The organism is Pseudomonas sp. Mn2068 (assembly GCF_049319725.1).
Classification (GTDB): domain Bacteria; phylum Pseudomonadota; class Gammaproteobacteria; order Pseudomonadales; family Pseudomonadaceae; genus Aquipseudomonas; species Aquipseudomonas gingeri.
Window position 1 is genome coordinate 228,646 of the sequence record NZ_JBMOUG010000009.1, and the last position, 50,404, is coordinate 279,049.

Here is a 50,404-nt window from a genome sequence, read left to right on the forward strand (position 1 = left end):
TCATCGTGATAGATTGATCCTATTCGTCGTCACATCCGAATGGCTGTGGCCAACCCCACCAAGAGCGATATACATGCAAGCAGCGGCCCGTGAAGTTGATGTACCCCCGGTTCTGCGAGACCTGCGATCCGGCACGGCTGAGCGGCACGTCGCACTGGAAAAACGTCTTCCCTTTTTCTCCGATACCCTCGACTCGAAAGCCTTTCAACGGCTGATGCAGGCTTACTACGGCTTCTACCTGCCGCTGGAGCAGGCCTTGCTCGACTGTCGTCTGCTTCCCGCCGATTTTGATCTGGCGCCGCGCCTCAAGGCGGCAACCCTGCGCACGGACCTGCATACCCTGGGGCTGCCGCTCGAAGCCATCGACCGCTTGCCGACCTGTGCGTCATTGCCGGCCATCGACTCCGGCGCCGCATGCCTGGGCGTGTTGTATGTGCTGGAGGGGGCGACGCTCGGCGGGCAGATCCTGCGCCGCGAGGTCTCCAGGCGCCTGGGCCTTGATGCCGACACGGGCGCGGCGTTTCTGCAGGTTTACGGCTCCGCCACCGGACGGCGCTGGCTCGATTTCATTGAATACCTGGGCAGCCGCCCGATGGAGGCGGGCGAGCGCGAGGCTGTCGTCACGGCGGCACAATCGACATTCGGCTGTTTCGAAAATTGGCTCGAAAGCCGGGAGGTACTGGCATGACCCCTCAGGACAAGGAAGCGTTTGAAGAGTTTCTGGCCAACTGTGCCGACGAACCGATCCGTTTTCCCGGCGCCATCCAGCCCCACGGCCTGTTGTTGACCCTGAGCGAGCCGGCGCTGGAAATCGTGCAGATCAGCGCCAACGTTGAAACCCTGCTCGCTCGTGCGCCGCAGACGTTGATTGGCCAGCCATTGCAAAGCCTGATCGGCGCCGCGTATACCGAGGCCGTGCGCGAGGCGTTACGGCAACCGGCGTTTTTCGATGCGCCACCATTGCATTTCCACCTCAACGACACCGCGTTCGAAGGCTTGCTGCATCGGCACGCAGGCGTGCTGATTCTGGAGCTGGAGATCCACGTCGAGCACTTCCAGCCGCTGAACGTGGCCGGCCACCAGACCCATCTGGGGCGCCTGCTGCAGCGTCTGCAAGCGGCCACGTCGTTGCAGGCGCTGTACGACATCAGTGTCAGGGAACTGCAGGCCATGACCGGTTACGACCGGGTGTTGATCTATCGTTTCGAGGAGGAGGGGCACGGCCAGGTCATCGCCGAGGCGTCCGCGCCATCGATGGAGCTGTTCAACGGGTTGTTCTTCCCTGCCTCGGACATTCCCGAGCAGGCCCGCGAGCTGTATCGCACCAATTGGCTGCGGATCATTCCCAATGCCGATTACCAGCCAGTGCCTTTGGTGCCGAAACTGCGCCCCGACACGCAAACGCCATTGGACTTGAGCTTCGCGACCCTGCGCAGCGTTTCGCCGATCCACTGCCAGTACATGAAGAACATGGGCGTGCTGTCATCGATGAGCATTTCCCTGCTCAAGGGCGACAAGCTGTGGGGCCTGATCAGTTGCGGCAACCGTCAGCCGCTGCACGTGCCACATGAGCTGCGCATCGCCTGCCAGACCATAGGCCAGGTGCTTTCACTGCAGATCAGTGCGCTGGAGGCGCTGGAGGTCAGTCGCCAGCGCGAGGAAAAGGTCGAAGCCCTGGCCGTGCTCAACCAGGCGATGATCGATTCGCCGCAAAATGTCTTCGACGGTTTGGCCCATCAGCCAGAAGTACTTATGGCGCTGGTCAATGCCGGTGGCATCGCGATCATTGAAGACCAGCAGTTGCACCGACACGGCAACTGCCCGGAGCCGGAAGAGATCCGCGCGTTGCACAAATGGTTGCAGGCGTCGGGGGAACCGGTGTTCGCCAGTCATCATCTGGCCAGCGTTTACCCGCCGGCCGCGCATTATCAGCAGGTGGCCAGCGGCGTGCTCGCCATGAGCCTGCCCAAGCCGGTGGAGAACGGCGTGCTGTGGTTCCGGCCGGAGGTCAAGGAGAGCATCAACTGGAGCGGTGATCCGCGCAAACCGCTGGATCTGGAAAACTCTGACGCCGGCCTGCGCCTGCGCCCGCGCACCTCATTCGAGATCTGGAAAGTCGAGATGGCCGGGATTTCCATCAAGTGGAACCATGGCGACCTGTTCGCGGCGAACGACCTGCGCCGCTCGGCGCTGGAAAACGACCTGGCCCGCCAGGTGCGCCGGGAGCAGGAAGCGGTGCGCGCCCGCGATGACCTGGTGGCCGTGGTCTCGCACGACCTGCGTAATCCCATGACCGTGATCTCCATGCTCTGCGGCATGATGCAGAAGACGTTCAGCTCGGACGGCCCGCACACCTCGCGGCGCATCACCACGGCCATCGACACCATGCAACAGGCGGCCGCGCGTATGAACACGCTGCTGGAAGACTTGCTCGATACCTCGAAAATCGACGCCGGACGCTACCTCATCAAGCCACAGCAACTCGATGTCGGACAGATGTTCCAGGAAGCGCAATCGCTGCTGGCACCGTTGGCGCTGGACAAGGACATCAGCATTTCCTTCGAGGCCGACCCCGACCTGCGCATCCACGCCGATCCCGAGCGGCTGTTCCAGGTGTTGTCGAACCTGGTCGGCAATGCCATCAAGTTCACCCCGCGCATGGGGTCGGTCGGGGTGCGGGCGCAGTCGTCCGGTGATGAAATCGTCTTCACCGTGCGCGATAGCGGCGAAGGCATTCCCCAGGAGCACCTGCCGCATGTGTTCAGCCGCTACTGGACGTTGAAAGAGGGCAATCCGACCGGTACCGGCCTTGGCCTGTACATCACTCAGGGGATCGTCAACGCCCATGGCGGACAGATCGTGGCCAACAGCGAGCCTGGAAAAGGCGCTGAATTCCGCTTCACCCTGCCGGTGTTCGAGGCGTGTGCCTGATGGTGGAGTAGCTATCGATGTCCTTCATCATGGCACCGGCCCATCTGGTTGAAGTTGTTGTCATCAGGCGCTCTCATGGGCGTGCCGATGGTCGGGCGGCGACCCGCCGTCGTGGTTTCGCGGAATGAATTGCAGCTATTAATAGGAAGCATTACTATTCACGCCCCACCTTCATAGCCCGTCGCCATGAATCTCCAGCCACCCCGCAGACCCGGTTTTTTCGAGCATTACGAAGAGTTGATCGGCACCTGGACCCGCCGGCTGAGAAACCGTCAGCAAGCCGAGGACCTGGCCCACGATACCTTTGTGCGGGTGCTGGAAAGCCGTGCTGGCAGCGTCGAGCAGCCACGGGCCTATCTGCACCAGACCGCGCGCAATATCGCGGTGGATGCCTATCGTCGCGAAGACCGACGCGGTGCCCTGGAACTGGAAGCGATTCATCACAGCGCGCCGCCCACCGGCGACCCGGAGCATTTCATGCACGCCATCCAGCTTGCCGACTCCATCGAGCGGGCCCTGGGCGAGTTGCCCGTCAACTGTCGCAAGGCTTTTGTCTGGCAGAAGATCGAGGGTTTGACCCAGGCGGAGATCGCCGAACGCCTCGGGTTGTCCAAGAACATGGTGGAGAAGTATATGATCCGCACCCTGCGGCATCTGCGCGATCGCCTGGATGGACCGGATCAATGAAGGACAAGGCGATGCACATTCCACCCGGACAGGACTTTCCATGATGGATACCCGCGATTGCACACGCGATCCAGCCACGGTTCGCGATGAGGCCGCCACCTGGTTCGTGCGGGTGCGGGAGGCGCCGTTGAGCGCCGCGCAACAGGCCGAGTTCGACGCCTGGCGCCAGGAGCATCCGCTGCACCAGGACGAGTTCGACGTGCTCCAGGGGCTCTGGAGCGCCACCGACCTGGTGCCCCAGGCGCGCCTGCAGGCGCTCTGCGAGGTGCCGCCGGCGCGGGTCGGGCGCCGGCCGTTGCTGCGCTATGCGATCGCGGCCGGGGTGATCGCGGTTGCCCTGGGACTGGGTCTGTTCAGCGGCCTGAACCATCCCGCGCCCTACAGCGCGACATTCGCCACGGTGCTCGGTGAGCGCCGCCATGTGGCCTTGCCCGATGGTTCGGTCATCGACCTCAACAGCCGCAGCCGGGTGCGCGTGAGTTACCAGCAGGACCGGCGCAATGTCGAGCTGGAGGAGGGCGAGGCGATGTTCAGCGTCGAGCACGACACCAGCCGGCCGTTCGTGGTGCAGGCCGGGGTCGGCAAGGTGACGGTCACCGGGACACGCTTCGACGTGCGCCGCGATCCGACGCAAACCCGCGTGGTGGTGGAAGCGGGAACGGTGAAGGTCCAGGGCCGCGATGCCCGCGACGATGAGTTCGTCGCCCTGACGGCCGGCCTCGGTACGCGGGTCGATGCCCAGGGCCGGGTCGCGGCGGCGCAGGCGGTCAACCCCGAGGAGCTGACGGCCTGGCGCAGCGGCAAGCTGATCTTCAACAACGCCAGCCTGGCCGATGTGGTGGCGGAAGTCTCGCGCTACCGGGACAAGCCGTTGAGCGTCGCCACCCCGGCCGTCGGCAACCTGCGCCTGACCAGCGTGTTCAAGGTCAACGATACCGACGCCCTGCTCAAGGCCCTGCCGAGCATCCTGCCGGTGGCGGTCAGGAGCCGCGCCGACGGTGCCCAGGAAATAATTGCAAAATAGATTCAGGTTTTTTTCGAGTTCTTCGTCTTCTTGTCCAACTGCAACTGGTTTGCATTAACAGCCGCATACATTTGCGAACAACAGGACAAGGTCAGACGTGAACAACAACAAACCCAACGCGCTTTACCAGGCGATCCGCAACGCGCTGCCCAGCTCCCAGGCCTTTGCCCTGGCGCTGGCGGTCAGTGCCGTTGTCCCCCTGAGCCAGGCGGCCCAGGCCGATTCGGCCATTCATATCCAGGCCCAGCCCCTGGCATCGGCCTTGAGCCAGTTGGGTCAACAGACCTCCCTGCAAGTGTTCTTCAGCCCGCAACTGGTGGCCGGCAAGCAGGCCCCCGCGGTGGATGGCAACCTGTCGCCGGAAGAAGCCCTGAACGTGCTGTTGCGTGGCAGCGGCCTGGACTATGACCTCCAGGACGGCTCGGTGACCCTGCGCGAAGCCGCCCCGGCCGCCGCCGGTTCGCTGGAACTGGCACCGCTGGACGTCAAGGTGGTGGGCGACTGGCTCGGCGACGCCGACCAGGCGATCGTGCAGAACCACCCGGGCGCGCGGACCGTGGTTCGTCGTGAAGCGATGGTCGAGCAGGGTGCGATGAACGTGAAAGACGCGCTGCGTACCGTTCCCGGCGTGCAGGTGCAGGAAAACAACGGCACCGGCGGCAGCGATATTTCCCTCAACGTCGGTGTGCGCGGCCTGACGTCCCGTCTGTCGCCACGCTCCACTGTGCTGATCGACGGCGTGCCGGCGGCATTCGCTCCTTATGGCCAGCCACAGTTGTCGATGGCTCCGGTGTCGGTGGGTAACCTGGACAGCATCGACGTGGTACGCGGTGCCGGTTCGGTACGTTATGGACCACAGAACGTCGGTGGCGTGATCAACTTCGTGACCCGGGCGATCCCGCAGAAGTTTTCCGGTGAGATCGGCAGCACCGTGGAAACCTCGCGTTATGGCGGGGTGAAGCATCTCGATACGGCGTTCCTCGGCGGCACCGCCGACAACGGTTTCGGCGCTGCGCTGCTGTACTCCGGCGTCAAGGGCGAGGGCTACCGCAAAAGCAACAACGACAACGACATCAACGATGTCCTGCTCAAGACCCACTGGGCGCCGACCGACCAGGACGACTTCTCCCTCAACCTGCATTACTACGATGCCAATGCGGACATGCCGGGCGGCCTGACCCAGCAGCAGTACAAGGACAACCCGTATCAGTCGGTGCGCGACTACGACAACTTCACCGGTCGCCGCAAGGACATTTCCTTCAAGTACAAGCGGCAGGTGGATGACCAGACCCAGGTCGAAGTGCTGACCTACTACACCGACAGCTTCCGTGGCAGCAACATCGCCGCCCGCGACCAGAAGACCCTCAGCTCCTTCCCGCGCAGCTACTACACCCTGGGTGTCGAGCCGCGTGCATCGCGGGTATTCGAACTGGGCGACACCAGCCAGGAAGTCAGCGTCGGTTATCGCTACCTGCGTGAGGCGATGCACGAGTCGTCCAGCCGGGTGGCCCTGGTCAACAATATCCCGACCATTACCCCGACTTCCGACGGCCATATCTTCCAGGACCGTACCGGTGGCACCGAGGCCAACGCCTTCTACATCGACGACAAGATCGATGTGGGCAAGTGGACGATCACCCCGGGCATCCGCTTCGAGCGCATCAACACCGACTGGCATGAGCGGCCGGTGCTGGGCACCAATGGCGTGCCGGTCCAGGAGAAGAACCGCAGCGTCAACAGCAACGAGCCGTTGCCGGCCCTGAGTGTGATGTACCACATCTCCGATGCCTGGAAACTGTTCGCCAACTACGAGACCTCCTTCGGCAGCCTGCAGTACTTCCAGGTGGCGCAAGGCGGCAACGGCAACAGCACCGCCAACGGCCTGCAACCGGAAAAGGCCAAGACCTACGAACTGGGTACGCGGTATGACAACGGCACCTGGGGCGGCGAGATGACCCTGTTCTACATCGACTTCGCCGACGAGTTGCAATACGTCAGCAACGATGTGGGCTGGACCAACCTCGGCGCGACCAAGCACCAGGGGATCGAGACGTCCGTGCACTATGACCTGTCGGCGCTGAACCCGGTGCTCGACGGCCTGAGCGCGAGCGCCGGCTACACCTACACCAAGGCGACTTCCCAGGGCGATATCCCGGGCTTCAAGGACCGCGACCTGCCGCTGTATTCCCGTCAGGTGCTGAATGTCGGCCTGCGTTACGCGGTCAACCGCTGGACCTACAACCTCGACGGTTTCGCCCAGTCCGCCCAACGTGCGCCGGGTACCGGAACCAACGCTGATGGCAGTTTCAACGGTAACTACATCACCGAGCCGACCGCCGATGGCCAGTACGGCAACATTCCCGGCTACATGACCTGGGATGCGCGCGGTGCCTATGACTTCGGTGCGCAGCTGTCGAACCTGAAGCTGGGCGCCGGGGTGCGCAACATGTTCGACCAGCGCTACTTCACGCGGTCGAGCGATAACAACTCGGGGATCTACGTGGGTGAACCACGGACCTTCTTCGTGCAGGCCAGTGTCGGGTTCTGATCGACCCTTCCTGACCTCTGTGGGAGCCGGCTTGCCGGCGATCGCATCGACGCGCTGTCCTGTCACTGCGCGTTGCCTGGATCGCCAGCAAGCCGGCCCCTGCAAAAGCGTGTGTCGACTCAGACCCGCAGGATCTTTCCGCCGATCGCCACGCCCACCAGCATCAGCGCGATCAGCAGGAACGCCAAGCTCAAGCTGCTGGCATGGGCGATAAAGCCGATCGCCGCCGGCCCCGCCAGAATCCCCGCATAACCCAGGGTGGTAATCGCCGGTATGGCGATGCTTTCCGGCATGACCTTCTGTTTCCCCACGGCGGTGTACAGCACCGGCACGATATTCGAACAGCCCGCGCCCACCAGGGCATAGCCGAGCAACGCCGCTTCCCAGGCCGGTGCCAGGGTGGACAGCGCCAGTCCGGCCGCGGCAGTGATACCGCCGATCACGATCACCCGTTTCGCCCCCAGGCGCCGGACGATGGCATCGCCGGTCAGGCGGCCGAGGGTCATGGTCAGGGCAAAGGCGGCGTAGCCGAGACCGGCATAGGCATCCGGCACCTGGCGTTCGGCATTGAGGAATACCGCGCTCCAGTCGAGCATCGCGCCTTCGGCGAGAAACACCACGAAGCACAGCAGGCCGATAAACAGCACCACGCCGTGAGGCACGGCAAAGGCCGGGCCGGAACTTTCGCTGCCATAGGGCAGCAGGTGCGGCGCGGCCTTGAGCAGGGCCAGGATCAGCAGCACGATCACCACGCCGATCGCCGCCAGTGGCGACAGCCCCAGGCCGAGCAGGGCGCTGACCCCGGCCGCGCCGGCAATCCCGCCAAGGCTGAACAAACCGTGGAAACCCGACATCATGGTCTTGCCGCTGGCCCGCTCGACGATCACCGCCTGCAGATTGACCGTGGAGTCCACCGAACCGAGCCCGGCGCCGAACAGGAACAGGCCGAGGATCAGCAGGGGCAGGGAACTGACGGTGGCCAGGAGGGGCAAGGCGAGGCAGATCAGCAGGGTGCCGACGGTCAGCACCCGTCGGCAGCCGAAACGCGAGGCCAGGGCACCGGCCACGGGCATGGCGATGATCGAGCCGACGCCCAGGCATAACAGCAGCAGACCGAGGGTGCCTTCATCGAGTCCGGCGCGGGCCTTGGCGTAGGGCACCAGCGGTGCCCAGGCGGCGACACCGAAACCGGCGATAAAGAAGGCGATACGGGTCGACATCTGTTCCAGGCGGCCCGGTTTGGTCGGGGCCTGTTTGGGCGGGGCGTGGGAGGAGAGGGCAGTCATGAAGCATCCTTGGCAATCCGGCAGACAACGCTGTGCAGCGCACTATCCTTGCACATCATGTCTGGTACGGCGAGGCCAAGGTCTGTCAGGCGCCGACAAGCCGGCGATGAGGCCAGCGGGCCTTGCATCGCCTGACCGGCCGCTATCGCCGGCAAGCCGGCGCCTGCAGGTGTGGTTCCCGCTCAACCGGGCGGGGAGTCCGATCTCAACCGCGGCGACGGGCGTCCAGGCTGAAACGCCCGGCACCGAAGGCCACCACCTGCAACAGGCCACCGGTCATCGCGATGTTCTTGAAGAAATGGATGAACTGATTCTGGTCGGCCAGGTGATTGTGGAAGGCCAGGGCGGTGGCGAGGGTGAAGACGGCCATCACCAGCGCGACCAGGCGGGTCCGGTAGCCGAGGATCAGCAGCAGGCTGCCGCCGATTTCGACGGCGATCGCCACGATCAGCGCCAGTTGCGGGAACGGCAGGCCGGCCGAACCGATGTAGCCGAGCATGGCACTGGGATCGGCGACTTTCGAGAAACCGGAGAGCAGGAAGATCACGCTGAGCAGGATCCGCCCGGCCAGGGCGACACCGGCGGATGCGGAGGTATTGTCGGACAGCGAGCCGAGGGCAGAATGAGCTGTGGTGTTTTGAGACAGGGTGCTTTGAGACATGAGAAGTACCTGATAAAAAGCGGCGCGACCCCTATGGCGCGTCGGACTGGTGAGCAGTCTGCCATTGGCGTAACGTACGCAATAGTCGAATAATTTCGAGTATCAGATTCGATTTTATCGAACATTGCTCTCGTCCTTCCGCCCACCGAGACCTTGTCATGAGCACCAATCCCGGAACCCCCACCCTCGACCAGCTACGGGTGCTGCTGACGGTCGTCGAAACCGGCAGCTTCGCCGGTGCCGCGCGCAAGCTCAGTCGTGCCACGTCGGTGATCAGCTACACCATCGCCAACCTGGAGCTGCAACTGGGGGTGCAACTGTTCGATCGCACCACCACCCGCAAGCCGCAACTGACCGACGCCGGCCGTACGGTGCTGGCCGAAGCCCGGACCATCTACAACGGCATCGATGGCCTGCGGGCCAAGGTCAAGGGCTTGTTGCAGGGATTGGAGGGCGAAATCCATCTGGTGGTCGATGTGATGTTGCCGGCGGCGCGCCTGGTGGATGTGCTCAAGGGGTTTCGCGCGGAGTTTCCCACGGTACTCCTGCATCTGCATGTGGAAGCCCTGGGCGCGGTGGCGCAACTGGTGCTGGAGGGGCGGGCGAGTGTCGGTGTCAGTGGTTTCTTCAGTCGCGGCATGGCCGGGCTGGAACGGGTCGGGGTGGGTAGCGTCGAGCTGATTTCAGTGGCGTCCCCCGATCACCCGCTGGCCCAGGGCCTGAACCTGCCCGGCGCCGGGCGCGAGCACGTGCAACTGGTACTGTCGGACCGCTCGACGTTGACCCGCAACCAGGAGTTCGGCGTGCTCGGCACCCGCACCTGGCGTCTGGCGGACCTGGGGTCGAAGCTGATGCTGCTGCGCGAGGGCGTGGGCTGGGGCAACATGCCCGCGCCGATGGTCGCCGAGGATCTGGCCAGCGGGCGTCTGGTGCGCCTGGACCTGCCGGATATGCGCGGCGGGCCCTACGGCCTCGATGCGATCTACCGCACCGATACGCCACCGGGGCCGGCGGCGTCCTGGTTGATCGCACGGCTGGTGGCGCAGGTCGAGACGCCGCCCATCTGTACGGTCCGCTAGACGAGGTCAGCGCAGGCGGCCGACGATATCGGCAATGCTGCTCAGCACGTCCTTGCCCAGTTGCGCGGAGCGTTTGCCGGACCAGCCGGTGCGCGCATCCGGTGCGTCATCGTTGTCCTTGAACGGCATTTCCAGGGTCAGCGACAGGCAGTCGTACTGCTGGCCGACGCTGTTGCAGGCCAGGGTCATATTGGCTGCGCCGGGCAGGTCGCGGGTGTAGCCGTGGGTGGTCTGGAAGTCCCGGGTAAGCGCACTGAGGTGGCTGCGGAAATGGTGTTCGAGGTCGGCGATACGCGGGGTGTAGCCCGGGTTGCCTTCGCCGCCGGCGGTGAACACATAGGGGATTTCCTCATCGCCATGGATATCGAGGAACAGGTCGACGCCGTACTGGGCCATCTGTTGCTGGACAAAGAACACTTCCGGACTGATCTCCGCACTGGCGCTCTGCCAGGCACGGTTGAGGTCCTGGCCCATGGCGTTGGTGCGCAGGTGTCCATGGAACGCCCCGTCGGGGTTCATGTTGGGCACCAGGTACAGGTCGGCAGCGGCCAGCAGGGCTTGCAGTTGCGGATCGTGCTGTTCCTGTAGGCGCTCGATCACCCCCTCCATGAACCACTCGGCCATATGTTCGCCCGGATGCTGCTGGGCGATGATCCAGACCTTGCGTTTACCCGGCGCGCCGTCGCCCTTGCGCAGCAGCGGGATATCCCGGCCCTCGGCGCTTTTGCCGGTGGCCAGCAGTTCGGTACCGGCATGGCTCAGGGCCTGTTCGATCAGCCAGTCGTGCCGTTCGCGGCTGTAGGGTTCGAAATAGGCGAACCAGGCCTGGGGCTGTTCGGCCTGGAACTGGATATGCAAGCTTTCACCGTCGAAGCGCGTGTCGGTGCGGAACCAGTCGTGGTGATCGTGGGACGCGGCGGCGCGATAGCCGGTCCAGGCCTTGTTGTACGAGGACTGGCTGGCATTGCTCAGTTCGAAGGTATAGGTCTGTCCCGGTTGCAGGCCTTCGACCTTGAAATGGAACCACTGGAAATGGTGGCTGCGGGTGTCTGGCTCGATGGCCAGCAGCAGGTGCTGCGGGTTGCTGGCATCCAGTACCTGGATATTGCCGCTGTCGAAGTCGCTGCTGATTTTGAGTGAGGGCAGAACCACGGTCATAGTCTGTGTACCTGAATATGATGTCTTGTGGTTGCTACTGTACACGGCGGGCGGTCGTTGGCCGAGCCGCAGAAAGCCTGGAGCGGGGAAGGGGGCGTCGTCCATGACGCCGCGCCAGCTTAGTGTTTGTGATATTGATTCTCAAGTACTTCCATGGTTTTTCCGTTCTCCTACCCGGGATGACGGACTTTCGCTCGTCGATGTTCCTTTGCTATCATCCGCGCCATCGCGACTGCCCCATCGAGATGGCAGCGCCAAAGTCTTCATTAGCCTGAAGCAAAGCCCGTAAAACGGGTGCAAAAAAAAGACCCGGCAAAAAGCCGGGTCAAAAACCGTGATTAGCCTGATGAGGAGATAATCCAGAGTCCGACCTAAGGTCTCCGGGTTATCGACTGATCTCGCGATCAGCTGCTTGCAATAATAATCATTATCATTTGCAAGTCAAATGTTTTCCTGTCTCTCCTGGAAATTATTTTTCCACTCCTCTCTCCAGACTCCACTCTGTTTCGCTGGCTGCCCTGCACCGGCGGTGCGTTCGCGCGCCCTTCACATTCCCGGGCATTCCGCGCTCAGGGCCCGGTCGACCATGGCCTTGGCCATGTCGACCATGTACACCACGGAAAAGGCCAGGTCGCGGGATGAGCCCTGCAGGGCATCGGCGGCCTCATAGGCCGTGGCGGCCGCGCAACGCAGCAGGTCCGAGGCATGGACCATGGCCTCCTCGACGCTGAGGTTCTCGCGCACGGCGAACAGCTTGTCTTCGTCAGGTCGGCAGGCACCCTCGTCGGAGAGGGGGCCGGAAACGCTTGGTTTCAAATAATAGTCGAGCGCGCGTTGGGCCGCGTGCCTCCCCTTGAGCGAATTACAGGGGGACATGGTGTGGAAATCGGTCATGTGCTTGGGTGTGGAAGTCATGGAAAACCTGCCTTTGAGGAAGAAGTCGCATCAGCGTTACAAGCCTAGTACTAACCGTATTTTTATGTTTGTCACATATAATACAGTTTGTGTATTGAACGGCGGAATACAGCCCGTATTGTTCCGCCCATGGATAAATGGATTGCCTTGGTGAGAGCCAAGCTGCGCGAGCTAGACCTCACGCAAGAGAAACTCGGAGAACGCGTTGGGGTATCCCAGGGCGGTGTCGGTCATTGGCTGAACAAACGGCGCCAGCCGGATCTCGAAAGCATGAACAAGGTGCTCCAGGCCCTGGGACTCGGGCATCTGGAGGTCGTGCTGGTGATCCGTGACCGTTCGGTGGCGGCGCAGGACCCGTCGGAGCGGGACGGGCAGGCCTATGACATCACCTCGGCGTTCCGCTACCCGGTCAGCGACTGGCATTCAGTGGTGCCGGCGCGGGAGACGGATGTGGGGGATTACCGCAAGACGCACTATGAGGTGACCGATCATTACGCCTCGGGAGCGGCGTTCTGGCTGAAGGTGGCGGGGGATGCGATGACCGCGCCGGTGGGCACCAGCGTCCCCGAGGGCATGCTGATCCTGGTGGACCCCGACCTCGACGCCGAACCCGGCAAGCTGGTGATTGCCCGCCTGCGGGACAGTGAGGAGGCGTTTTTCCGGCAGTGGGTGGAAGAGGGCGGCCAGCGCTACCTGAAACCGCTGAACCCGACTTATCCGAAGATTTTGTTTACCGAGGACTACAGCATTATCGGTGTGGTCGTACAGGCCACCACCAAGTTCTAAAGGTGACCGATTGGAGCTGGCTTGCCAGCGATGACGATGCCAGCCGCGCCGCCGCTTTCGCGGGCAAGCCCGCTCCCACAGGATGGGGGCTCGCCATGGACTATGGTCCAGACTGGAACCCTGTAGGAGCTGGCTTGCCAGCGATGGGGTCAGCAAGCCTTGCAGTGCCGATAAGGACGCCATCGCCGGCAAGCCGGCTCCTGCATGTCGCGGTGCCGGTTACTCCTGCAGTTCCACCAACGCACTGCCCTCGCTGACCATCTCGCCTTCCTGGCAATACAACGCCTTGACCACGCCGGCCTGGGGCGTGCGAATGCTGTGCTCCATCTTCATGGCTTCGAGCACCACCAGTTGGGTCCCGGCCTCGACGCTCTGGCCGACCTGCACCAGTACCCGGACGATATTGCCGTTCATCGGTGCCGTCAGGCCCCCCTGATGGCCGTGGCTGGCCTCGACCGCGGCAATCGGGTCGAAGGCGCTGATCGCCAGCAGCTCGCCTTGCCATTGCAGATAGAGGTTATCGCCCTGGCGGATGGCCCGATAGCGGCGGCGAATACCCTGGCGTTCGATGGACAGGGATTCGCCGTGCCACTCGACTCCCACACCCTGGTCCGGAACCAGGGTCAGGGCGCGGTCTTCGCCCCTGCAACTCAGGTGCAGGGCGGTTTCGGCCGGCAGCCCGCCGCGAAAGCCGTTGCCACTGGCCCAGGGCGAGCCGGGATCATCGGCGCGTGGCGTCGCCGCCAGGCCGCAGGACCAGGCCCGGGCCGCCACCTGCCAGAACTCGTCGCAGAGTTCGCCGGCAGCCGGCAGCAGTTGTTCCTGATAACGCGGGATAAAGCCGGTATCCAGTTCCGCCGCGGCAAAGGCCGGGTGGCCGATGATCCGCCGGAGGAAACCAAGGTTGGTCTTCAGCCCGCCAACGGCGAATTCGTCGAGCATCGCCAGCAGGCGCAAGCGCGCCTGTTCACGGGTTTCGCCCCAGGCGATCAGCTTGCCGAGCATCGGGTCGTAGAAGGGCGACACACTGTCGCCTTCGGCCACTCCGCTGTCGACCCGGCGTCCCGGTCCGGCGGCCGATTCACGGTAGACCTCGAGACGCCCGGTGGCGGGGAGGAAGTCGTTGCCCGGATCCTCGGCGTACAGGCGCACTTCGATGGCGTGGCCCAGCAGCGGCACCTGCTCCTGGCTGATCGGCAGGGCTTCGCCGCTGGCAACGCGAATCTGCCAGGCCACCAGGTCGAGGCCGGTGATGGCTTCCGTGACCGGATGCTCGACCTGCAGGCGGGTGTTCATCTCCATGAAGAAAAAATCGCCGCGCGAATCCAGCAGGAACTCGACGGTGCCAGCACCGACATAACCGATGGCCTGGGCCGCGCGTACCGCCGCCTCGCCCATGGCCTGGCGCAACTCCGGGCTCAGGCCGGGTGCCGGCGCTTCCTCGACGACTTTCTGGTGGCGGCGCTGGATCGAACAGTCGCGTTCGTTGAGGTACAGACAGTTGCCGTGCTGGTCGGCGAACACCTGGATTTCCACATGACGGGGCTTGAGCAGGTACTTTTCCACCAGCATCCGCGAATCGCCGAACGACGACTGGGCTTCGCGCTGCGCCGAGGCCAGGGCTTCGGCCAGCTGGCTGACGTCCTCGACCACCTTCATGCCCTTGCCGCCACCGCCGGCGGTGGCCTTGAGCAGCACCGGGTAGCCGATCAGTTCGGCGGCGCTGCGGAAGGTGTCCAGGTCCTGGGCCTCGCCGTGATAACCGGGCACCAGCGGCACGCCCGCGGTGGTCATCAGCGCCTTGGCCGCGGACTTGCTGCCCATGGCGTCGATGGCGGCGGCGGGCGGGCCGAGGAAGACCAGTCCGGCGGCCTCGATGGCCCGGGCAAACGCGGCGTTTTCCGAGAGGAAACCGTAGCCGGGGTGAATGGCCTGGGCACCGCTGGCCTGGGCGGCGGCGATCAGTTTGTCGATCTGCAGATAGCTGTCGGTGGCCTTGCTGCCGCCCAGGTCGACGCGGATGTCGGCTTCACGGCTGTGGCGGGCATCCCGGTCGATGGCACTGTGCACGGCGACGGTGGTCAGGCCCATGGCCTTGGCGGTGCGCATCACCCGGCAGGCGATTTCGCCACGGTTGGCGACCAGTATGGAAGTGATCACGGGGGCGCTCATCAACGGGGCTCCTTGGCAGTCGGTTCGGCTTGCCAGCCCGGCGGGCGTTTTTGCAGGAAGGCGCGCAGGCCCTCCTGGCCTTCGGGGCTGACCCGGATACGGGCAATGGCGTTTTCGCAGTAACGCCGCAGGGAGGGGGTGAGGGCACCGCTGCCGACTTCGCGCAGCAGTTCCTTGCTCACCCGCATCGCCTGGGGACTGTTGAGCAGCAGGTTGTCGATCCAGGCCTCGACCTGGCGATCCAGCTCGGTCGCCGGGTAGCTTTCGGCCAGCAGCCCCAGCTCACGGGCGCGCACGCCGCTGAAACGCTCGGCGGTCAGGGCGTAGCGGCGGGCGGCGCGTTCGCCGATGGCCTGGACCACGAACGGGCTGATCACCGCCGGGGCCAGGCCGATGCGCACTTCCGAAAGGCAGAACTGCGCATCGTCGGCACCGATGGCCATGTCGCAACAGCCGATCAGGCCGAGGGCTCCGCCATAGGCCGCGCCCTGCACCACGGCCAGGGTCGGGACCTTCAGGCGGGCCAGGTTGTACATCAGTTCGGCCAGTTCGCGGGCGTCGTCGAGGTTGGTGTGGTAGTCCAGTTCGGCCGACTGCTGCATCCAGGCCAGGTCGGCACCGGCGCTGAAGTGCCGGCCGCGAGCCCGCAGCACGAGGAAGCGCAGGGCCGGGTTGGCCTGGACCTTGTCCAGCGCGAGAATCAGCTCGCGGATCATCTCGGCGTTGAAGGCGTTGTTCTTGTCCTCGCGACTGAGCCACAGGGTGGCGAAGCCACGTGGGTCGGTCTGCAGTTCCAGGGTGTTGAAATCGGTCATGGTGTCGGGTCCTGTGCAGCGGTGTCTGTTGCCTTGTCGACTGGAGTCAGACCGGCGGGAGATTCCATGTGTGCAGGCGATGCCAACCCTGTGGGAGCGGGCAAGCCCGCTCCCACAGTCAGGGGGATCACATCCGGAACACGCCGAAGCGGCTCGGTTCGATCGGTGCGTTGAGCGAGGCCGAGAGCGCCAGACCGAGGATCTCGCGGGTCTGCGCCGGATCGATCACGCCGTCGTCCCACAGTCGTGCGCTGGAGTAGTACGGATGACCCTGGTGCTCGTACTGGTCGAGGATCGGTTGCTTGATCTCGGCCTCCTGTTCGGCCGAAAAGCCCTGGCCGGTGCGCTCGCTCTGTTCGCGCTTGACCTGCACCAGCACGCCCGCCGCCTGCTCGGCGCCCATCACGCCGATCCGCGCGTTGGGCCACATCCACAGGAAGCGCGGGTCGTAGGCCCGGCCGCACATGCCATAGTTGCCGGCACCGAAGCTGCCGCCGATGATCACGGTGAACTTCGGCACCCGCGCACAGGCCACGGCGGTGACCAGCTTGGCGCCATGCTTGGCGATACCGCCGGCCTCGTATTTCTGGCCGACCATGAAACCGGTGATGTTCTGCAGGAACAGTAGCGGGATACCGCGCTGGCAGGCCAGTTCGATGAAGTGCGCGCCTTTCTGCGCGGCCTCGGCGAAGAGGATGCCGTTGTTCGCCAGGATCGCCACGGGATAACCGTGCAGGTGGGCGAAACCGCAGACCAGGGTGGTGCCGAACAGCGCCTTGAATTCATCGAACAGCGAACCGTCCACCAGCCGGGCGATCACTTCACGCACGTCGAAGGGTTGCTTGGCATCGGCCGGGATCACGCCGTACAGCTCGTCGGCGCCATGCAGCGGGGCAATCGGCGCGCGTTGCCGCAACTCGCCGAGCTTGCGCCAGTTGAGGTTGGCGACACTGCGCCGGGCCAGGGCCAGGGCGTGTTCGTCGCTGTCGGCATAGTGGTCGGCCACGCCGGAGATCCTGCAGTGCACATCGGCACCGCCCAGGTCCTCGGCGCTCACCACTTCACCGGTGGCGGCCTTCACCAGCGGCGGGCCGGCGAGGAAGATGGTCGCCTGCTGGCGGACCATGATCGCTTCGTCGGCCATGGCCGGTACATAGGCGCCGCCGGCGGTGCAGGAGCCCATGACCACGGCGATCTGCGGGATGCCCATGGCGCTCATGTTGGCCTGGTTGAAGAAGATCCGCCCGAAGTGCTCGCGGTCCGGGAACACTTCATCCTGGCGCGGCAGGTTGGCGCCGCCGGAGTCCACCAGGTAGATGCACGGCAGGCGGTTCTGCTGGGCGATGGTCTGTGCCCGCAGGTGTTTTTTCACGGTCAGCGGGTAATAGGAGCCGCCTTTGACCGTCGCATCGTTGGCGACGATCATGCATTCGACACCTTCGACGCGACCGATCCCGGCGATCACCCCGGCCGCCGGCACCTCTTCGCCATACACCTCATACGCCGCCAGTTGGCTGATTTCCAGGAACGACGAACCGGGATCGAGCAGGCGGTTGATGCGTTCGCGGGGCAGCAGCTTGCCCCGCGAGGTGTGCCGTTCCTGGGCCTTCGGTCCGCCGCCCTGTTGCACCTGGGCCAGCAGCGAACGCAGGGCCACCACCTGTTCGAGCATCGCCGCGCGGTTGTCGGCGAACTCCGCCGAGCGCGGGTTGAGTTGCGTGTGCAGGATTGCCATGTGCGCGCCCCTCAGCGGGTTTCGTTGAACAGTTCGCGGCCGATCAGCATGCGACGGATCTCGCTGGTGCCGGCACCGATTTCATACAGCTTGGCGTCGCGCAGCAGGCGTCCAGCGGGGAATTCGTTGATATAGCCGTTGCCGCCGAGGATCTGGATCGCTTCCAGGGCCATCTGGGTCGCGCGCTCGGCGCTGTAGAGAATCACCCCGGCGGCGTCCTTGCGCGTGGTCTCGCCGCGTTCGCAGGCGCGGGCCACGGCGTACAGGTAGGCGCGGCTGGCGTTGAGCTGGGTGTACATGTCGGCGATCTTGCCCTGGATCAGCTGGAACTCGCCGATGCTCTGGCCGAACTGCTTGCGGTCGTGGATATAGGGCACCACCAGGTCCAGGCAGGCCTGCATGATCCCGGTCGGGCCACCGGAGAGCACCACGCGCTCGTAGTCGAGGCCGCTCATCAGTACTTTCACGCCGCCGTTGAGGGTGCCGAGGATATTTTCTTCGGGCACTTCGACGTCATCGAAGAACAGCTCGCAGGTGTTGGAGCCGCGCATGCCGAGCTTGTCGAACTTGTTGCCGCGACTGAAGCCTTTCCAGTCGCGCTCGACGATAAACGCGGTGATGCCGTGGGCGCCCTTTTCCAGGTCGGTCTTGGCGTAGATCACGTAGGTGTTGGCGTCGGGGCCGTTGGTGATCCAGGTCTTGCTGCCGTTGAGCACGTAGTGGTCGCCGCGACGGTCGGCGCGCAGCTTCATCGAGACCACGTCGGAGCCGGCGTTGGGTTCGCTCATGGCCAGGGCGCCGATGTGTTCGCCGCTGATCAGTTTCGGCAGGTAGCGGGTTTTCTGCGCATGGTTGCCGTTACGGTTGATCTGGTTGACGCAGAGGTTGGAGTGCGCGCCGTAGGAGAGGGCCACCGAGGCCGAACCGCGACTGATTTCTTCCATCGCCACGACATGGGCCAGGTAGCCGAGGCCGGCACCGCCGTACTCTTCCGGCACAGTGATGCCCAGCAGGCCCATGTCGCCGAACTTGCGCCACATGTCGGCGGGGAACAGGTTGTCCACGTCGATTTGCGCCGCCCGTGGCGCCAGCTCCCGGGCGACGAAGCCCTGCACCTGGTCGCGGAGCATGTCGAGGGTTTCGCCGAGGTCGAAGTTCAGGGTCGGATAGCTCATGAGGCACCTTTTGTTATGGAATGAGCAAGGCAGGAGTGTCAGTGGTTATTGACCTTTACGTTAACGTAAAGCCGATGGCGTCGGCTGTCAATTGGACATTTCCACGGCGCTGTTTTTCCACGGGTGGGGCTTTCTGCGGGGGATCGCTTCAGGGAGTGCTCCGGGGCGAGCGGGGTGGCCCGCTCGCCCTCCATCAGGGTTCGGCTCGGGGTTGGCGGCGCAGCCCCGGCGGGGTCAGCGCGCCATGCCGTGCTCCTTCAGCGCCTCCGCGGTCAGGCGCTCCATCTCGTCGCTGTGCTCACGGGCGATGGCTTGGTAGAGGTTCTGGTATTCGGCATCGGTCATGACGCGGGCGAACACTTCCGTCTCGGGCTTGCCCAGGGTGGCGGCCGAGGCTTTCATGACAGCCTGCAGACGGGTCTTTTCCTCCTCGGGCAGAGCGTCATCGCCGAACCAGCGCTCCTGTGCCGATTGCAGGTCCAGCAGGGCGTCGCTCTTGGCCTCGCGCAACGCTTCCTTCACGCTGAGCTCCTGCAGGTACTGGACCTCCAGGTAGTCCCTCCAGAACTCCTGCGCGATGATCTGCCGGACCCCGTCCATGGGCTGCCGTTCCTGTTCGAGGATAGCCTGGTAGACGGCCTCGATCTGGTCCGGGGTGACCCCGGTAATCCTGCCGAAAAGCATCTTCGAGGCCTGCCAGGGCAGTTCCAGGCGTTGCGCCAGACCGATGCGAAAGGCCAGGTAGACTTCCGCATCATCGGGATGCCAACCCGCGTCCCGGCGTTCCTGGATCAGGGCCCGGGCCTGGGCGTTGGTGCGATCCAGGCGTGACTTGGCCCTGGCCAGTTGCAGCAGTTTCGCCTCGATCTTCTGGGCATCCGGCTCGGCGTAGGCTTCATGGAGCAGCACGTCGAGACCCATGTCGCTGAACGCCACGGCGATGCCGTCGGCACAGGCGTGTGACTGCGGCGCGGTGGCCCTGAGAAACAGCTTCTCGCGCAGTTCGGTGTCCTCGGCGGCGCCACGGACCATGCGCCGGACCTTGTCCAGGAGCCCCGGGCGAGCGTCTGCCTCTTTATAATCGGCCGATAGTGCCAGGTCGCCGATCACCCGGAAAAACGCTTCGGACTGCTCCACCGGCTCCTCGCTGGCCAGGCTCATCCAGGTGGCGCGAAAGGCCTGCTGCTCCTGGCTGTCGAGTCCTTGCAACCAGGGACTTTCGTCGCGGGAGGCGGGGGGGCGCGAGCCCTGCGGACTGTGCACCGGCGAATCGTCGCTGCTGAGGTTGCTATCCGAATCCGAGTCGGCCGGTATGTCCAGCCCCAGGTCGATCCCGGTTTCCGTGTGATAGTCCAGGGCATCGTTCACGTAAAAGGGTTCGAGGGGATTGCCGTAGAGATTGAGGGTGCGGGCGATCCGTTGACCGGCTTCGCTGGTATCCAGGACCGATTGCGGGATCATGGTCAGTTCGTTCTCGCTCAGGTCCAGGTGGGTCAGGGCCGGCAGGTCCGTGAAACCGGTCGGCCATTGGGTGAGCCCGGTGTTGCGCAGGCCGATCCGGGTCAGTTCGCGCATCGCGCTGAAATCCGGCGAACGGCCCAGGGTCGGATTATTGCTCAGGTTGAATTCCCGCAGGTGGGTGAGTCCGCCGAGCAGGGTGGCGCTTTCCTCGGTCAGAACGATCTGGTTGCCGCCCAGGTTGAGGTGGGTGAGTTCGGACATCGAGCCCAGCGCCGCGGGAATCTCGGTCAGCCCGCCACCGCTGATATACAGGCGCTTCAGTTGCGGGAATCCCTCGAGGAACGCGTTCAGTCCCTGGGTGATGTCCGCATGGCCCAGGGTCAGGAGCACTTCGCTGACATGGCTGAAGTTGGCCGACAGCGCCGGCAGCCGGGCGGTCGGTTCGTGGAGGACGAAGCTGAGCCGGTAGGCTTGTCCATAGGGGGTCTGGGTGAACTCCCGGCGCCAGCATTGCTTGACCGACTGGGCCATGAACTCTCTGACCATCCTTTGCACGTTGGACGGTGGCGTCAGACCGACCCAGGCATCGAGTTCCGCGCACAAGGTGTTGTATTCGATCTCCAGTTCTTCCAGGCGGTGCACCGCCGCGACGTCGTTCAGGCCGCGCATGCCGAGAAAGGCCTCGACATCTCGCCAGGGATGTTCGGGGTAAAGGCGTCGCGTCAGCTCGGTAAAGGCCAGGGAGCGAGTGCCGGGAATTCGCTGCGTCGCCTCGCTTTCGGCGGCGGCAGCGCTGGCGCGGCGGCCGGCCAGGCGCATGGGCGGCGTGGGGTTGGGCTTGGTGGGCGGTGCGCCGAGGAGTTTCTCCATCTCCTTGCGTGGTGGCAATGGCTGGTCGAGCACGGCCTGCTTGAGGTTGGCCGCTTCATGGGGGCTGGGAAAGCCGAGGGCCTTGCGCTCGGTGTCGGGCAGGGCGTGCAGGACGCTGCTGTAGAGATTGTCCGGACCGTGCAGTTCCTGGCCCAGGGCGTCATAGGCTTCGTACTGGCCGTCCGTCTTGACCAGGACCTTGCGGATCGGCGCCTGCTCCTGGCCGAGGCTGTCGAGCAAGGATCCGCCGAAGTGCGGCTCGCGGATTTCCAGGCGGATCTGGTCCGACCAGCCCGGCAACTTGCCGATCTGGCTGAGGATCAGCCTGTCGGCATCGGGGTTGTTCGTGGCGTCCAGATACAGCCCTTCCTGGGTTCGCGCCAGGCGCAGGTTGCGCCTGTAGTAGCGGGCTTCTTCGGCCAGTCGCAACGGTACGCGGCGGGACTTGAGCAGCAGCCGTTGCTCGGCCGGACTGGCGTTTCTGGACAGTTCCTCGGCGATCGGCGTCGACAGCTCGGGAAATGCCTGGCGGATCAAGGCGACGGCGGGGTCGTTGCTCTGGGTGCGATAGCGATAGTGTGAATCGAACAGCGCTGCCCGGCGGCGGGTGGCCTGGGTCGCGAGCTTGCGCCGCAGCGCCACGGTACGCGCCTCCAGGCTGATGGGGCCGGCGCCGAAGTCTTCGCCCAGCAAGCTGCGGATCTCGCTCTCGTCGAGATTGACCAGGACCTTTTGCAGCAACTGGTTGGCGTTGAGTCCGGGCCATTGCAGGTCGATGCGCTGCAGCGATTGCAACTGGCCGCCGGGGTATTCCTTCAGCGGGGCGCCGTGACGGTCCAGCAGGCGCAGCACTTTCGAGGGCGGCCAGACCGGTTCGCTGGTGAGCAATTGCAGTTCCATGTGCAGCTCATCCAGTGAACTGTTGGCCGCGCCACCGCTTTGCAGACGTTGCACCAGGGCCTTGAGGTCCTGGTCGAGCGTGAAGCGGGTCACGCTGTCTTCGAGCAGGGCCGGAGGTGGTGCCTGGTCCAGGTGCAGCCTGCGCAGGATGCCGTCGTCGACTTCGCTCAGTCGCATGATTCTTTGCGCCGCCGCCGGGTCCAGGCTGGCCGCATCCGGCCCCAGTCGGGAAAACAGCTGCGGCTGTTGCCACTGCAAGGGGTTCTCGAACTGATGGAGCCAGGCGCCCTTGCCATTGTGATAGACCAGCGGCGCGTAGGCATCGGGGTTGCTCGGGTGCTGCAAGTGGAAGCGGTTGGCGCTGGCGCCGGGGCGGATCCGGTAGTGGCGGCCGTCGAGCCCCAGGTAGGTCTTGTCCTGATGGTGATAGAGCCCGTTGGCATCGACTTTCAGTTCCGATTTGTCGGGCAGGGGGTGTTCATAAGGGGCCAGGTCGGGTTTCCACAGCGCCGGCTTGCCTTGTGGCGACTGGATCGGCTTGAGCCCTTCGACAAACGATGCCCCTTCGACCTCGCGGGTCAGCGCGGTTCCCGCCCCCAGCAACTCGACATTCAGCAGCACGCCGATAAAACCGAGCACCGCCTGCATTTTCTCGTCATGGCGCCATTCTTCGATGCCGTTGTAGAGCTGCACGATCATTTGCGCGGCGGCCACCGCGAGCATCGCCTCGCCGAGTCCGGGGACCAGGAACAGTAGGTTGATGCCCCAGTTCAGCAACGCGTGCAGGCGCGTCAGCCGGGTCTTCTTGTCCTCGTCGTCCGTGGGCACCGCGCTGACGCGGGCGTCGTCGAGTTTCTTGATGGTTTGCAGGTCGCAGAACTCGTCGAAAGGGCTGTCGCCCAGCGAGCTTTTCTGCAGGTTCAGGCTGGCTTGCGGGGCCGCCTTGCGCTGTCCGCTGGCGGGGTCGAGGGGGTTCAGGCAATCGTCGAGGGCCTGGAAGAAAGCCGGTTGCGTGCGCAGGTGCACATACCGCTGGAAGAACGCCTGGTAGGTTTTATCCCGCAGGCGTTCCCTGAGCTCGTCATGGAATGCCGTGACGGACGGATAGCGCTTGACGGCCTGTTGCGGATCGCCTGCCAGGTAGGCGACGCAGGGCAGGTCGCTGTTGCTGGCCGGGACGCTGTGCTCGATCAGCAGCACACCCTTGAGCAACGCGCCCCAGGAGCCGCTGTCGACGTTGGGAAAGTCCAGCAGGCTGAGGGAGTGGCAGTGTACCGGGCGATTGTCCCAGCGGGTGGGCTGCGCCGGGTCGAGCAGGCTTTGCAGCATCTGGTAGGCCGGCTGGTCCAAGTGGCCCTGGATCAGGGCGATTTCCGCTCCCAGCGCCAGTTCGTCGCGTTGTTGTTGCTCGAAGAGGGCCTTGAACAGCGGCAGTGGGCGGCCATGCTGGGTGGGCAGGAGAAAATGCTCGACGTGCTGCTTGTACTGGCCGCCGAGGTCGAGCTGGCGGCAGACGGCGGCGAAATCCGCCGGGGTGATGGGTTTCTTCAGCATCGCGGTGCTTTTGCGCAGGATGGCCGAGCCGCTGTCGAAACCGAAGCGACCGGTTTCGCTGCTTTCGAAGTTCTGCAGGGCGGCCTGCAGCAGGCTCTGCACGAGGGTGCTCTCCTGGCGCGGCGCGCCGAGGGTGGCGGCGGCCAGGATATGCACGTGGCGGAGCTGGTCGTGGTGGATGTCCAGGCCCGGGCCGTAGTGCTCGTCCAGGGCCCTGGACAGGAGCGGGGCGGCAAAGTCCTTGACGCTTTTGAAACCTTGCAGATAACGCCCCAGCAGGGCCTTGGAGCTCTGGCTCTGCTTGAGGCGCGTGGCGAATGCCCGGCGACGGGCGAGGGGCGCCTGGGCCAGCCAGGTGGGCAGTTGCTTGAGCAGCAGGCGATGGTTGCGGATCGATCGAACCGTTGCGGTTGGCGTGGCAGGTGTGGATTGCGGGTTGCTCATGTAGGTCAACTTCTTCCGTGAACGAGGCTTCAGCTTATGCTGAATGTGGGCCCGTAAAAGTTGAAAAAATTGAGCTTTATCAGTGGGTTGTGATCGATAATTTGTACCGTTGAAGTAGCCGGTTATGGGCTTTTGGCCAGGCTCCCGTGTTAAGCGGCCCTGATCGCTCCCACGCTGGAGCGTGGGAGCGACCGGGAGGCTACAGGCCGTATTGGCGCAGCAACTGTTCGGTCAATTGCTTCAAGGTGTCGTTATAGGGTCTGGCGATATCGGCGGACAGTCTCAGGTAGGCGCTGTCCGTCAGGGCCGCGGCGAAGGTGGCATCGGCGATCAGCCCCAGTGCCTGCGCCGATTGCCTGAGGGTATTGGCCAGGTCGGCGTTCTGCCGCTCGTCCAGGGGGTTGCCGTCAAACCATTCGCGTTGCGCGGACAGCAGATCGTCGAGTGCGCCGATCAGATGGTCGCGATCTTCCCGTGGCGCCTGGAGTGGTCCGTCATGAAAGCGTTCTTCCAGATAGTCCTTCCAGAACGGCTGGTCGAGCAGGCCCCTGGATGTTTCGCCGGGCAGGCGCTTGCGGGCCAGGATCAGCTGGTAGGTCTCGTCGAGCTTGCGGCTGCTGACGTCGGCGATCCGCTCGTACTTCATTGTCCTGGCCTGCCAGGGCAAGTCGAGCCGTTGCGCCAGGCCGATGCGAAAGGCCAGGTAGACCTCCGCCTCATCGGGGTTCACTCCGATGGCCTTGCGGGCGTCGATCAGGCGGTGGGCATGACGATTGACCCACTCCAGGTGCAATTTGCCCAGGGCCAGGCGCAGCAGCTCGCCTTCCCGCTGTTCGAGGGGCAGGGCCCTGGCTTCGTGCAACAGCACATCGAAGCCCATGTCGCTGAACACCACGGTGATCCCGTCTTCACAGCTGTCCGGATCCGGCGCGCTGGCGCGCCTGAACAGTTGCTCGCGCAACTCGCTATTTTCCGTGGCCGCCCTGACCATGTGCCAGACCCGGTTGGACAGTTCGGGGCGATATTCGGCGTCGAGATAGTCGGCGGAGAACCTGAGGTCTTCCAGCACCCGGAAAAAGGCTTCGGAGGCTTCGATATCGTCGCTCGCCAGGCGCAGCCACAGGTCGCGTCGGGCATGTCGTTCCGCCCGGCTCAGCCCTTCGAGCCAGGGCGTGCTGTCACGCGGTACGGGCGAGGGCGTGCCCCAGCGGCCGTGGCGGGAGCTGACCCGTGATTGAGGGCGCGAGTCGCTGCTCCATTCCGACTGATCGTCGCTTTCGACCAGTACATCGAGTCCCAGGTCGAGATCGGTTTCCTGCCGGTAGAGGTCGACGCGCCGGCGCAGTGCGATGGGGATCGGGTTGCCTTCCAGGTTGATCGCGCGGTTAAGGCGCTGGCGTTGCGGGTCGCTGGCGAAGACTTCGTCGGGGATGGTGTCGATGTGGTTGTCGCTCAGGTCCAGGCGGCGCAGGGCGCGAAGCTGGTCATAACCGGGCGGCCACTGGCGCAGCCCGGTATTGCGCAGGTGCAGGTAGGCGAGGCGGGTCAGTGGGCTGAGGTCGGGCAGCATCGACAGGGTATTGTTGTTTTCCAGGATCAGCACTTCCAGGCGGGTCAGGTGGGTCAGCGGCGCGCCGGTGGCGGGTGTGATGACGATCCGGTTGGCCTTGAGGTCCAGGTGCCTGAGCTCGGTCAGCCGTTCCAGGGCGGACGGCAACCGGGTCAGGGCGTTGCGGCTCAGGTTCAGGCGTTGCACGCGGCGGAAAGTGCCCAGGAAACCGTCCAGTTCCGGCGAGACCGTCAGTGCCAGCCCGCGCAGGTGCAGGTCGGTGACATGGTCGAAGTTGGCCGACAACGTCGGCAGGCGTTCAACGGCATAGCCGGCCAAGCTGAGCTGGCGGCCACCGATGGGCTGGCCGCTGGCGTCGGTGGCCAGGTCCGTTTCATGGCGCCAGCAACGCTTGATCTGGATGGCGATCCGGCGCTTGCCGTTGGCTTCGGCGCTGGTCTGGGGCCCGCCGATCCAGGCGTCGAGTTCGTCTTCCAGGGTGGCGTATTCGAGTTCCAGGGCCCGCAGTCGCTCGATGCCGGCACCGAGGCTCAGGTCGCGCAGGCCGTGCAGGGTTTCCACCTCGGAGAGGCGCAGGGTCGGGTACAGCTCCTGGGCGAGGCGGTTGAACTGGAACGAGCGCAGCGCCCGGCCCGTGCCGCGCCCGCTCAGCGGATAGCCGAGGCGGCCGTCGGCCAGGCGCAGTGGCACCGATCCGGCGGCGAGTCGTTGCAGTTCGGCGCCGTTGGCCTGGCCGACCAGTTCCCCGGCGACCAGGCTCGGCAGCGCGGGGAAGTCCCGCTGGATCACTGTTACCGGCGCCGAGGGATTGGCCGGGCGGCTGCGAAACTCGTAGTGGGAGGCGAACAGGCTGTGTCGTCGCTGCACTGCCTCCCTGGCGAGCATCTGCCGCAGCCTGCGGGTGCGCACCGTCAGGCTCAGCGGGCCTTGGCCGAATTCTTCGTCGAGCAGGCTGGCGATCTCGCGCTCGCCCAGCCGGGTGAGCACGAGTTCGAGCAGATCGTTGGCGTGCAGGCTGTCCCAGGTGGCGTCCAGGCGCGCCACCCGGCTGTCGATACCGGGCGGGTATTCGCTCAGCGTGACGTTCTGCTCGTCCAGCAGGCGCAGCACTTTCGAGGTCGGCCACACGGGGCGGTTGGTCAGCAGTTGCAGGGTCATGTGCAACTCGTCCCGGGAATAGCCCAGCGCATCGCCGCGCTGCAGGCGGGCGATCAGCTTGCCGAGGTCCTGGTCGAGCTTGAAGCGGATCAGGGTGTCGCGCAGCAGCGCCGGGGGTGGCAGGTTGTCGAGGTGCACGCTGCGCAGCACATCGCCGCCGACGCCGCTGGTGCCCATGACACTGCGCGCGGCGCTTTCGTCCAGGGCCGCGGCGTCCGGGCCGAGGCGCGCAAACGCCCGCAGGTCATCCCAGGTTTGTGGTTGCTCGAATTCGTGGACCCAGGCACCGCTGCCGTTGTGCCTGAAGGCCGGTGCATAGCCGTCGGTTTTCCGTGGATGAAGGGCCTGGTAGCGCGGGGAGGATGGCTGCGGCTTGAGCTCGTAGAATTTGCCGTCGAGCGGCAGGTAGGTGCGTCCCTGGTGGTGGTAGAGGCCCGCGGCATCGGGTTCCAGGGTCGCCGGCAGCACCAACTTGTGGGCGAAGGGCGCCAGGTCGGGGTTGAACAGGCGTATATCGCCATTGGGCAATTTTATCGGACGCAGCCCGTCGACAAATCCGGCACTGCCGATTGCCGCGTTTTCGGCGGCGGCCGCCGACGCTCCGGCGGCCCCGAGCGCGGCGATCAACGCGACGTTCTGCAACACGCCGGTCAGGTAGGCCCAGGCCTGCTTTTTTTCGCCGAGGGCAAAGCTGTCGATGCCGTGGAAAATACTGCTGCCCAACTGGACCGCGACCACCCCGAGCATGACTTCGCCGAGCCCGGGAACGATAAACGCCGCGACATTGAGCACATTGAGGGCAATCGTGAGGTAGTGCTCCAGGCGGGCAGTGAGACTTTGCCGGTCCTTTTCCGCGGTGGGCACGGCGATGAACAGGGCATCCTCGAAGAAGGTCTCGACCTTCTGCTGGTAGCGCTGGCGAAACACATAGCTGTCGATCAGGTCGCCGGCGACATCGAGCCTGGCCTTCGGGTCGGGGGTCGGCTGATAGAAATAGCCGTTCCACTGGCGCGGTGAGAGGCGTTCACGCAGCTTGTCGAAAAAACGTGCTCGCGAGCGCTGGGGAATGAAACGGGTAAAGAACTTCAGGTACTCGAAGTCCCGCAGCTTCTCTCGCAGGTGGTCTTCGAAGGCCGCGCGGGATGGATATTGCCGGACCGGATGGAAGGGATCGTCCGGTAGATAGACCACCCAACTGCGGGCATGGTCGTCGGTGCGCACCACCAGGATGCCGTTGAGGGCGATCCGCAGCAGGCTCAGGGTGAAGCAGCGCTGTGGATGTCCGGCTGGCACGGGGACCTGCTTGCCCCTGGCCACTTCCAGCATCAGCCGATAGGCCGCGTCGTCCAGGTGACGTTGCAGGAAGGCGATATGCACCTGCGTCTCGAGGGCATAGGCGTCATAAACGGTGAAATGGCCGCGCACGGCGTGTTGCGCTTCCAGCGTCGCTTCGCCGGCCCTGGCGGTGGGGAAGAACACCCCGGCGAGATGTTTCTGGTACTGCCGGCCCAGGTCCAGCTTGCGGCACAGGGCGGCGAAACCGGCTGGCGACAGGGCCAGGCGCCGTGCGTCCGGATCGAGGGGCGGTTTGTTGTAGATTGCCGCGGGCAGGCCGGGCGCGTCCAGCTTGCCGTCCCTGGTTTCCCAGGCCTCGTAGTTGTGCAGCGCGGCGTGCAGCAAGGTGGCGACGGATGAGCGCAGGTCCCCCGGGCTGCCTTTGGTGGGCTGGAGGATAAAGGTCTTGCCGACGTCCAGCGTCAGTCCGAATTCGTCCTTGAGCGCCTGCTCCAGCAGCGGTTTGGCAAAGGCCTCGACCGTGCTCACGTTGCGCAGTATGTCCTCGACCTTGCGCTGGAAATAGCGGCAGGCGGTATAGCTCTGGTGCAGGTGGGTGAAGACCTGCGCTGCGTCTTTCAACCGAGGCAGTTTACCCAACGCGCGCTGGCCCAGGGCCAGGTGGGTCCGGGTGTCGGCCCGGACCAGCCATTCGGGGAACTTGCCCTTGATGAATTCATAGTGAACCCCCCGGTGCCCGCGCAGTGCGGGGGGGCGGCTGGGGACAGTGGCGGAACCGGCGTCCGCCGACGTGGTGGTGGTCATGGTGTGAAGCCCGATTCGTGGTTCGAAGGGGCAGGGTATTCGGCGTGCCGGCCGGGGCTGCGGTAGGTATTCACCCGGCCGGGAGGTGACGTCAGTTTTTCGGGACCGGCCAGATCACGTCATCGGCGAAGATTTTCCCGTCGGCCGGCCAGTTCAGTACCGTGCCGCCGGATTCGGCCACCTGGTCGATCAACTGGTCGTAGACCGCGCTGTTATCGGTGCCGCTCCAGGTCGCACTTTCGATGTCGGCGGCGCTTTGTCCCGCCGCCGCATGGATCGCACGGACACTGGCGGCACGGGTCAGGCTGGAGTTGACCAGCCAGATCCGCCCGGCGGCGATGCCCCTAGGGGAAACGGAAATATGCCCTTCGATATCGTCGTAGGGAAAGAAGTGGCGGTCGCGGGAGTCGCGGTTGAACAGGCGATTTTCCTGACCCGGCACGACTTCGATCTCACGTGTATCGATCATATAGGTGAAGCTGGTGGTCTGCCGGTGCCGGTAGGTGGTGTAGCCGCGTTCGCTGTCGAGTGAGAGCGCGGCGCCCGAACCGCTGGATGCCGTTCCAGCGGACTGGCCGGTGCTGCCGGAGGCTGCCGATGAGGTATCCGACGAACGCCCCTGGCTGCTCGCTTCGCTGTCGGAGTCGCTCTCCGATTCCGGGCGCTTGCCGGGGTATTTATTGGTTTGCGTGTTGTAGCGCAACTGGCCGGCGCCCGGCCCGCCACCGACACTGTAGTTTCTGGCGTCGCTCAGGCTGAAGGTGGCACTCAGGGCTTTTTTCGTGGTCGAGCCGGTTGCATGGTGCTCGCGGGCGAGCATGCAGCCATCCCGGGCCAGCTCGAACGGCGTGCGGTCTTCGCTCCTGAACATCGCGGGAATGTCCGTCCGGTACAGGCAGCCATGGATGTTTTTGCGGTAGCCGAGCCGGAGCAGGAAGGCTTCCAGGAATGGCCCGGTGTAGTAGGCGTCGAAATCCGCTTCGAGGGTGTGCGGCTCGAAGTTGCGCACCTTGCGGATCTGCGGCATCACCTCCTGTTCCAGCAGGTCAAAGCGCCGTGGATGGGTTTCGGCCATCGACTGGCGTTTGTGCGACTCGGCCCATTCCGGGATCGCGCCGTTTTCCTGGAGCGCCTGTTGCAGGCGCGGCAGCATGCTGGGCAGCAGGTTGTAGCGTCGCAGTAGCTCCCCGCGTTCTTCCGCGGTCTGGTCCGGATGGGCCCATTTCAGTGCCCGTATCAGTTGCTGGCGAGTACTACCTTCCTGGCTGGGGCGGGCCCATTGCGGTGGTGTGCCGAGCGCTGCGGCATCGGCCCGGAAACGGTCGATGGCGTTGCCGTGCAATCCGTAGTGCTCCCAGATATCGCGGTCGGTCCAGGCTGGCAGCTTGTCGGGGGCAAGGGACTGGCCGCTGGCGTCCATGCGACCTGTCGGTGGATCGACCAGTGCCCAATGGTCGTCGTCCTTGCTGAAGGCGAACACACGCTCCGCGGCGCCAGGGTGCCTGGCGGCATCATTATCTCGCAAGCGGTAATAGCCTTGCCCATCGGGGCCCGCCAGCAGCGTATAGCGGCTGCGGAGGGTGTAGTTGAACTTGGCGACGACCACGGCGGGTGCCGGCTCCTCGGCCGGGCGCGGTCGTTTGGGCGGTGGCGGGCTGATGGCGGGTTGGGCGGGGGACGCTGGCACGGGGTGCGTTCCCCAGGTGCCGCCGTGGCCTGTCCGGTACAACGGCGGGCCGGAGGGCAGCAACTCATCGACACGCCTGGCCCGGTAGGTTTCGAGTTGCGCGTCATACGCGACCATCACCGTGCCGCCTTCGTCGAGATCGACATAGTGCCGTTTCCTGGCGATCCGCAGGCCCTGGGGGTCGGGTGGCGGCAATGCCGCGGTCGCGGCGACCCGGTAGTTGTCCAGCGAACGGGAGGTTCCGGCCACGGGTTGAGCTGGCAAGGACGTCAGTTGTATGTCCGCAGCCGCCGGCGTGCCGGCCGGTGCCCGGGGCGGCTGGCTGTGGGCCTGGCCGACGGCAAGCGCCGGGTGGTCCGGCCGGTTTACGCGCAAGCCGCTGATAGTTGGCTCACGGTGGGGTAGCGAGGATTCGGGGAGGCTCGGCGTCTTTGATCCGGGCACGCGAAGGGTGGGCGTTTCTGGCTTGAGCGGGATTCTTGGAGACACTGTGATATCTGCCGATTTTCCTGACGGTTGAATGGACGGCGCCACGTGTTGTACCTGGGGGCAGGTAGACGCTGGCGCAGGCGGATTCAGTATCCGGTCGGTGGATCCGCGGATGCGTTACATAGATATGGACGGGGAGGGGGTCAGCAAATGGCAGGAACACGAAGGGGAGCCGAAGCTCCCCTTGAATGCGTTGTTGTATGCTCTTTTTTTATTATTGAGGGGCGGTCTGTTGTTGTTTTTGTCAACCGTGGCCCTTTACCGCTGTTTTGGCTGACCCCCATCCGGGGTCAAAGAGCAAACGTATTTTTTTGAGCGCTGATCTGCTTTATCAGGTGATCCAACCAGTTCGGGAGCTACCTTGAGGTAGTTTTATTTTTCTCTGCCCGGTTGCGGGTGACGGTCAAGTCCCCTGAAAGCACACCTTCTCCAAAAAAATCTGTTAGCTGCGTCTCTGCCGTGTTGTTTTTGTTATGTCAGAGTCGGTACGTCTTGTTTTTATTGGTTTGCTGCTTTTTATTCTTGTTATGCAGGAGATATAGCAGGTGGCGTGCCAACTTTTGCAAAGCCTTTAAAATCAATGGCTTGAAAATTTTGTCCGACAATCGTTGCAGGAAAAATCGCTGAACCTGTTTCCGTGTTACTCGTTTGTGTTTCCAGACGGTAACACCCGGACACATTCAACCGGCCTGGCGTGCCTTGGCGACCCGCGACCCCGTAACACGTCCCAGCACGCCGCAGATTTCCTGGCCGGCCAGGAGCAGGCGATCCAGGTCGACACCGGTGTCGATGCCCAGGCCGTTGAGCATGTAGAGCACATCTTCGGTGGCGACATTGCCGCTGGCGCCCTTGGCATAGGGGCAACCGCCCAGGCCGGCGATGGAACTGTCGAAGACCTGGATGCCTTCGAGCAGGCTGGCGTAGAGGTTGGCCATGGCCTGGCCGTAGGTGTCGTGGAAGTGCCCGGCGAGTTTGTCCCGTGGCACCTGGGCCGAGACCACCTCGAACATCCGGCGGGTGGCCCCCGGCGTGCCGGTGCCGATGGTGTCGCCCAGGGACACTTCGTAGCAGCCCATGGCATACAGCTCGCGGGCCACCACGGCGACCTGCTCGGCGGCGACCGGGCCCTCGTAGGGACAGCCGAGGACGCAGGACACATAGCCGCGCACGGTCACGCCGTGCTGGCGGGCGGCATCCATGATCGGCACGAAACGTTCGAGGCTTTCGCTGATGGAGCAATTGATATTGCGTTGGGAAAAGGCCTCGGAAGCGGCGGCGAACACCGCCACCTCCCTGACCCCGGCGGCCATGGCGTCTTCGAAGCCGCGCAGGTTGGGCGCCAGGGCGCCGTAGGTGACCCCGGCCTTGCGCTGGATGCGCGCGAAGACTTCGGCGGAGCCGGCCATCTGCGGAACCCATTTGGGTGACACGAAGCTGCCGACCTCGATATAGCCCAGGCCGGCATCGGTCAGGCGGTCCACCAGGCGGACCTTGTCGTCGACGCTGATGGGCTGGGCCTCGTTCTGCAGGCCATCGCGGGGGCCGACTTCGATCAGGCGTACGTGGGTAGGTAGGGACATGGGGATACCTTGCGCAATGGGGTTGTTGTCGATGGAGCGCCTAGAGGATCTGGCTGGCCTGGGTTTCCAGGGTCTGCGCCAGGGCCTGATGGCAGCGTTCCTCGGCCGTATCGAGTTCGAGCTGCATCTGCTCGATATCCAGCAGTTGCTGTTCGAGTTGCGCACGGCGCTCGGTGATTTTCGCCAGCATGCTGTTGAGCTGTTTCTGGTTGCCGCTGGTGGGGTCGTAGAGTTCGATCAGCTCGCGGCATTCGGCGAGGGAAAAACCGATGCGCTTGCCCCGCAGGATCAGTTTCAGGGTCACCTTGTCGCGGGCCGAATAGATGCGTTCCAGGCCGCGGCGCTCGGGGCAGAGCAGGCCTTGCTCTTCATAGAAGCGAATGGCCCGGGTGGTGATGTCGAGCTCGCGGGCGAGGTCGGAGATGCTGTAGGTCTGGCTGCTCATGAAAGCGCTCGGCAAAGGTCTTGGCGCTAAGCTAAGGGCTGCTTGACGTATACGTCAAGCATGTCGGCATCCGCGCGGGCCCTGTGCGGGGTCAGGCCTTGTCGAGCTTCTTCTCGTGGGCCGTGACCTGCTGGCACAACTCGATCATCTGTTCGCGCATCCAGCGGTTGGCCGGGTCCTGATCGGTGCTTTCGTGCCAGTAGAGGTGGGTTTCCACCGGCGGCACGTCGTTGACCGGCAACTGGAAGTAATGCAGGTCGTGCCGGCGGGCGAAGCGCTCCGGCACGGTCATGACCATATCGGTCTGCTGCAATACCTGCGAGGCCATCAGGTAATGTTGGGAACGCAGGGCGATCTTGCGCTGGATGCCCATCTTGCCCAGGGCCAGGTCCACGTAGCCGAGGCCGTTGCGGCGGCTGGAAATATGGATGTGGGTCAGCCCCAGGTAATCGTCCAGGGTCAGCTTGTCCTTGCCCGCCAGCGCATGCCCCTTGCGCATGGCACAGACATAGCGGTCTTCCATCAGCTTGACATGGCGCACCTGCGGGTCGGTGTTGAGCGGTGCATCGACGGCGAAGTCGATCCGCCCGGCGGCCAGTTCCTTGGTGGTTTCGCGGCGCTTGGAGAGAAAGCTCTCGATCGCCACGGTCGGCGCCAGGCGGCGCAGGCGCTGGAACAGCGGCGGCAGGATCACCGCCTCGGTGAGATCGGTCATGCTGATGCGGTAGGTCTTGTTCGCCTGCAACGGGTTGAAGATGCGGCTTTCCTGGACCGAGATTCGCAGCAGCGACAGGGCGTTGCGCACCGGACCGATGATGTTCTGGGCCATCGGGGTGGGCACCATGCCCTGGGCGGTGCGCACGAACAGCGGGTCGTTGAAGGTTTCGCGCAGGCGTGCCAGGGCGTTGGAAACCGCCGGCTGGGTGATACCGACGATCTGCCCGGCACGGGTCAGGTTGGCTTCGGTGTAGATGGCGTCGAAGACGATGAAAAGATTGAGGTCGACCTTGCTCAGATTCATTTCGCGGCGCTCTTATTATGGGGTTTCGATCAGCCGATCATATATCGGTGATGAATGTTAATACACGCCGAGAATAGCTTTGGTAAATTTTCGTAGCTGATCTAGCATCGATTCCATGACCCCGACCACCTGCTCAAGAAGGTAGCTGCCCATGGATTTCGCCTATTCGCCCAAGGTTCAGGAATTGCGTGAACGTGTGACCGCGTTCATGGACGCTTATGTGTATCCGGCCGAACCGGTGTTCGAACGCCAGGTCGCCGAAGGCGATCGCTGGCAGCCCACCGCGATCATGGAAGAGCTCAAGGCACGGGCCAAGGCCGAGGGCCTGTGGAACCTGTTCCTGCCGGAGTCCGAACTGGGCGCCGGCCTGACCAACCTGGAATATGCGCCCCTGGCGGAAATCATGGGCCGCTCCTTGCTGGGCCCGGAGCCGTTCAACTGCTCGGCGCCGGATACCGGCAACATGGAAGTGCTGGTGCGCTATGCCAATGAAGAACAGAAACAGCGCTGGCTCGAACCGCTGCTGCGCGGCGAGATCCGCTCGGCGTTCGCCATGACCGAGCCCGATGTCGCCTCGTCGGATGCCACCAACATGGCCGCCCGGGCCGTGCGCGATGGTGACGAGTGGGTGATCAACGGCAAGAAATGGTGGACCTCCGGTGCCTGCGATCCGCGCTGCAAGATCCTGATCTTCATGGGCCTGAGCAACCCGGACGCGCCGCGTCACCAGCAGCACTCGATGATCCTGGTGCCAGTGGATGCACCGGGTGTGAAGATCCTCCGTCCGCTGCCGGTGTTCGGCTACGACGATGCCCCCCACGGCCATGCCGAAGTGTTGTTCGAGAACGTGCGGGTGCCCTACGAGAACGTGCTGCTGGGCGAGGGGCGGGGCTTCGAGATTGCCCAGGGGCGCCTTGGCCCGGGCCGGATCCACCACTGCATGCGTTCCATCGGCATGGCCGAGCGGGCGCTGGAGCTGATGTGCAGGCGCTCGGTCAACCGTACCGCGTTCGGCAAGCCGCTGGCGCGCCTGGGCGGTAATATCGACAAGATCGCCGACTCGCGGATGGAGATCGACATGGCCCGCCTGCTGACCCTGAAGGCGGCGTACATGATGGACACCGTCGGCAACAAGGTGGCGAAAAGCGAAATCGCCCAGATCAAGGTGGTGGCGCCGAACGTGGCCCTGAAGGTGATCGACCGCGCGATCCAGATCCACGGCGGGGCCGGGGTCTCGAATGACTTCCCGCTGGCCTACATGTATGCGATGCAGCGCACCCTGCGCCTGGCCGACGGTCCGGACGAAGTGCACCGCGCGGCGATCGGCAAGTTCGAGATCGGCAAGTACGTGCCGCGGGAGATGATGCGTTCGGAACGCTGAATCCCACACCGCTGCCGGGGTGAGCCCGGTCCCCTGCAGGAGCTGGCTTGCCAGCGATGAGGTCCGTGAGGGCAAGGCTTGTCTTGAGGGCCTCATCGCCGACAAGCCGGCTCCCACAAGGTCGGCTTCTCTCAAGCTCAGTCTCCTGTAAGGTCGGCTTCCCACAAGGTCGGCTGCCCATGAGGTCAGTCTCCTGCAAGGTCAGCCTCCCGCAAGGGCCGATCCCTCAGTACACCCACACCTCGACCCGGCGGTTCTTGATCCGTCCTTCGTCGGCGGTATTCGCCGCCACCGGCATCTGTGCGCCGAAGCCCTGGATGTCGCGAAACACCACGCCGCCCTTGAGCAGTTCCCGGCGTACCGCCATCGCTCGCAGCCTGGACAGCAACGCCGCCCGTTGCGGATCGTTCTTGGCATCGCCAAAGCCCACCAGTGTCACCCGCTTGTGCAGCTTGTTCTGGCCGCGCAGGTAATCGAGCACCCGCAGCACGTCCTGGCGGGCCTTGTTGTCGAGGCTGGCACTGCCTTCTTCGAAGCGGAAATTCACCGACAGACGCTGCGCCCGTTTCGCCAGTTGCTGGTAGCCGGGCGGCATCTGCGCACTGGCCTGTACCGGTATAGCCTGGACGGTCTGGGCGATAAAGCCGCTGCGGGCGACAATCGCCTGTCCGGCCTTGCTCTGGGCAAAGCGCACCAGCGACTGGGCCCAGGGATTGGGCAGGTCGGGCGGCAAGTAGAAGAACAGCCGGCGTGACAGCGGATAGTCCTCGGTGGCGATCAGGCTGTTGAGCGGCAGCATCGGTTGCGAATCACCGTCGACAATGGCCACGGCCTTGGCCCGGCGCACATAGGGCAGGCCGATGAAACCGATGCCGGCCGGATCCTGGCTCACCGCGTCCGACAGCTGTTCGCTGGACTCGAAGCGCCGGGCCCCGGCGGCCAGGGACTTGCCGCGCCGGGCGAGGACCAGGTCCTTGAACGTGTCCCAGGTCCCGGACTGGTCATCGCGGGCATACAGGTGGATCGCTCCGCCGATACCGCCCAGTTCTTCCCAGGTTTTCACCTCACCGGCGAAGATCTTCGCCAGTTGCCCGGTATCGAGCTGGTTCAGCGGGTTCTGCGGATGCAGGATGATCGCCACGCCGTCGATGGCGATCACTTGCTCGGCCTCGGGGCTTTTCAGGTCACCGAGGTGTTCCAGGGCCTGGCGTTCGGATTCCTTGATCGGTCGGGAAGCGGCGGCGAGGTCGGCGGTGCCGGCCTTGAGGGCGGCGAAGCCGGTGCTGGAGCCATGGGCGGCGACTTCCACGCTGACCCGCCGACCCTGCTCGGTGGTGGCGAGCAGCCGTTGCTCGTTGTCCTTGCCGGTGGCCGCGTCATGCACCCCGCGCAGGCCCTGTTCTTCGAGCCAGCCCTTGACCAGCGCCGGGCCGAGGCTGGCACCGATGGTGTTGGAACCCTGGATACGCAGCACCGGGCCGTCATCGGGCGGCGGCGGCAGGGCGGCCGACGCCAGGGGCGTCAGACCGCAAAATATCAGCAGGGAGAGCGCGCGCAGCATGAGGGCGGCACCTTTTATCAACAAAAGTGCTGCGAGAATGAGTCAGTCAGGTTTCAGTTAAATGACATGGGACGGGGCCGGGGCCCCTTCTTGAAAACTCCGTAGCCCCTGTAGGCGCTGGCTTGCCGGCGATGAGGCCCGTCAGAATTGCATCATCAATTCGGCCGCCATCGCTGGCAAGCCAGACTCCTACAGGGTTTTGTACTGCCTGGGAGAACGGGGATCAGCCCAGTTCCAGCCAGATCGGCGCGTGATCCGACGGTTTCTCCATGGCGCGCAGTTCGTAGTCGACACCCCCGGCCTTGACCCGCGACAGCAGGCCGTTGGAGGCCATGATCACGTCGATGCGCAGGCCGCGCTTGGGCTCGTCCTCGAAGCCGCGGCTGCGGTAGTCGAACCAGCTGAAGCGATCGTTCACCTCGGGGTGCAGGTGCCGGAAGCTGTCCACCAGGCCCCAGTTCTTCAGGCGCGCCAGCCATTCGCGTTCTTCCGGGAGGAAGCTGCACTTGCCGGTTTTCAGCCAGCGCTTGGCGTTCTCGGCACCGATGCCGATATCGTTGTCTTCCGGGGAGATATTGATGTCGCCCATCACCACCAGCGGCGTGTCATTGCTGAAACGGCTCTCCAGCAACTGTTGCAGATCCTCGTAGAAGCGCGCCTTGGCCGGGAACTTGGTCGGATGGTCGCGGCTTTCGCCCTGGGGGAAATAGCCGTTCATGATGGTCACCGGGGTGCCGTTTTCATCGGCGAAGGTGCCCCAGATAAAGCGCTTCTGCGATTCTTCGTCGTCGCTCTCGAAGCCCTTGTGCAGGCTCAATGGCGCCTGGCGCGAGAGCAGGGCGACGCCGTAATGGCCTTTCTGGCCGTGGAAGTGCACGTGGTAGCCCAGGGCTTCGACTTCGGCCTGGGGGAACTGGTCGTCGGAAACCTTGGTTTCCTGCAGGCCGATCACGTCCGGCTGGTGTTTTTCGATCAGCGCCGCCAACTGATGGGGACGGGCGCGCAGGCCGTTGATGTTGAACGAGACGATCTTCATGGGCGGCAGTCCTGGCAAAACAGCGATGCTAGCCGACAAGTCGGATCCCGGCCAGCATGGCGGTAGGACAAATGCGCTGCTAACGTCTTTTATCGAGAGGTTGTAGGCAGTCGCTTTGAACTGTCGCGCCCATCCAGCGCTCGTACATAACAACAAGCTGCGTCCACGCAGCGTTCAGGGAGATCGACCGTCATGCCCGACACTTCAGAAACCATCGCCCAGGTTCACCTGCTGGACGGTGGTTATTCACGCGAAGCCCGTTCCTTGCTGTACCAGGCCTACCGCCACGAGCCGACCTTCGGCTACCTGTTCGAGTCCGAGCGCGCGGGTTATGAACAGCGGGTCCGCGCCACGGTACGGGAACTGGTCAAGCAGCACTTTCTCCAGGAACTGCCGGCCATCGGCCTGCTGGTCAACGACCGTCTGATCGGTATTGCCCTGATCGCGCCGCCGCAACGCCGGCTGGGGATCACCGAGAGCTGGGCCTGGCGCATGCGCATGCTGCTCAGCACCGGTTTCAAATGCACCCGGCGTTACCTGGATTATCACCAGGCGGTGCTGGCCTGCGTGCCTTCCACTTCGGTGCACGTGTTGCCGCTGCTGGGGATCCATCCGCAGTTCCAGGGCCAGCACTACGGCGAGCAGCTGCTGACGGCGGTGCATAACTGGTGTGCCGAGGACGAACACTCCGAAGGCGTCATCCTCGATACCGGCAATCCGCGCTACCTGGAGTTCTACAAGCGCCAGGGCTATGAGGAGATCGGCGAAGTGGCGGTAGGGCCGATCCTGGAACATGTGTTCTATCACGCCAACCCGCAGGTGTTACAAACAGCAATGGCTTGAGTGCGAACTTTAACCCCGGACGGGGTTCTATGACGGTCCCCAGCCCGTGGTAGCATCCGCGCTTATGACGTTTTCAGGAAGATTCACCAGCGGCTTGCTCCTGCTTTTGTGCAGCATGACGGCGCTGGCACAAAGTGAACTCGATGTTCGGGTCAAACCGGCCAACGATGAGTTGAAGTCCAATGTGGAAGGTTACATCGGTAGCCTCGGCAATCGTGGCGAGCGTGGGCTCGAGCGTTTCAGCCGGGGGGCCGAGGAGCAGGCGCGAAAAGCCGCCCAGGCCCTGGGCTACTACCAGCCGCGGATAGAAACCGAGGTCGAGGGCGGCAAGACGCCGCGCCTGATCCTCACCATCGACCCCGGCGAACCGGTGCGCCTGCGCAATGTGACCGTGCGCATCGAGGGGCCGGCCACCAGCCTGAAGGCATTCCGCGTGCCGCGCAGCGATACGCTCAAGCCCGGCGCCGTGCTCAATCATGGTCATTACGAAGACGCCAAGCGACTGATCCAGAACCAGGCCTCGCGCTACGGTTTCTTCAGCGGACGCTTTACCGCGCAGAAACTCCTGGTCGACCCGCAGGCCGGTGTCGCCGATATCGAACTGGTCTACGACAGCGGCCCGCGTTATGCCCTGGGCCATGTGCATTTCGCCGGTGACACGCCGTTCGACGATGACCTGTTGCAACGCATGGTGCCATTCAAGCCCGATACCCCGTACGACTCCGAGCTGATCGCCGAACTCAACCAGGCCCTGCAATCGAGTGGTTACTTCGAGGGTGTGCGGGTGGACGCCGCACCGACCGCCGCCACGGCCCGGGTGATTCCGGTGGAGGTCCAGTTGCAGACCCGCAAGCCGCGCACCATGGGCCTGGGCCTTGGCTATTCGACCGACGTCGGCCCGCGGGGCAAGGCCAACTGGACCCGCCACTGGGTCAATGGCGAGGGTGACAGCTACGGTATCGAAAGCGAAATCTCCGCGCCGCGGCAGAACGTCGGCATCTGGTACGACCATCCGCTGGATCCGCCACTGACCGACAAGCTGCGCTGGGCGGCCGGCTATCAATATGAAGAACTGGCCAACACCGACAGCCTGAGCAAGCTGCTCACCGTCGGCCCGGAATGGCACAGCAAGCTGCCCAGCGGCTGGCAGCGGGTGATCTCGTTGAAATGGCAGCGCGAAGAGTATCGCCTGGGCGATGACTCCGGCCTGAGTACCTTGCTGATGCCGGGTGTCAGCTACTCGTACCTGCGTAGCGACAACCGCATCGACCCGCATGACGGCTATCGCCTGCAGTTCGATGCCAAGGTCGCCAAGGAGGGCCTGGGCTCGGACAACAACCTGTTGTACGGCACCGCCATGCTCAAGGGGCTGACCACGGTCCTGGACAAGCACCGTTTCCTCGGTCGGGTGCAATTCGGCGGCAGCGCCACCAACGGCTACAAGTCGGTGCCACCGTCCTTGCGTTTCTTTGCCGGTGGCGACCAGAGCGTGCGCGGCTACGAATACCAGAGCCTGTCCCCGGAAAACGACCAGGGCGATCGGATCGGTGGCCGCTACATGGTGGCCGGCAGTCTCGAGTACCAGTATTCCGTGGCTGACAAGTGGCGCATCGCGACCTTTGTCGACCAGGGCAATTCGTTCAATACCCTGGACTTTCCCAGCCTCAAGACCGGCGTCGGCATCGGCGTGCGCTGGGTTTCGCCGGTCGGTCCGATCCGTCTCGACCTGGCCCATGCGCTGGATGATCCCGGCGGTATCCGTTTGCACTTTTCAATGGGGCCTGAGCTGTGAAGCGTGGTTTGAAAATCGCCGGCCTGGTGTTCCTCGCCGGCCTGCTGCTCGTGGCGACGCTGCTGGGGCTGGTGCTCGGGACCCAGTCTGGCAGCCGCTGGGCGCTGGCCCAGGTGCCGGGCTTGAGCGTGGAGAATTTCCAGGGGCGTCTCGGCGGGCAATGGAGTGCCGATCACCTGCTCTGGCAGCAGGACGGCAGCAAGGTCGAGCTGCTGCAGCCGCGCTTCGACTGGTCGCTGCCGTGCCTGGCGCGGTTGAACCTGTGTATCGATCAACTGGATGTCGAGCGGGTCGAGCTGCACTTCGCGCCGGGCGAGCAAACCAGCAGCGGGCCGCTGACCTTGCCCGAGCTGAAATTGCCCGTGGCGATTCGCCTGGGGCAGGTGCGGATCGGCAGTCTCCTGCTGGATGGCAGCGAGCAGTTCAAGGCGTTGCAACTGGCGGCGCGCTGGGCGGACAACGGTCTGCAGATCGACACCCTGCACCTGCAACGCGATGACCTGAACCTGGAACTGTACGGGCAATTGCAGCCGACCGGTAACTGGCCACTGGCGCTGCGGGGCAAGTTGCTGCTGCCGGCACCCGGCGCCACGCCGTGGTCGCTGGCCCTGGATATCCAGGGCGACCTGCTCAAGACCTTGCGACTCAAGGCCGACAGCAGCGGTTACCTGCAAGGGCAACTGACGGGGGAGTTGCAGGCCCTGGCGGAAAACCTGCCGGCGCGGGTGAAGATCACCGCCGACGGCTTCAAGGCCAGCGCCGACCTGCCGGATACCCTGCAACTCAATCAGCTGGAACTGACCGGCAACGGCGACCTGAAGAACGGCTACCAGTTGCAGGGACAGGCGACCCTGCCGGCCGAGCAGGGGCCGATCGGCCTGGCGCTGCAAGGCCGGGTCGATGCCAACGGCGCGCAGATCGCCGCGCTGGACCTGACGGCCAGTGCCGACCAGCGCCTCAAGGTCAGCGGGCAACTGGACTGGCACCAGGGCTTCAGTGCCGACGCCAATGTCGACTGGCTGGATTTCCCCTGGCATCGGCTGTATCCGCTGATCGATGAACCGGCGGTCAAGGCGCGGACCTTTATCGGCGAAGTGCATTACACCGACGGCAACTACCTGGGCAATTTCAAGGCTGACCTCGACGGGCCAGCGGGCCGCTTCAACCTGCTCAGCCCGTTCAGCGGCGACCTGCAGCAGATCGCCCTGCCGCAATTCGAACTGACGGCGGGGCAGGGCAAGGCCAGCGGTTACCTGAAGTTGCAGTTTGCCGACGGCGTGGCCTGGGATACCGCGCTGGACCTCAGTGCGCTCAACCCGGCTTACTGGCTGGCGGAACTGCCCGGCACCCTGGCCGGGCCGTTGCGCAGCAAGGGGCAGTTCAAGAACGGGCAACTCGACCTCGCGGCCGATCTCGATCTCAAGGGCCGGCTGCGCGGGCAACCGGCGGTGCTCCAGGCCAAGGCGGCCGGGACCGGCGAGCAGTGGAATCTCGGCGCCCTGGATATTCGCCTGGGGGACAACCGCATCACCGGCAACGGCAGCCTGCAACAGCGCCTGGCCGGCCAGCTCGACCTCGATATGCCGCGTCTCGGCCAGCTCTGGCCGCAGTTGCGCGGACAGTTCAAGGGGCGGGTCGATCTCGCCGGCAGCCTCAGGGCGCCCCAGGGCAAGGTCAGCCTGCAAGGGCAGCAACTGGTGTTCGCCGACAACCGCCTGCAGAGCCTCAGCCTCGAAGCCAACCTCGACGACGCCCAGCGCGCCCGTCTCGAACTCAAAGGTAACGCGATCAAGCTCGGGGAAACCGACCTGGGCAACCTGCTGGTCAATGGTCAGGGCGATCTCAAGCGCCAGCAACTGCAACTGGATCTGCAGGGGCCCCTGCTGAAACTGGCCCTGGGCCTGGACGGTACGCTGGACCAGGGCAACTGGCGCGGCCGCCTGGCCTCGGGCGACGTGCAGACCGGCGGCCAGGACTGGAAACTGCAGAACCCGGCGAAACTGGAGCGGCTGGCCGATGGTCGGTTGACCTTTGGTGCCCATTGCTGGATGTCCGGCGACGCCAGCCTGTGCGGCGAGGACCAGCGCCTGATGCCAGAGCCCAAATTGCGTTATCACCTCAAGCAATTCCCCCTGGAAAGCCTGGCGCAGTGGATGCCCCGGGATTTCGCCTGGCAGGACCGGCTCAACGCCGACCTGCAACTGGACCTGCCGGCGGGCGGGCCGAAAGGCCAGATCGTGGTCGACGCCAGTGGCGGCACCTTGCGCATCCGCGAGAAGCGCCGCAAGTGGCTGGACTTCCCCTATGAAACCCTCCGCCTGACCAGCAACCTGACGCCTCGGCGGGTCGATACCCATCTGGATTTTCGCGGCGGCAAGCTGGGCGAACTGACCCTCCAGGCGCAGATCAATCCGCTGGCGAAGAACAAACCCCTGAGTGGCGATTTTCGTCTCGGCGGGCTTGATCTCACCGTGATCCGGCCTTTCGTGCCGATGGTCGAGAAACTGGCCGGGCGCCTGGACGGCAGCGGACGTTTGTCCGGTGGCCTGCTGGCGCCGCAGGTCAACGGCAACCTGAGCCTCAGTGGTGGGGAAATCTCGGGGCCGGAACTGCCGACCACGATCAGCGACCTGCAGATCCAGGCGCAGATCGCCGGCGAGAACGTGCAGCTCAATGGCACCTGGAAGGGTGGCGAGTCGGGGCAGGGCAGCCTGGGCGGGCATGTCGGCTGGGCTGACGCGCTGCTGGTGGATATCGCGGTCAAGGGCGCGCAATTGCCAGTGACCGTCGAACCCTACGCGACTCTGGAAGTCGCCCCGGACCTGAAGATTTCCATGCGCGGCGACAAGCTGGCGATCGTGGGCAAGGTCCTGGTGCCCAAGGGCGAAATCACCGTGCGCGAGTTACCGCCGTCGACCGTCAAGGTGTCGGACGACACGGTGATCGTCGGGCACCAGACCGAAGAGGGCAAGACCCCGCTGGCCATCGCCATGGACATCGATGTCGTGGTCGGCCAGGACAAGCTGAGCTTCAGCGGCTTCGGCCTCACTGCGAACCTGGCGGGGCAGGTGCATATCGGTGACAACCTCGATACCCGTGGCGAGTTGCGGCTCAATGACGGACGTTACCGGGCCTACGGCCAGCGCCTGACCATCCGCCGCGCGCGCCTGCTGTTTGCCGGCCCGGTCGACCAGCCGTACCTGGATATCGAGGCGATCCGCCAGACCGACGATGTGATCGCCGGGATCCGCCTGAGCGGCAGCGCCGAGCAACCGACCACGCAGATCTTCTCGGAACCGGCCATGAGCCAGGAACAGGCCTTGTCCTACCTGGTGCTGGGGCGTCCGTTGAGCACCACCGGGGAAGACAACAACATGCTCGCCCAGGCCGCCCTGGGGTTGGGCCTGATGGGCAGTTCGTCGGTGACCTCGGACCTGGCGAAGAACCTCGGCATCCAGGATTTCGAGCTGGATACCCAGGGCAGTGGCAACAACACGGCGGTGGTGGCCAGCGGCAAGATCACCGAAAAGCTCAGCCTGCGTTACGGCGTGGGCGTGTTCGAACCCGCCAATACCATTGCCTTGCGCTACCTGCTGAGCAAGCGCGTGTACCTGGAGGCGGCGAGTGGCGTGGCGAGTTCGCTGGATATCTTCTACAAGCGGGATTTCTGAGGGGAGGAGCCGGCAGGCGCAGGAGCGCCGGGCCAGCTCCCACAAGGGCTATGGCGCGCCACTGATTGAATCTGTGGGAGTCGGCTTGCCGGCGAAGGCGCCCTGACAGACACCGCAAGGCCCAGGGGCCTCTTCGCTGGCAAGCCGTTTGCTCAGCGGTTGAGGCTGCTCATCGCCGCCTCGGGGTAACGGGTGCCCGCCGCCGCATTTGCCGGGAAAACCGCCTCCAGCGCCTGCAGTTCAGCCGTGCTCAACTGCACGTCCAGTGCGCCGACATTCTCTTCCAGGTACTTGCGCTGCTTGGTCCCGGGAATCGGAATCAGGTAGTCGCCCTGGGCCAATACCCAGGCCAGCGCCAGTTGCCCGGCGCTGACCCCTTTCTGCGCGGCCAGTGCCTGCACCTGCGCAACCAGTTGCAGGTTCTTCGCGAAATTCTCGCCCTGGAAGCGCGGGCTGGTGCGACGGAAGTCGTCGGCGGCAAAGTCGTCCGGGGTTTTCAGCGCTCCGGTGAGGAAGCCCCGGCCCAGCGGGCTGTAGGGTACGAACGCAATGCCCAGTCGTTGGCAGGCCTGCAGGCAACCGTTGTCCTCCTGGTCGCGGCTCCACAGCGAGTATTCGCTTTGCAGCGCGCTGATCGGATGGACCTTGTGCGCGCGTTCCAGGGTCGCCGCCGAGGCTTCGCTCAGGCCCAGATAACGTACCTTGCCGGCCTTGACCAGTTCGGCCATGGCACCGACGGTTTCCTCGATGGCCACGTGCGGATCGATACGGTGCTGGTAGTACAGGTCCAGGGTTTCGATGCCCAGGCGCTTGAGGGTACCGTCGATGGAGCTGCGGACATACTCCGGCCGGCCGTTGACCCCGCGCAGGGAGGGATTGGCCGGGTCGCGCAGGATGCCGAACTTGCTCGCCAGGAATACCTGGTCGCGCTTGCCGGCGATCGCCTTGCCGATCAGTTCTTCGTTGCTGTAGGGACCATAGATATCGGCGGTATCCAGCAGGGTCACGCCCAGCTCCAGGGCGCGGTGCAGGGTGGCGACGGCTTCGCCGGTGCCGCCGGTGGTATAGAAATCGCTCATGCCCATGCAGCCCAGGCCGATGGCGGAAACCTGCGGGCCGTTCCTGCCCAGTTGACGAGTGTGCATCGTTGGCGCTCCTGTACGAAAGATTGCCCATTGTGGTCCTCGACAAAAGCGCGATAAACCCGTTAAAAGTGCTATCACTGTTCGTATTTTCTAAATAATGGATCGCTGATGGACCGTTTCAACGCCATGCGCGTATTTACCCGGATCGTCGAGCTGGGCGGTTTCGCCAAGGCTGCGGACAGCCTGCAACTGCCCCGTGCCTCGGTGACGATCCTGGTCAAGCAGTTGGAGGCGCACCTGGGAGTGCAGTTGCTGCGCCGTACCACCCGCCAGGTCAGCACCACCCTCGACGGCGCGGCCTATTACCAGCGCTGCGTGCGCCTGCTGGCGGACCTGGAAGAAACCGAGGCGGTGTTTCGCGCCACGCGCCTGAATCCGCGCGGCACCTTGCGGGTCGACATGCCGGCGGCCATCGGGCGGCTGATCGTGATCCCGGTGCTGCCGGAGTTCACCGAGCGTTATCCGCTGATCGAGCTGGAGATCGGTCTCAACGACCGCCCCGTGGACCTGATTCGCGAAGGCATCGATTGCGTGTTGCGCGGTGGCGGGGTGCTGGACGACTCGCTGGTGGCAAGGCCGCTGGTGACGGTCGAACAGGTGATCTGCGCCAGCCCGGCCTATCTGCACAAGCACGGCGTGCCCGACTCGCTGGAGGCGCTCTCGGCCCATCGGATGGTCGAGTACTTTTCCAGCGCCAGCGGCAAGCGCTATGGCCTGGATTTTCTCCACGACGGTCAGTTGCAGGCCCTGCACCTGGCCAGGCAGGTCGCGGTCAGCAGCGCCGATGGCTACCTGGCCGCCTGCGAAGCCGGATTCGGCCTGGCACAGATTCCGTACTACCACGTGGTCGAGCAATTGCGCGATGGTCGACTGTGCGAGGTGCTGCCGGGGATAGCGCAGCCGGGCTTGCCGCTGTCCGCCCTCTACCCGCCGCATCGCCAGTTGTCCCAGCGGGTGCGGGTGTTCGTCGATTGGCTGGTGGAGGTGTGTGCCCGGCCGGGCATCGGTTTCCAGCGTTGAGGGGCAGGGGCCTGAAACGAAACGGGTGAGCCGCAGGGCTCACCCGTGGATGTCAGCGATGGTAGTAACCGGGACCGCCTCCGTAATAACGGTGGTCATGCCAGCCACCACCGCCGTGGGGAAATATGATGCAACCGCTCATGGACAACATGAGCAACACAGGAATCAGCAGTGTGATTCGACGAAACATGGACACATCCTCATGGTTGAAGCCGGGAAGCGAAAACTCTTGCCCGGCTGTATCATGAGACTGCGTTTGGCCCGGCTTATTCGGCGAGCGCTGTAGGCGCTTGGCATGAATGCCGATACAAACCCGATACAATTTTCCGTTTCAGGCTTTTTTCAGGACGCACGCAATGACCCAGGCACAACGTTTGAAATACTCGATTCTGATCGTCCTGGTGGTGCTGGGGATCATGTTCGGCCTCACCTACCTGCAGAACACCGGCGTGATCAGCGAGAAGCTGTTCCAGTACATCGCCATCGGCGTGGCGGTGGTCGTGGTGATCATCAACGGCGTGATGCGTCGCAAGGTCAAGCCCTGACCCTCAATCCTGCTGTTCCAGCGCCGCCAGGGCGTCCGGATGCAGACTGTAGCTCTTGTCCGTGTTGAGCACCACGACACCTTCGCTGCACAAGCGCTTGAGCACTTCGCGCACGCTGAGGAAGGACAACGGAATGTCCAGCTCCAGCAGATGACTGTGGACGCCGCGCACGCCCAGGCGGCGCTGGCCGTTGCCGGCGTCGAGCAGGGCATCGATCACCTTCAGCCGGATCAGGCTGGTGCGCAAGCCGAAGTGCTTGAGCAGTTGGCGAATACGCTCGTTGCCATTGCGCTCGGCGGGTTTGGCAAACATGGCGCCCGAGCTGTAGGTAGGATCGCGTTGCAAGGAAATACCGTCCGTTGGCCTGTGCTGGTCGTACATGCAAAAACTCCTTTTCAGAGCCTGATCAGGAAAGTGATGTCTGCTCTCGCTTGTTAAGACGAACGAGACGGATAAATCATGAAGCCCCGAATGTAGAAAATTTGTCGCTATCAGGTCGCAGGCATGTCGAGGCGCTGAACCGCAGCTGTCCGGTCGACTAAATTCCGCGTGCGGCATTCGTCTTTATGGGCAGGCATCGGCTGCCCGTTGCTTTTCCCCGTGGGCGCCGGTTTTTCCAGGCGCCCGTTCGTGTCATGTCTCGCGCTGCCTGGTACTCGATTGTTCTATCAGGAGTCTGCGTGATCACTTCCCGGCCATTTTCCAGGTGCTGCCTTGCAACGTTGCTGATCGGCCTGAGCCTGGGCGCCCATGCCCGTTCCGCACACAGCGAATTGAGCGCCGATATCCGTCGCACCACCTTCGGTGTCCCGCACATCCTGGCGAGCGATGAACGGGGCCTGGGCTATGGCATCGGTTACGCCTATGCCCAGGACAACCTGTGCCTGCTGGCCAACGAGATCGTCACGGTCAACGGCGAGCGCTCGAAGTATTTCGGCCCCGAGGCGCTGACGGTCGAACAACGGGAAAACCTCACCAGCGACCTGTTCTTCAACTGGCTCAACACGCCGGCGGCGGTTTCGGCGTTCTGGCAGGCGCAGAGCCCGGAGATCAGGCAGCGGGTCGAGGGGTATGTCGCCGGCTACAACCGGCAGTTGCGCGAGCGCCAGGCCCAGGGCCTGCCGGCGCAGTGCCAGGGTGACTGGGTGCGACCGATCACCGTGCTGGACCAGGTCAAGCTGACCCGGCGCCTGCTGGTCGAAGGTGGTGTCGGTCAGTTCGCCGAAGCGCTGGTGGCGGCAACGCCGCCCGAACAGACCGCACAGGTGCCATCGATGGCCTTCGAGCTGGCTGCCGAACGCATGCAACGGTTCGCCCTGGATCGCGGCAGCAACGGCGTGGCGGTCGGACGCGAGCGCTCGTTCAACGGTCGTGGCCTGCTGCTCGGTAACCCGCATTTTCCGTGGGTCGGCGGCATGCGTTTCTATCAGATGCACCTGACCATTCCCGGTCAGCTCGATGTGATGGGCGCCGCGCTGCCCGGCCTGCCGCTGATCAATATCGGCTTCAGCCAGCACCTGGCCTGGACCCACACGGTCGACACGTCCAAGCATTTCACCCTCTATCGACTGCAACTCGACCCCAAGGACCCGACCCGTTATCTGCTCGATGGAAAATCCACGGCCATGGACAAGCGCCAGGTGACTGTCCAGGTTCGCCAGCCGGATGGCAGCCACAAGGCGGTCTCGCGGGTGGTCTACAGCTCGGTGTTCGGACCGGTGGTGCAATGGCCCGGCAAGCTCGATTGGAACCGTCAGGTCGCCTTCAGCCTGCGTGATGCCAACCAGGACAACGACCGCGTGCTGCAGCAGTGGTACGCGATGAACCGGGCCGGCAGCCTCAAGGCCTTGCAGGCGGCGGTGCACAAGATCCAGGGGATTCCCTGGGTCAACACCCTGGCGGTGGATGACCAGGGCCGGGCGCTGTACATGAACCTGTCGGTGGTGCCTTATGTGGACGCCGCCAAGCTGAGCGAATGCAGTGACCCGCGGGCCGGCACCGAGCTGATCGTGCTCGATGGATCGCGCCGCGGCTGTGCCTGGAGCGTGGCGGCGAACGCCGCGCAGAAGGGGATCTTCCCGGCGGACCGGCTGCCGCAACTGGAGCGCGGCGATTACGTGCAGAACTCCAATGACTCGGCCTGGATGGTCAATCCGGCGGCGCCGCTCAAGGGTTTTTCGCCGGTGATCAGCCGTGACGGCCAGCCCCTTGGCCAGCGTGCGCGCTTTGCCCTCGATCAACTGGCGCGCCTGAACCAGGCCGGGCCGGTCAAGGTCGAGGATCTGCAGCGGATGGTGATGGACGACCAGGTCTACCTCGCCGGCCAGGTGCTGCCGGACCTGCTGCAGTTCTGTGCCGCCGACCTGGGCGCGGATGCCACGGCCCTGATACCGCTGTGCGACAGCCTGAAGAGCTGGGACCAGCACGCCAACCTGCAGAGTGGCCTGGGTTTTGTGCATTTCCAGAATGTCATGGGGCAGTTGTTCGAGAGTGGCGATATCTGGCGGGTCAAGTTCGATCCGACCGATCCGCAGCACACCCCGCGCGGACTGGACATCGAGCAGGCCGACGTGGCCAGGGCCGTGCGCGAAGCGATGCTGGCGTCGGTCGAGAGCGTGAACAAGGCGGGGCTGAAGGCCGATACGCAGTGGGGCGATGTGCAGCAGGTCAGCCAGGGCGGGCAACCGGTACCGGTGCATGGCGGGCCGGCCACGCTGGGGGTGTACAACGCGATCCAGAGTGTTCCCGGCGAGGACGGCAAGCGCGAGGTGGTCAGCGGTACCAGCTACCTGCAGGTGGTCAGCTTCGACGACAACGGTCCGCAGGCCCAGGGCCTGCTGGCGTTCTCACTGTCCAGCGACCCGGCTTCGGCGCATTTCCGCGACCAGACCGAAGCGTTCTCGAAGAAGGCCTGGAGCGTGCTGCCGTTTACCGAGCAGCAGATCAAGGCCGACAAGCAGTATCGCTTGCAGGTGATCAGCGAGAAGCAGGAAGCAGCGCCTGTGGGCGGGAAGCTGGCGCGGGAGTAACAGTACCTGTGACGAAAGGCTGGTGTGGGAGTAACAGAGTCTGTGGGAGCGGGGGGGGGGCTCGCAAGGGCAGGGAAAAAGCAAAAAAACCCCCTCGCGAACCCCCCCCCGCCCTTTCAAGAGTTTATGA

General features: G+C 64.3%; 32 protein-coding genes. 14 read left to right on the plus strand and 18 right to left on the minus strand.

What is annotated here, in order from left to right; genetic code table 11:
• The first annotated feature begins 73 nt into the window (after nt 1-73).
• From ACL9RJ_RS21305 to ACL9RJ_RS21325, 5 genes are all read left to right on the plus strand, one after another.
• Complete coding sequence (locus ACL9RJ_RS21305; RefSeq protein ID WP_103032741.1) at nt 74-688, plus strand: biliverdin-producing heme oxygenase; 615 nt, start codon at nt 74-76, stop codon at nt 686-688.
• Entirely contained in the window at nt 685-2,931 is a 2,247-nt protein-coding gene (locus ACL9RJ_RS21310; protein ID WP_422765641.1) for an ATP-binding protein, read from the plus strand. Before ACL9RJ_RS21305 ends, ACL9RJ_RS21310 begins: the two co-directional genes overlap by 4 nt.
• Nucleotides 2,932-3,117: 186 nt before the next feature.
• A complete protein-coding gene (locus ACL9RJ_RS21315) occupies nt 3,118-3,618 on the plus strand; it encodes a sigma-70 family RNA polymerase sigma factor (protein WP_017125793.1) in 501 nt (166 codons plus the stop codon).
• A gap of 40 nt (nt 3,619-3,658) precedes the next feature.
• The gene (locus ACL9RJ_RS21320; RefSeq protein ID WP_422765642.1) at nt 3,659-4,642 is read left to right on the plus strand and encodes a FecR family protein; all 984 of its coding nucleotides are present in this window, start codon (nt 3,659-3,661) and stop codon (nt 4,640-4,642) included.
• 97 nt (nt 4,643-4,739) lie between these two features.
• On the plus strand, nt 4,740-7,190 hold the full coding sequence (locus ACL9RJ_RS21325) for a TonB-dependent siderophore receptor (RefSeq protein WP_017125795.1): 2,451 nt from the start codon (nt 4,740-4,742) through the stop codon (nt 7,188-7,190).
• A 119-nt stretch (nt 7,191-7,309) separates the two neighbouring features.
• Here ACL9RJ_RS21325 and ACL9RJ_RS21330 read toward each other — a convergent pair whose 3' ends face one another.
• The gene (locus ACL9RJ_RS21330; RefSeq protein WP_103032740.1) at nt 7,310-8,476 is read right to left on the minus strand and encodes an MFS transporter; all 1,167 of its coding nucleotides are present in this window, start codon (nt 8,474-8,476) and stop codon (nt 7,310-7,312) included.
• Nucleotides 8,477-8,681: 205 nt separating this feature from the next.
• Nucleotides 8,682-9,137 carry a DoxX family protein gene (locus ACL9RJ_RS21335; protein WP_017125796.1) on the minus strand — a complete coding sequence of 152 codons (456 nt, stop codon included), beginning with the start codon at nt 9,135-9,137 and terminating at the stop codon, nt 8,682-8,684.
• A gap of 158 nt (nt 9,138-9,295) precedes the next feature.
• Between ACL9RJ_RS21335 and ACL9RJ_RS21340 the strand changes: the two genes are divergently transcribed.
• Entirely contained in the window at nt 9,296-10,216 is a 921-nt protein-coding gene (locus tag ACL9RJ_RS21340) for a LysR family transcriptional regulator (protein ID WP_017125797.1), read from the plus strand.
• A gap of 6 nt (nt 10,217-10,222) precedes the next feature.
• On the opposite strand, the gene ACL9RJ_RS21345 is transcribed toward ACL9RJ_RS21340, so the two are convergent.
• Nucleotides 10,223-11,374, minus strand: coding sequence for a M14 family metallopeptidase (locus ACL9RJ_RS21345; protein WP_017125798.1), 1,152 nt, complete (start codon nt 11,372-11,374; stop codon nt 10,223-10,225).
• Nucleotides 11,375-11,920: 546 nt separating this feature from the next.
• A complete protein-coding gene (locus ACL9RJ_RS21350; RefSeq protein WP_042935202.1) occupies nt 11,921-12,289 on the minus strand; it encodes a DUF6124 family protein in 369 nt (122 codons plus the stop codon).
• Nucleotides 12,290-12,418: 129 nt separating this feature from the next.
• On the opposite strand from ACL9RJ_RS21350, the gene ACL9RJ_RS21355 reads away from it, so the two are divergent.
• Nucleotides 12,419-13,075, plus strand: coding sequence for a LexA family protein (locus tag ACL9RJ_RS21355; RefSeq protein WP_017125800.1), 657 nt, complete (start codon nt 12,419-12,421; stop codon nt 13,073-13,075).
• Between the two features lie 219 nt (nt 13,076-13,294).
• Here ACL9RJ_RS21355 and ACL9RJ_RS21360 read toward each other — a convergent pair whose 3' ends face one another.
• From ACL9RJ_RS21360 to ACL9RJ_RS21405, 10 genes are all read right to left on the minus strand, one after another.
• A complete protein-coding gene (locus ACL9RJ_RS21360) occupies nt 13,295-15,247 on the minus strand; it encodes an acetyl/propionyl/methylcrotonyl-CoA carboxylase subunit alpha (protein ID WP_103032739.1) in 1,953 nt (650 codons plus the stop codon).
• Complete coding sequence (locus ACL9RJ_RS21365) at nt 15,247-16,062, minus strand: gamma-carboxygeranoyl-CoA hydratase (protein ID WP_017125802.1); 816 nt, start codon at nt 16,060-16,062, stop codon at nt 15,247-15,249. Before ACL9RJ_RS21365 ends, ACL9RJ_RS21360 begins: the two co-directional genes overlap by 1 nt.
• Nucleotides 16,063-16,189: 127 nt before the next feature.
• Nucleotides 16,190-17,797, minus strand: a complete 1,608-nt coding sequence (locus ACL9RJ_RS21370; protein WP_178991583.1) for a carboxyl transferase domain-containing protein — start codon at nt 17,795-17,797, stop codon at nt 16,190-16,192.
• 11 nt (nt 17,798-17,808) lie between these two features.
• On the minus strand, nt 17,809-18,972 hold the full coding sequence (locus ACL9RJ_RS21375) for an isovaleryl-CoA dehydrogenase (RefSeq protein WP_017125804.1): 1,164 nt from the start codon (nt 18,970-18,972) through the stop codon (nt 17,809-17,811).
• 234 nt (nt 18,973-19,206) lie between these two features.
• Nucleotides 19,207-24,201 carry a dermonecrotic toxin domain-containing protein gene (locus ACL9RJ_RS21380; RefSeq protein WP_103032738.1) on the minus strand — a complete coding sequence of 1,665 codons (4,995 nt, stop codon included), beginning with the start codon at nt 24,199-24,201 and terminating at the stop codon, nt 19,207-19,209.
• 199 nt (nt 24,202-24,400) lie between these two features.
• The gene (locus ACL9RJ_RS21385; protein WP_422765643.1) at nt 24,401-29,029 is read right to left on the minus strand and encodes a dermonecrotic toxin domain-containing protein; all 4,629 of its coding nucleotides are present in this window, start codon (nt 29,027-29,029) and stop codon (nt 24,401-24,403) included.
• A gap of 91 nt (nt 29,030-29,120) precedes the next feature.
• Nucleotides 29,121-31,091 carry a hypothetical protein gene (locus ACL9RJ_RS21390; protein ID WP_177116418.1) on the minus strand — a complete coding sequence of 657 codons (1,971 nt, stop codon included), beginning with the start codon at nt 31,089-31,091 and terminating at the stop codon, nt 29,121-29,123.
• A gap of 794 nt (nt 31,092-31,885) precedes the next feature.
• Nucleotides 31,886-32,785: a hydroxymethylglutaryl-CoA lyase gene (locus ACL9RJ_RS21395; RefSeq protein ID WP_017125810.1), complete on the minus strand. Its 900-nt coding sequence runs from the start codon at nt 32,783-32,785 to the stop codon at nt 31,886-31,888.
• Between the two features lie 40 nt (nt 32,786-32,825).
• On the minus strand, nt 32,826-33,230 hold the full coding sequence (locus ACL9RJ_RS21400; RefSeq protein ID WP_017125811.1) for a MerR family transcriptional regulator: 405 nt from the start codon (nt 33,228-33,230) through the stop codon (nt 32,826-32,828).
• A 91-nt stretch (nt 33,231-33,321) separates the two neighbouring features.
• Nucleotides 33,322-34,251 (minus strand): LysR family transcriptional regulator, encoded by a 930-nt coding sequence (locus ACL9RJ_RS21405; RefSeq protein ID WP_017125812.1) that lies wholly within the window; start codon nt 34,249-34,251, stop codon nt 33,322-33,324.
• Nucleotides 34,252-34,402: 151 nt separating this feature from the next.
• Between ACL9RJ_RS21405 and ACL9RJ_RS21410 the strand changes: the two genes are divergently transcribed.
• Nucleotides 34,403-35,632 carry an acyl-CoA dehydrogenase gene (locus ACL9RJ_RS21410; protein ID WP_017125814.1) on the plus strand — a complete coding sequence of 410 codons (1,230 nt, stop codon included), beginning with the start codon at nt 34,403-34,405 and terminating at the stop codon, nt 35,630-35,632.
• Between the two features lie 226 nt (nt 35,633-35,858).
• Here the strand turns inward: ACL9RJ_RS21410 and ACL9RJ_RS21415 are convergent, their stop codons facing one another.
• Both ACL9RJ_RS21415 and xthA read right to left on the minus strand, forming a co-directional pair.
• A complete protein-coding gene (locus ACL9RJ_RS21415; RefSeq protein WP_178991591.1) occupies nt 35,859-37,193 on the minus strand; it encodes a substrate-binding domain-containing protein in 1,335 nt (444 codons plus the stop codon).
• Nucleotides 37,194-37,416: 223 nt separating this feature from the next.
• Nucleotides 37,417-38,229, minus strand: coding sequence for an exodeoxyribonuclease III (gene xthA, locus ACL9RJ_RS21420; RefSeq protein ID WP_103033108.1), 813 nt, complete (start codon nt 38,227-38,229; stop codon nt 37,417-37,419).
• A gap of 192 nt (nt 38,230-38,421) precedes the next feature.
• Between xthA and ACL9RJ_RS21425 the strand changes: the two genes are divergently transcribed.
• The 3 genes from ACL9RJ_RS21425 (at nt 38,422) to ACL9RJ_RS21435 (ending at nt 44,535) form a co-directional block, all read left to right on the plus strand.
• Nucleotides 38,422-39,072 (plus strand): GNAT family N-acetyltransferase, encoded by a 651-nt coding sequence (locus ACL9RJ_RS21425; RefSeq protein WP_017125816.1) that lies wholly within the window; start codon nt 38,422-38,424, stop codon nt 39,070-39,072.
• Between the two features lie 64 nt (nt 39,073-39,136).
• Entirely contained in the window at nt 39,137-40,864 is a 1,728-nt protein-coding gene (locus tag ACL9RJ_RS21430) for an autotransporter assembly complex protein TamA (RefSeq protein WP_177084829.1), read from the plus strand.
• Nucleotides 40,861-44,535: a translocation/assembly module TamB domain-containing protein gene (locus ACL9RJ_RS21435; RefSeq protein WP_422765645.1), complete on the plus strand. Its 3,675-nt coding sequence runs from the start codon at nt 40,861-40,863 to the stop codon at nt 44,533-44,535. The genes ACL9RJ_RS21430 and ACL9RJ_RS21435 overlap by 4 nt, the downstream gene beginning before the upstream one ends.
• A gap of 152 nt (nt 44,536-44,687) precedes the next feature.
• Here the strand turns inward: ACL9RJ_RS21435 and ACL9RJ_RS21440 are convergent, their stop codons facing one another.
• Nucleotides 44,688-45,680, minus strand: a complete 993-nt coding sequence (locus ACL9RJ_RS21440) for an aldo/keto reductase (RefSeq protein WP_017125819.1) — start codon at nt 45,678-45,680, stop codon at nt 44,688-44,690.
• A gap of 108 nt (nt 45,681-45,788) precedes the next feature.
• Between ACL9RJ_RS21440 and ACL9RJ_RS21445 the strand changes: the two genes are divergently transcribed.
• Both ACL9RJ_RS21445 and ACL9RJ_RS21450 read left to right on the plus strand, forming a co-directional pair.
• Nucleotides 45,789-46,700: a LysR family transcriptional regulator gene (locus tag ACL9RJ_RS21445; protein WP_017125820.1), complete on the plus strand. Its 912-nt coding sequence runs from the start codon at nt 45,789-45,791 to the stop codon at nt 46,698-46,700.
• Nucleotides 46,701-47,056: 356 nt separating this feature from the next.
• Nucleotides 47,057-47,245: a hypothetical protein gene (locus ACL9RJ_RS21450; protein WP_017132048.1), complete on the plus strand. Its 189-nt coding sequence runs from the start codon at nt 47,057-47,059 to the stop codon at nt 47,243-47,245.
• Between the two features lie 3 nt (nt 47,246-47,248).
• Here the strand turns inward: ACL9RJ_RS21450 and ACL9RJ_RS21455 are convergent, their stop codons facing one another.
• The gene (locus ACL9RJ_RS21455) at nt 47,249-47,626 is read right to left on the minus strand and encodes a fe2+ zn2+ uptake regulation protein (RefSeq protein ID WP_017125822.1); all 378 of its coding nucleotides are present in this window, start codon (nt 47,624-47,626) and stop codon (nt 47,249-47,251) included.
• A 299-nt stretch (nt 47,627-47,925) separates the two neighbouring features.
• Here ACL9RJ_RS21455 and ACL9RJ_RS21460 point away from each other — a divergent pair, with 299 nt between their 5' ends.
• On the plus strand, nt 47,926-50,274 hold the full coding sequence (locus ACL9RJ_RS21460; RefSeq protein ID WP_422765647.1) for an acylase: 2,349 nt from the start codon (nt 47,926-47,928) through the stop codon (nt 50,272-50,274).
• Nucleotides 50,275-50,404 lie beyond the last annotated feature (130 nt).

What these genes read in the sequence shown, in the direction of transcription:
- ACL9RJ_RS21305 (WP_103032741.1), top strand. Translation starts at nt 74, where the DNA reads ATGCAAGCAGCGGCCCGTGAAGTTGATGTACCCCCGGTTCTGCGAGAC.
- ACL9RJ_RS21310 (WP_422765641.1), top strand. Translation starts at nt 685, where the DNA reads ATGACCCCTCAGGACAAGGAAGCGTTTGAAGAGTTTCTGGCCAACTGT.
- ACL9RJ_RS21315 (WP_017125793.1), top strand. Translation starts at nt 3,118, where the DNA reads ATGAATCTCCAGCCACCCCGCAGACCCGGTTTTTTCGAGCATTACGAA.
- ACL9RJ_RS21320 (WP_422765642.1), top strand. Translation starts at nt 3,659, where the DNA reads ATGATGGATACCCGCGATTGCACACGCGATCCAGCCACGGTTCGCGAT.
- ACL9RJ_RS21330 (WP_103032740.1), bottom strand. Translation starts at nt 8,476, where the DNA reads ATGACTGCCCTCTCCTCCCACGCCCCGCCCAAACAGGCCCCGACCAAA.
- ACL9RJ_RS21335 (WP_017125796.1), bottom strand. Translation starts at nt 9,137, where the DNA reads ATGTCTCAAAGCACCCTGTCTCAAAACACCACAGCTCATTCTGCCCTC.
- ACL9RJ_RS21340 (WP_017125797.1), top strand. Translation starts at nt 9,296, where the DNA reads ATGAGCACCAATCCCGGAACCCCCACCCTCGACCAGCTACGGGTGCTG.
- ACL9RJ_RS21345 (WP_017125798.1), bottom strand. Translation starts at nt 11,374, where the DNA reads ATGACCGTGGTTCTGCCCTCACTCAAAATCAGCAGCGACTTCGACAGC.
- ACL9RJ_RS21350 (WP_042935202.1), bottom strand. Translation starts at nt 12,289, where the DNA reads ATGACTTCCACACCCAAGCACATGACCGATTTCCACACCATGTCCCCC.
- ACL9RJ_RS21355 (WP_017125800.1), top strand. Translation starts at nt 12,419, where the DNA reads ATGGATAAATGGATTGCCTTGGTGAGAGCCAAGCTGCGCGAGCTAGAC.
- ACL9RJ_RS21360 (WP_103032739.1), bottom strand. Translation starts at nt 15,247, where the DNA reads ATGAGCGCCCCCGTGATCACTTCCATACTGGTCGCCAACCGTGGCGAA.
- ACL9RJ_RS21365 (WP_017125802.1), bottom strand. Translation starts at nt 16,062, where the DNA reads ATGACCGATTTCAACACCCTGGAACTGCAGACCGACCCACGTGGCTTC.
- ACL9RJ_RS21370 (WP_178991583.1), bottom strand. Translation starts at nt 17,797, where the DNA reads ATGGCAATCCTGCACACGCAACTCAACCCGCGCTCGGCGGAGTTCGCC.
- ACL9RJ_RS21375 (WP_017125804.1), bottom strand. Translation starts at nt 18,972, where the DNA reads ATGAGCTATCCGACCCTGAACTTCGACCTCGGCGAAACCCTCGACATG.
- ACL9RJ_RS21380 (WP_103032738.1), bottom strand. Translation starts at nt 24,201, where the DNA reads ATGAGCAACCCGCAATCCACACCTGCCACGCCAACCGCAACGGTTCGA.
- ACL9RJ_RS21385 (WP_422765643.1), bottom strand. Translation starts at nt 29,029, where the DNA reads ATGACCACCACCACGTCGGCGGACGCCGGTTCCGCCACTGTCCCCAGC.
- ACL9RJ_RS21395 (WP_017125810.1), bottom strand. Translation starts at nt 32,785, where the DNA reads ATGTCCCTACCTACCCACGTACGCCTGATCGAAGTCGGCCCCCGCGAT.
- ACL9RJ_RS21400 (WP_017125811.1), bottom strand. Translation starts at nt 33,230, where the DNA reads ATGAGCAGCCAGACCTACAGCATCTCCGACCTCGCCCGCGAGCTCGAC.
- ACL9RJ_RS21405 (WP_017125812.1), bottom strand. Translation starts at nt 34,251, where the DNA reads ATGAATCTGAGCAAGGTCGACCTCAATCTTTTCATCGTCTTCGACGCC.
- ACL9RJ_RS21410 (WP_017125814.1), top strand. Translation starts at nt 34,403, where the DNA reads ATGGATTTCGCCTATTCGCCCAAGGTTCAGGAATTGCGTGAACGTGTG.
- ACL9RJ_RS21415 (WP_178991591.1), bottom strand. Translation starts at nt 37,193, where the DNA reads ATGCTGCGCGCGCTCTCCCTGCTGATATTTTGCGGTCTGACGCCCCTG.
- xthA (WP_103033108.1), bottom strand. Translation starts at nt 38,229, where the DNA reads ATGAAGATCGTCTCGTTCAACATCAACGGCCTGCGCGCCCGTCCCCAT.
- ACL9RJ_RS21425 (WP_017125816.1), top strand. Translation starts at nt 38,422, where the DNA reads ATGCCCGACACTTCAGAAACCATCGCCCAGGTTCACCTGCTGGACGGT.
- ACL9RJ_RS21430 (WP_177084829.1), top strand. Translation starts at nt 39,137, where the DNA reads ATGACGTTTTCAGGAAGATTCACCAGCGGCTTGCTCCTGCTTTTGTGC.
- ACL9RJ_RS21440 (WP_017125819.1), bottom strand. Translation starts at nt 45,680, where the DNA reads ATGCACACTCGTCAACTGGGCAGGAACGGCCCGCAGGTTTCCGCCATC.
- ACL9RJ_RS21445 (WP_017125820.1), top strand. Translation starts at nt 45,789, where the DNA reads ATGGACCGTTTCAACGCCATGCGCGTATTTACCCGGATCGTCGAGCTG.
- ACL9RJ_RS21450 (WP_017132048.1), top strand. Translation starts at nt 47,057, where the DNA reads ATGACCCAGGCACAACGTTTGAAATACTCGATTCTGATCGTCCTGGTG.
- ACL9RJ_RS21455 (WP_017125822.1), bottom strand. Translation starts at nt 47,626, where the DNA reads ATGTACGACCAGCACAGGCCAACGGACGGTATTTCCTTGCAACGCGAT.